This is a genomic window from Burkholderia sp. BCC0322, assembly GCF_902833045.1.
GTDB lineage: Bacteria > Pseudomonadota > Gammaproteobacteria > Burkholderiales > Burkholderiaceae > Burkholderia.
In genome coordinates this window covers 1-55,177 of record NZ_CADFDU010000016.1, presented here as the reverse complement: position 1 = coordinate 55,177, position 55,177 = coordinate 1, and the positions used below count along the sequence as shown (strand labels likewise).

At 64.4% G+C, this 55,177-nt stretch carries 57 protein-coding genes and 1 tRNA gene (1 of these 58 cut by a window edge); 37 read left to right on the top strand and 21 right to left on the bottom strand.

Translation table 11 applies throughout. From position 1 onward, the window contains the following. The 10 genes from HWX39_RS31140 to HWX39_RS31095 form a co-directional block, all read right to left on the bottom strand. A protein-coding gene (locus HWX39_RS31140) for an SDR family oxidoreductase (RefSeq protein ID WP_175971465.1) crosses the window boundary here: on the bottom strand, window positions 1–369 show its 5' portion. It extends 393 nt beyond the left edge of the window; only the first 369 of its 762 coding nucleotides appear in the window; the start codon lies at window positions 367–369; its stop codon lies beyond the left edge, outside the window. A 22-nt stretch (window positions 370–391) separates the two neighbouring features. Continuing rightward, window positions 392–973 (bottom strand): TIGR00730 family Rossman fold protein, encoded by a 582-nt coding sequence (locus HWX39_RS31135; RefSeq protein WP_175971464.1) that lies wholly within the window; start codon window positions 971–973, stop codon window positions 392–394. Continuing rightward, the gene (locus tag HWX39_RS31130; protein ID WP_175971463.1) at window positions 970–1,728 is read right to left on the bottom strand and encodes a TetR/AcrR family transcriptional regulator; all 759 of its coding nucleotides are present in this window, start codon (window positions 1,726–1,728) and stop codon (window positions 970–972) included. The genes HWX39_RS31135 and HWX39_RS31130 overlap by 4 nt, the downstream gene beginning before the upstream one ends. A 205-nt stretch (window positions 1,729–1,933) precedes the next feature. Continuing rightward, window positions 1,934–2,470, bottom strand: a complete 537-nt coding sequence (locus tag HWX39_RS31125; RefSeq protein WP_175971462.1) for a diacylglycerol kinase — start codon at window positions 2,468–2,470, stop codon at window positions 1,934–1,936. Beyond that, window positions 2,467–3,501: a glycosyltransferase family 1 protein gene (locus HWX39_RS31120; RefSeq protein WP_175971461.1), complete on the bottom strand. Its 1,035-nt coding sequence runs from the start codon at window positions 3,499–3,501 to the stop codon at window positions 2,467–2,469. Before HWX39_RS31120 ends, HWX39_RS31125 begins: the two co-directional genes overlap by 4 nt. 28 nt (window positions 3,502–3,529) lie before the next feature. Further along, window positions 3,530–4,468 carry a UDP-2,3-diacylglucosamine diphosphatase gene (locus HWX39_RS31115; RefSeq protein ID WP_175971460.1) on the bottom strand — a complete coding sequence of 313 codons (939 nt, stop codon included), beginning with the start codon at window positions 4,466–4,468 and terminating at the stop codon, window positions 3,530–3,532. Window positions 4,469–4,693: 225 nt separating this feature from the next. Beyond that, on the bottom strand, window positions 4,694–5,200 hold the full coding sequence (locus HWX39_RS31110; RefSeq protein WP_175971459.1) for an RDD family protein: 507 nt from the start codon (window positions 5,198–5,200) through the stop codon (window positions 4,694–4,696). 6 nt (window positions 5,201–5,206) lie between these two features. Next, window positions 5,207–5,965, bottom strand: coding sequence for a DUF3106 domain-containing protein (locus HWX39_RS31105; protein ID WP_175971458.1), 759 nt, complete (start codon window positions 5,963–5,965; stop codon window positions 5,207–5,209). Window positions 5,966–5,991: 26 nt separating this feature from the next. Further along, window positions 5,992–6,417 (bottom strand): DUF3619 family protein, encoded by a 426-nt coding sequence (locus HWX39_RS31100; RefSeq protein ID WP_175971457.1) that lies wholly within the window; start codon window positions 6,415–6,417, stop codon window positions 5,992–5,994. After that, on the bottom strand, window positions 6,414–6,977 hold the full coding sequence (locus tag HWX39_RS31095; RefSeq protein ID WP_175971456.1) for an RNA polymerase sigma factor: 564 nt from the start codon (window positions 6,975–6,977) through the stop codon (window positions 6,414–6,416). Before HWX39_RS31095 ends, HWX39_RS31100 begins: the two co-directional genes overlap by 4 nt. Before the next feature lie 357 nt (window positions 6,978–7,334). On the opposite strand from HWX39_RS31095, the gene HWX39_RS31090 reads away from it, so the two are divergent. The 6 genes from HWX39_RS31090 to HWX39_RS31065 all read left to right on the top strand — a co-directional run bounded on the left by HWX39_RS31090 (window position 7,335) and on the right by HWX39_RS31065 (window position 14,334). Continuing rightward, entirely contained in the window at window positions 7,335–9,098 is a 1,764-nt protein-coding gene (locus tag HWX39_RS31090) for an acetolactate synthase 3 catalytic subunit (protein WP_175971455.1), read from the top strand. A 112-nt stretch (window positions 9,099–9,210) separates the two neighbouring features. After that, window positions 9,211–9,702: an acetolactate synthase small subunit gene (gene ilvN / locus HWX39_RS31085; RefSeq protein ID WP_011352712.1), complete on the top strand. Its 492-nt coding sequence runs from the start codon at window positions 9,211–9,213 to the stop codon at window positions 9,700–9,702. A 95-nt stretch (window positions 9,703–9,797) separates the two neighbouring features. Continuing rightward, a complete protein-coding gene (gene ilvC, locus HWX39_RS31080; protein ID WP_174942625.1) occupies window positions 9,798–10,814 on the top strand; it encodes a ketol-acid reductoisomerase in 1,017 nt (338 codons plus the stop codon). A gap of 127 nt (window positions 10,815–10,941) precedes the next feature. Next, window positions 10,942–11,586, top strand: coding sequence for a phosphatidylserine decarboxylase (locus HWX39_RS31075; RefSeq protein ID WP_174942860.1), 645 nt, complete (start codon window positions 10,942–10,944; stop codon window positions 11,584–11,586). A 15-nt stretch (window positions 11,587–11,601) separates the two neighbouring features. After that, complete coding sequence (gene pssA, locus HWX39_RS31070) at window positions 11,602–12,474, top strand: CDP-diacylglycerol--serine O-phosphatidyltransferase (protein ID WP_060207743.1); 873 nt, start codon at window positions 11,602–11,604, stop codon at window positions 12,472–12,474. 315 nt (window positions 12,475–12,789) lie between these two features. After that, window positions 12,790–14,334, top strand: a complete 1,545-nt coding sequence (locus HWX39_RS31065) for a 2-isopropylmalate synthase (protein WP_175971454.1) — start codon at window positions 12,790–12,792, stop codon at window positions 14,332–14,334. 71 nt (window positions 14,335–14,405) lie between these two features. Here the strand turns inward: HWX39_RS31065 and HWX39_RS31060 are convergent, their stop codons facing one another. From HWX39_RS31060 to HWX39_RS31050, 3 genes are all read right to left on the bottom strand, one after another. Further along, window positions 14,406–15,956, bottom strand: coding sequence for a SulP family inorganic anion transporter (locus tag HWX39_RS31060; RefSeq protein WP_175971453.1), 1,551 nt, complete (start codon window positions 15,954–15,956; stop codon window positions 14,406–14,408). Window positions 15,957–15,993: 37 nt separating this feature from the next. Beyond that, complete coding sequence (locus HWX39_RS31055; protein ID WP_175971452.1) at window positions 15,994–16,635, bottom strand: carbonic anhydrase; 642 nt, start codon at window positions 16,633–16,635, stop codon at window positions 15,994–15,996. 383 nt (window positions 16,636–17,018) lie between these two features. Beyond that, window positions 17,019–17,531, bottom strand: coding sequence for a hypothetical protein (locus HWX39_RS31050; RefSeq protein ID WP_174915878.1), 513 nt, complete (start codon window positions 17,529–17,531; stop codon window positions 17,019–17,021). Between the two features lie 167 nt (window positions 17,532–17,698). Here HWX39_RS31050 and HWX39_RS31045 point away from each other — a divergent pair, with 167 nt between their 5' ends. The 28 genes from HWX39_RS31045 to HWX39_RS30910 all read left to right on the top strand — a co-directional run bounded on the left by HWX39_RS31045 (window position 17,699) and on the right by HWX39_RS30910 (window position 44,387). Further along, a complete protein-coding gene (locus HWX39_RS31045) occupies window positions 17,699–18,958 on the top strand; it encodes a branched-chain amino acid ABC transporter substrate-binding protein (RefSeq protein WP_175971535.1) in 1,260 nt (419 codons plus the stop codon). 107 nt (window positions 18,959–19,065) lie between these two features. After that, window positions 19,066–19,335 carry a 30S ribosomal protein S15 gene (gene rpsO, locus HWX39_RS31040; RefSeq protein ID WP_006398792.1) on the top strand — a complete coding sequence of 90 codons (270 nt, stop codon included), beginning with the start codon at window positions 19,066–19,068 and terminating at the stop codon, window positions 19,333–19,335. Between the two features lie 290 nt (window positions 19,336–19,625). Next, complete coding sequence (gene pnp / locus HWX39_RS31035; RefSeq protein ID WP_175971451.1) at window positions 19,626–21,773, top strand: polyribonucleotide nucleotidyltransferase; 2,148 nt, start codon at window positions 19,626–19,628, stop codon at window positions 21,771–21,773. Between the two features lie 146 nt (window positions 21,774–21,919). Next, a complete protein-coding gene (locus HWX39_RS31030; protein ID WP_175971450.1) occupies window positions 21,920–22,939 on the top strand; it encodes an NAD(P)H-quinone oxidoreductase in 1,020 nt (339 codons plus the stop codon). A 141-nt stretch (window positions 22,940–23,080) separates the two neighbouring features. Then, window positions 23,081–23,836 carry a triose-phosphate isomerase gene (gene tpiA / locus HWX39_RS31025; RefSeq protein WP_175971449.1) on the top strand — a complete coding sequence of 252 codons (756 nt, stop codon included), beginning with the start codon at window positions 23,081–23,083 and terminating at the stop codon, window positions 23,834–23,836. A 67-nt stretch (window positions 23,837–23,903) separates the two neighbouring features. Further along, window positions 23,904–24,281, top strand: coding sequence for a preprotein translocase subunit SecG (secG, locus tag HWX39_RS31020; RefSeq protein WP_011352700.1), 378 nt, complete (start codon window positions 23,904–23,906; stop codon window positions 24,279–24,281). A 112-nt stretch (window positions 24,282–24,393) separates the two neighbouring features. Continuing rightward, window positions 24,394–24,478: transfer RNA gene (locus HWX39_RS31015), tRNA-Leu, on the top strand. Between the two features lie 154 nt (window positions 24,479–24,632). Next, complete coding sequence (locus tag HWX39_RS31010) at window positions 24,633–24,992, top strand: NADH-quinone oxidoreductase subunit A (RefSeq protein ID WP_006398798.1); 360 nt, start codon at window positions 24,633–24,635, stop codon at window positions 24,990–24,992. A gap of 62 nt (window positions 24,993–25,054) precedes the next feature. Then, window positions 25,055–25,534, top strand: coding sequence for an NADH-quinone oxidoreductase subunit B (locus HWX39_RS31005; protein WP_006398799.1), 480 nt, complete (start codon window positions 25,055–25,057; stop codon window positions 25,532–25,534). A 21-nt stretch (window positions 25,535–25,555) separates the two neighbouring features. Further along, window positions 25,556–26,158, top strand: a complete 603-nt coding sequence (locus tag HWX39_RS31000) for an NADH-quinone oxidoreductase subunit C (protein WP_006478264.1) — start codon at window positions 25,556–25,558, stop codon at window positions 26,156–26,158. 9 nt (window positions 26,159–26,167) lie between these two features. Continuing rightward, window positions 26,168–27,421, top strand: coding sequence for an NADH-quinone oxidoreductase subunit D (locus tag HWX39_RS30995; RefSeq protein ID WP_009694120.1), 1,254 nt, complete (start codon window positions 26,168–26,170; stop codon window positions 27,419–27,421). Window positions 27,422–27,593: 172 nt separating this feature from the next. Beyond that, window positions 27,594–28,079, top strand: a complete 486-nt coding sequence (gene nuoE, locus HWX39_RS30990) for an NADH-quinone oxidoreductase subunit NuoE (RefSeq protein ID WP_175951137.1) — start codon at window positions 27,594–27,596, stop codon at window positions 28,077–28,079. Further along, a complete protein-coding gene (gene nuoF / locus HWX39_RS30985; protein ID WP_006478267.1) occupies window positions 28,076–29,386 on the top strand; it encodes an NADH-quinone oxidoreductase subunit NuoF in 1,311 nt (436 codons plus the stop codon). Before nuoE ends, nuoF begins: the two co-directional genes overlap by 4 nt. Before the next feature lie 82 nt (window positions 29,387–29,468). Beyond that, window positions 29,469–31,799: an NADH-quinone oxidoreductase subunit NuoG gene (gene nuoG / locus HWX39_RS30980; RefSeq protein ID WP_175971448.1), complete on the top strand. Its 2,331-nt coding sequence runs from the start codon at window positions 29,469–29,471 to the stop codon at window positions 31,797–31,799. Continuing rightward, complete coding sequence (gene nuoH / locus HWX39_RS30975; RefSeq protein WP_175951140.1) at window positions 31,800–32,867, top strand: NADH-quinone oxidoreductase subunit NuoH; 1,068 nt, start codon at window positions 31,800–31,802, stop codon at window positions 32,865–32,867. A gap of 12 nt (window positions 32,868–32,879) precedes the next feature. Further along, a complete protein-coding gene (nuoI, locus tag HWX39_RS30970) occupies window positions 32,880–33,368 on the top strand; it encodes an NADH-quinone oxidoreductase subunit NuoI (RefSeq protein WP_085042061.1) in 489 nt (162 codons plus the stop codon). A 112-nt stretch (window positions 33,369–33,480) separates the two neighbouring features. After that, a complete protein-coding gene (locus HWX39_RS30965) occupies window positions 33,481–34,131 on the top strand; it encodes an NADH-quinone oxidoreductase subunit J (RefSeq protein ID WP_069747466.1) in 651 nt (216 codons plus the stop codon). An 18-nt stretch (window positions 34,132–34,149) separates the two neighbouring features. After that, complete coding sequence (nuoK, locus tag HWX39_RS30960; RefSeq protein WP_006478272.1) at window positions 34,150–34,455, top strand: NADH-quinone oxidoreductase subunit NuoK; 306 nt, start codon at window positions 34,150–34,152, stop codon at window positions 34,453–34,455. 17 nt (window positions 34,456–34,472) lie between these two features. Beyond that, complete coding sequence (gene nuoL / locus HWX39_RS30955) at window positions 34,473–36,527, top strand: NADH-quinone oxidoreductase subunit L (RefSeq protein WP_175971447.1); 2,055 nt, start codon at window positions 34,473–34,475, stop codon at window positions 36,525–36,527. A gap of 17 nt (window positions 36,528–36,544) precedes the next feature. Continuing rightward, on the top strand, window positions 36,545–38,035 hold the full coding sequence (locus tag HWX39_RS30950) for an NADH-quinone oxidoreductase subunit M (protein ID WP_048020502.1): 1,491 nt from the start codon (window positions 36,545–36,547) through the stop codon (window positions 38,033–38,035). Window positions 38,036–38,074: 39 nt separating this feature from the next. Continuing rightward, on the top strand, window positions 38,075–39,529 hold the full coding sequence (gene nuoN, locus HWX39_RS30945; protein WP_175971534.1) for an NADH-quinone oxidoreductase subunit NuoN: 1,455 nt from the start codon (window positions 38,075–38,077) through the stop codon (window positions 39,527–39,529). Continuing rightward, a complete protein-coding gene (locus tag HWX39_RS30940; protein ID WP_046544751.1) occupies window positions 39,529–39,825 on the top strand; it encodes a DUF2818 family protein in 297 nt (98 codons plus the stop codon). The genes nuoN and HWX39_RS30940 overlap by 1 nt, the downstream gene beginning before the upstream one ends. Before the next feature lie 36 nt (window positions 39,826–39,861). Next, window positions 39,862–40,452, top strand: a complete 591-nt coding sequence (locus HWX39_RS30935; RefSeq protein WP_175971446.1) for an NUDIX hydrolase — start codon at window positions 39,862–39,864, stop codon at window positions 40,450–40,452. A gap of 136 nt (window positions 40,453–40,588) precedes the next feature. Beyond that, the gene (locus tag HWX39_RS30930; RefSeq protein WP_175971445.1) at window positions 40,589–41,011 is read left to right on the top strand and encodes a DUF1178 family protein; all 423 of its coding nucleotides are present in this window, start codon (window positions 40,589–40,591) and stop codon (window positions 41,009–41,011) included. 54 nt (window positions 41,012–41,065) lie between these two features. Next, window positions 41,066–42,262, top strand: coding sequence for an acyl-CoA dehydrogenase family protein (locus HWX39_RS30925; protein ID WP_175971444.1), 1,197 nt, complete (start codon window positions 41,066–41,068; stop codon window positions 42,260–42,262). A 19-nt stretch (window positions 42,263–42,281) separates the two neighbouring features. Beyond that, entirely contained in the window at window positions 42,282–43,415 is a 1,134-nt protein-coding gene (locus tag HWX39_RS30920) for an acyl-CoA dehydrogenase (RefSeq protein ID WP_175971443.1), read from the top strand. A gap of 37 nt (window positions 43,416–43,452) precedes the next feature. Beyond that, a complete protein-coding gene (locus tag HWX39_RS30915; RefSeq protein ID WP_175971442.1) occupies window positions 43,453–43,914 on the top strand; it encodes a MaoC family dehydratase in 462 nt (153 codons plus the stop codon). After that, entirely contained in the window at window positions 43,911–44,387 is a 477-nt protein-coding gene (locus HWX39_RS30910; RefSeq protein WP_175971441.1) for a MaoC family dehydratase, read from the top strand. The genes HWX39_RS30915 and HWX39_RS30910 overlap by 4 nt, the downstream gene beginning before the upstream one ends. Before the next feature lie 47 nt (window positions 44,388–44,434). Here the strand turns inward: HWX39_RS30910 and HWX39_RS30905 are convergent, their stop codons facing one another. Together HWX39_RS30905 and HWX39_RS30900 are read right to left on the bottom strand one after the other, a co-directional pair. Next, window positions 44,435–45,127 carry a glutathione binding-like protein gene (locus HWX39_RS30905; protein ID WP_175971440.1) on the bottom strand — a complete coding sequence of 231 codons (693 nt, stop codon included), beginning with the start codon at window positions 45,125–45,127 and terminating at the stop codon, window positions 44,435–44,437. Between the two features lie 242 nt (window positions 45,128–45,369). Next, a complete protein-coding gene (locus HWX39_RS30900; protein ID WP_175971439.1) occupies window positions 45,370–46,161 on the bottom strand; it encodes an enoyl-CoA hydratase in 792 nt (263 codons plus the stop codon). 201 nt (window positions 46,162–46,362) lie between these two features. Between HWX39_RS30900 and HWX39_RS30895 the strand changes: the two genes are divergently transcribed. Beyond that, window positions 46,363–47,019 carry a glutathione S-transferase gene (locus tag HWX39_RS30895; protein WP_175971438.1) on the top strand — a complete coding sequence of 219 codons (657 nt, stop codon included), beginning with the start codon at window positions 46,363–46,365 and terminating at the stop codon, window positions 47,017–47,019. 42 nt (window positions 47,020–47,061) lie between these two features. On the opposite strand, the gene HWX39_RS30890 is transcribed toward HWX39_RS30895, so the two are convergent. Together HWX39_RS30890 and HWX39_RS30885 are read right to left on the bottom strand one after the other, a co-directional pair. Next, window positions 47,062–48,234, bottom strand: coding sequence for a pyridoxal phosphate-dependent aminotransferase (locus tag HWX39_RS30890; protein ID WP_175971437.1), 1,173 nt, complete (start codon window positions 48,232–48,234; stop codon window positions 47,062–47,064). Window positions 48,235–48,267: 33 nt separating this feature from the next. After that, window positions 48,268–48,747 carry a putative toxin-antitoxin system toxin component, PIN family gene (locus HWX39_RS30885; RefSeq protein ID WP_175971436.1) on the bottom strand — a complete coding sequence of 160 codons (480 nt, stop codon included), beginning with the start codon at window positions 48,745–48,747 and terminating at the stop codon, window positions 48,268–48,270. A 57-nt stretch (window positions 48,748–48,804) separates the two neighbouring features. Here HWX39_RS30885 and yaaA point away from each other — a divergent pair, with 57 nt between their 5' ends. Further along, window positions 48,805–49,587 (top strand): peroxide stress protein YaaA, encoded by a 783-nt coding sequence (gene yaaA / locus HWX39_RS30880; protein WP_175971435.1) that lies wholly within the window; start codon window positions 48,805–48,807, stop codon window positions 49,585–49,587. Between the two features lie 88 nt (window positions 49,588–49,675). Continuing rightward, the gene (locus HWX39_RS30875; protein WP_175971434.1) at window positions 49,676–50,830 is read left to right on the top strand and encodes a carboxypeptidase family protein; all 1,155 of its coding nucleotides are present in this window, start codon (window positions 49,676–49,678) and stop codon (window positions 50,828–50,830) included. 82 nt (window positions 50,831–50,912) lie between these two features. Here the strand turns inward: HWX39_RS30875 and HWX39_RS30870 are convergent, their stop codons facing one another. From HWX39_RS30870 to HWX39_RS30855, 4 genes are all read right to left on the bottom strand, one after another. Then, complete coding sequence (locus tag HWX39_RS30870; RefSeq protein ID WP_175971533.1) at window positions 50,913–51,569, bottom strand: hypothetical protein; 657 nt, start codon at window positions 51,567–51,569, stop codon at window positions 50,913–50,915. A gap of 139 nt (window positions 51,570–51,708) precedes the next feature. After that, window positions 51,709–52,383, bottom strand: coding sequence for an energy-coupling factor ABC transporter permease (locus tag HWX39_RS30865; protein WP_175971433.1), 675 nt, complete (start codon window positions 52,381–52,383; stop codon window positions 51,709–51,711). Between the two features lie 75 nt (window positions 52,384–52,458). Then, window positions 52,459–53,295 (bottom strand): response regulator transcription factor, encoded by an 837-nt coding sequence (locus HWX39_RS30860; protein WP_175971432.1) that lies wholly within the window; start codon window positions 53,293–53,295, stop codon window positions 52,459–52,461. A gap of 213 nt (window positions 53,296–53,508) precedes the next feature. Further along, entirely contained in the window at window positions 53,509–54,726 is a 1,218-nt protein-coding gene (locus tag HWX39_RS30855) for a DUF2863 family protein (protein ID WP_175971431.1), read from the bottom strand. Window positions 54,727–55,177 lie beyond the last annotated feature (451 nt).

The window sequence follows — 55,177 nt, the reverse complement described above, 5'->3', positions numbered from 1 at the left end:
CAGGTACGTGCCGAGCACGTTGGTGTCGAACATCCGCCGCAGCCGGTCGGCCGGCATGTCGGCGAGCGGCATCGACGGCGCGACGATGCCCGCGTTGTTGACGAGCGCGTCGACGCGGCCGAACGCGGCCGTCACGGTGTCGAACATCGCGATGACATCGGCTTCGTTCGCGACGTCGCCCGCGACGACGCACGCACGGCCGCCCGCGTCGCGGACGGCCTGCGCGGTGAGTTCGGCCGCCGCGGCGTCGCGCGCGTAGTTGATGCCGACGTCCCAGCCGCGTTCGGCCGCGAGCACGGCGGTCGCGCGGCCGATGCCACGGCTCGCGCCGGTGATGAGGACGGCCTTGCGGTCGGACGATGCGGTCATCGCGTGCGGGTTCCGGTGACGATTATTTGGCTGCGTCGGGCGCCCACTTGTCGCGGGCGGGCGGCTGGTAGCGGCGCAGTCGCTCGATCAGTTCGACGGGCTCCGATTCGACGCACAGTGCGTCGAAATAGGCCGCACGCATGAAACCCTCGTCGACCGTATGGCGCAGCAGCGCGATCAGCGGATCGTAGAACGAATCGATGTTGTAGAGCGCGACGGGCTTGCGGTGATAGCCGAGCTGCGCCCACGTGTAGACCTCGAAGAGCTCCTCGAGCGTACCCGCGCCGCCGGGCATCGCGACGAACGCGTCGGACAGGTCGGCCATCATTTTCTTGCGGTGGTGCATGTCGGGCACGACGTGCAGTTCCGACAACCCCGTATGACCGACTTCCTTGTCGACGAGCAGTTCGGGGATCACGCCGACCGCACGGCCGCCGGCCGCCATCACTTCGTCGGCGATCACGCCCATCAGGCCGACCCGGCCGCCGCCGTAGACGAGCGTGAGGCCCGCATCCACGAGCGCGCGGCCGAATGCGCGCGCGGCGTCGGCATAGACGGCCCGCACGCCGGACGACGAGCCGCAGTAAACACATACTGCCTTCATTGCTTGGAATCCTTGGCGGGGGCTTGCCCAACGACGACCGGGCTGCCGGCGGGGCGCGGCGAGCCGTCGCGCGGCGGCAGGTAGTCGGTGAACTGGCGCTTCGGCAGCTTGCCGGAGACCAGGTCGTCGAACAACTGGCGCGAACGGCCGCGCAGGTAAGGTGCCATCACGGAGATCACGTGCATGCTGACCTGGTGCAGTTCCTCGCGGATCGCGTCCTGGTCGTTGTATTTGCGCGGATGCATCACGTACTGATACGACAGCCAGTACGTCGAAATGACGGCCATGTTGGTGGCGATGACCTCGATCTCGGCGGGCGTCGCGACCATCTCGGTGTCGGACACGAGCAGTTCGCACATGTCGCGCGCGAAGCGCACCTTGTGGCTGATGATCTGCTTGAAGTGCGTCTCGAGCGTGCGGTTGCGGGCAAGCAGGTCGTTGAGGTCGCGATACAGGAACCGGTAGGTCCACATGAAATCGGCCATGTACTGCAGGTATGACCAGGTTTCGTCGATCGTCGGACGATGATCTTCGGGAAAGCGCAGCCGCCGTTCGATCTGCTGCTCGAACTGCGCGAAGATGCTGTTGATGATGTCGTCCTTGTTGCGGAAATGGTAGTACAGGTTGCCTGGACTGATTTCCATTTCCTCGGCGATCGTCGTGGTCGTGACGTTCGGCTCGCCGATCTCGTTGAAGAGTTTCAACGACAACTCGAGAATCCGTTCGCGGGTGCGGCGGGGAGGTTTCGCTTCCATGTCGTCCGGCCCTGTGTGTGCCGGACTGGCGGGCGCTGCAATCGATGCTGCGTGATTCGTCCGGCGCGGGTTGCTGTTCTATGTCTAGCGGACGATTATAAACCGGGGTTTCGCCACGTCGGGGCATTTCGTGAGCGCAGCCCCGCGCGGCGCATGTTGCAGCGCCGCACGCTGGCGGTACATCACGTACCCGCCGGCCAGTCGTCTAGAAGCCGAGCCAGTGTGCGACGACCGGTCCGAGCACGAAGCCCCACGTCGTCACGCACGCGAACAGCGCGACCGTCACGGCTGCGCTGCCGAGGTCCTTCGCGCGCTTCGAGAGTTCGTGGCGTTCGAGCGAGATGCGGTCGATCGCGGCCTCGACGCTCGAGTTCAGCAGCTCGACGATCAGCACGAGCAGCACCGACGCGATCAGCAGTGCACGCGATGCGGCCGGCACCGGCGCGAACGCGCCGATCGGGAGCATCAGCGCGGCGAGCGTGAGTTCCTGGCGAAACGCGCTCTCCTCGCGAATCGCGACGCGAAAGCCGTTCAGCGAATGCTTGAGGGCGTACCAGGCGCGCGTGATGCCGCGATGGCGCTTGTACGGGTTCGGCGGCAGCGGCGCGAGCCGATCGTCGGGGCCGAGCGGCTCGTGTGCGTGCACGTCCGCGTCGGCGTGCGGCTCTTCCTCGTCGAACGGGCGGTGCCGTTGCAGCGTTGCGTTGGGGGGCGGGGTCTTGTCGTTCAGGTCTCGTTTCAAACGGCGGCACCTTCTGCTGGCGAGTACGCGGTCTTCGGCAGCGGCTTCAGATGCGACGCGAACTGCTCGGATGCCGCGCGCCACGAGAAGCGTTCGGCCCACTCGCGCGCAGTGGTGCGTTCGATCTTCAGCGCTTCGAGGCAGGCTTCCTGCAGGTCTTCGTGCATTGCGCCGGCGTCGCCATCGCCGAGCACGTCGATCGGGCCCGTCACGGGATACGCGGCAACCGGCGTGCCGCAGGCAAGCGCCTCGAGCAGCACGAGGCCGAACGTGTCGGTGCGACTCGGGAATACGAACACGTCGGCCGCAGCATACACCTTTGCGAGCTCGGCCTGTGACAGCACGCCGAGATAGTTTGCTTCCGGATAGCGCGACTTCAGTTCCGCAAGCGCGGGGCCTTCGCCCGCGACCCACTTCGAGCCAGGCAGGTCGAGGCGCAGGAAGGCCTCGACGTTCTTCTCGATCGCGACGCGGCCCACGTACAGGAAGATCGGCCGCGCGGTATTGAGTACCTTCGATTCCATCGGGTGGAAGATGTCGAGATCGACGCCGCGCGTCCACAGCACGACGTTCGTGAAGCCGAATTTCTCGAGATCCTGCTTGACGACGGGCGTCGGCGCCATCACCGCGAGCGACGGGCCGTGGAACCAATGCAGGAAGCGGTAGGTGGCGGCGAGCGGGATGCCGAAGCGCGCCTGCACGTATTCCGGAAAACGCGTGTGGTACGCAGTCGTGTACGGCAGCTTGCGCGAACGCGCGTAGCGTCGTGCGGCGAGGCCGAGCGGGCCTTCGGTCGCGATGTGCAGTGCGTCGGGTGCGAACGCATCGATCCGTGCGCGCAGCTTGCGGTACGGCAGGATCGACAGGCGGATCTCCGGGTAGGTCGGGCAGGGCACCGTGCGGAATTCCAGCGGCGTCAGCAGTTCGACGCGGTGGCCGAGCGCAGTGAGTTCGCGCGACGTGCTCTTCAGCGTGCGCACGACGCCGTTGACCTGCGGTTCCCACGCGTCGGTGACGATCATGATCTTCATCGCGGCTTTGTCCTGTAAGTAGGGGGTGTCAGGCAGTGGCCTTGGCCTTGCGCGACGTGGTCTCTGTCGGTGCGGTGCGCATCACCGTCCAGTAGACGATCTTCAGTTCGCCTTCCATCGTTTCGACGAGCGCGGACAGGCTTTCGACCCAGTCGCCGTCGTTGCAGTACAGCACGCCGTCGATGTCGCGGATCTCCGCCTTGTGGATGTGGCCGCACACGACGCCGTCGCAGCCGCGGCGGCGCGCCTCGTCGGTCATCACGGTCTCGAACTGCGAGATGAAGTTGACGGCGTTCTTGACCTGGTGCTTCAGGTACTGCGACAGCGACCAGTACTGGAAGCCGAGCCGGCTGCGGATCCGGTTGAACCAGCGGTTCAGCACGAGGATCAGCGTGTAGAGCGTGTCGCCGAGGTACGCGAGCCATTTCGCGTGCTGGATCACGCCGTCGAACAGGTCGCCGTGCACGATCCACAAACGTTTGCCCGCGAGCGTCGTGTGGAATGCCTCGCCGCGCACCTGGATGTCGCCGAACGCGAGGTCGCAGAACTGCCGCGCGCCTTCGTCGTGGTTGCCGGGGATGTAGACGACCTGCGTCCCCTTGCGTGCCTTGCGCAGGATCTTCTGCACGACGTCGTTGTGTGCCTGCGGCCAGTACCAGCCCTTCTTCAGCTGCCAGCCGTCGATGATGTCGCCGACGAGGTACAGGTACTCCGAATCGTTGTGGCGCAGGAAGTCGAGCAGGTACGGCGCCTGGCAGCCGCTTGAGCCGAGGTGGATGTCGGACAGCCAGATGGTGCGGTAGCGGTGGGCAGACGAATCGGGATCGTCATGCTGCGTGGCGTGCCCGGCAGGCGGGTCTTGCGACACCCGCCCGTCGGTTGCGGCAGAACCGGACAGGAAAGCCGTGGCGGCGCGGGCGCCGATGGGGTGACGGAACAGGGAGGTCGCGGACGTTTTCTGGCCCATGCATGACTCGTGCCGGTTGACATTACCGGCATTCCGCCATGCGGGCGTGACTGTGCCGTGACAGTCACGAGACGTTCTTATTACGACTGCCGCACGGTGTTTAGCGATGAATGACCGGGCGTTGTGCAATCTGCCGTACGGAACGGCCGACCGTTGTCCGGCAAGGCTGTCGGGCCGGGCGGGCGTCGCCTCGGCGAGGTGTTTTCGTCTGGCGAATGCGGCGTGTCAACGTGGCATCGCAACGACACGTGTGCGGGCGATCCGGTCGTGCGGAAATTGGCGGCCGGCATGCAGCCGCGCGGCGCCGGCCCACACGACGATCCAGGCGGCGGTGAGCGCGAGCGTGACGGGTACCGACAGGCCGAGGAGCGGATGCAGCGCGAGCGGAGGTAGAAACCACAGCCAGCCGAGCGCATAGCGGATGAGCGCGTGACCCGCGCTCAGCGGCTGGCCGCTCGACGATTCGAGCCGCAGCCGCCAGGTCTTCATCGGCAGCGTCTGGCCGCCGTGGGTCCAGAACCAGACGAAGTACGCGCCGACCACGAGCGCGATCCAGGCGGCGAGCAGGTTGTGATGGACGAGGCCGTTGCGTTGTTGCGTGGCGAGGCTGAACGCGAGTCCGGCGAAGAACACCACGCCGAACAGCAGCACACCTTCGTAGAGTAGCGCGGCGAGGCGCCGCCGTACGGACGGCGCGGCGGCCGGGCTTTCAGGTGTGCGGGCCTTCGCCACGGCCGCTCAGGAGCCCTTGAACAGCGAGGGTGCGTCGGCGGGCGACACCGGCGCCACGGCAGCCGGTGCGGATGCGGTGCCGGCCGTCGACGACGCGGGCACCGCCGGCGCGACGGCGGCCGAGGCGGGCGCCGGTGCGGTGGCCGGGCCGCTTGCCGGGTGTTCGTGCGAATTGACGAGGCGGCGCACATCCCGGTCGGCAACGGTCGGCGGCGCGCTGACGACGCTCGGCCGGCGGCGGCGCTCGGCGGCCGCGAGACGTTCCTTCTGCTCTTCGGGGAGTTGCTGGTACGCCTTCCACGCACGTTCGCGCGCCTGCGCGGAAAGCTCCTTCGCACTCTGGTAATTCTCGCGCGCGACGCGGCGCTGCTCGGGCGTCATCCGCGCCCATTCGGTCATCCGGTCCTGCAGGCGTTTTTGGTCATCAGGCGTCAACTTCGAGAAACGCGATGCGATCTTCAGCCATTTTCGCTTGCGGGCGTCGCTGAAGCCGTCCCACTGGTCGGCGAACGGCGCGAGTGCCGCGTGCTGTGCCGGCGTGAGGCGCGCCCACGACAGCGGGCCGGTCGCGGCCGGCAGCGGCAGGGGTAGCGGGGGGAGTTCGGTAGTCAGCCCGGTCGCGGCCGATGCGGGCGCGGCAGGGCTGTTGGCCGCGGCGGTGGTCGTCGCGGGGGCCGGGTGGAATCGTGGGTAAGTGGCGACGTAGGAAACGGCGATCGCGATTACGCATCCGAAAAATACGGCCAGGCCGCGTTTCTGACTCACCCGTGCGATCCCCTCGTTATTGTCTGTTAGTGAGCGCGCGACAGATACGCGTTGAACCCGTGATCGAGATACGCGTTGAGCGGCAGGTCGTCGCTGAGCATCGCCGCGTCGATGTCGGCGAGTTCGGCGGTGCGCTGCATGTCTTCCCAGTAGGCGATGCCGACGAGCCCTGCGAGCAGCAGCGCCAGCGGCCACGCGCGCAGCAGGCGGCGCGCGAACGACGCCTGCGGGCGGCTCGCGGGTGCCGTGCCGTACGCACCGGCCGCGCCGGCGAAGGCCGGCACGAACACCGGCACGGTCGCGGCCTCGGGCTTCTTGCGCGCGAGCGCAGCCCGGCGGGCGACGGCCAGACGGTCGGTGGTCGCGGCAGGCAGGTCGGCCGCGCGCTCGTCCAGCGCGCGGCGCACCTTCAACGCGAATTCGTATTCTCGATTTGCGGGAGCGGAGCTCATAGCGTGATTCCTTTGGCCTTGAGCGCGTGCGCCAGCGTGTGGGTGGCCCGTGAGCAGTGCGTCTTCACGCTGCCCTCGGAGCACCCCATTGCGGCGGCAGTCTCGGCGACATCCATATCTTCCCAATAACGCATCAGGAACGCTTCCCGTTGACGCGCCGGAAGCTTCTGGATTTCTTCGTCGATCAGGGCCAGAACCTGCTCTCGTTCGAGACGGTGCTCGCTGCTCTCGACGCCCACGTTGTCGTCCGCGGATTCGAGTGTTTCGAGCGGGTCGAAGTCGTCATCGTCGGCGTTGCTCAGCGACGAGAAGAGCGTGACCCACGTGTTGCGGACTTTCTGCCGGCGGAACCAGTCGTGGATCGCGTTTTGCAGGATCCGCTGAAAAAGCAGCGGCAACTCGGCCGCCGGCCGGTCGCCGTACTTCTCCGCAAGCTTGATCATTGCGTCCTGCACGATGTCGAGCGACGCATCGTCGTCACGCACGGCGTACGCAGCCTGCTTGAACGCGCGCCTTTCGACGCCCGCCAGAAAGTCGGCGAGTTCCTTGTCTGATGCCATTCCGTGAAGGTATGCGCTGCGGGCCGCTGCGTGGTGTAAAAAAGGACGAAAAATTTCGTAAAACCCGCGGATGCTATCAAATTTTCGCGCCGCTTGGCACCGGGTTGGGCGCCGCACGTTGCGCGCGAGCCGCGGCGGCGGGGTGCCGGGCGGCGCCCATGACGCGCTGCGGGATATTTTGCTTGACGACCCATTCGCGACCCGCTATCGTCAATGATTCGCAACATGAAGTGATAGTCACATTTGAGGCTGGCCCAAGAAGCCTGCCCTTCAAACTGGACGCGCCGCTTGAACCCGAGCCACAAGCCCGGCAGAGAGCACCCGATCAATTTTTTGCCGAAAATTCGAAAGGTCAACATGAACATGCCCAGCGCGGAATTCTCCACGTCGGAACCCCATTGCCCTCCCGATAGCGACTCCATCGGCGGTACCGTGCTCATGAAGGCACTGGCCGATGAAAACGTCGAATTCATCTGGGGCTACCCCGGCGGCTCGGTACTCTACATCTACGACGAGCTTTACAAGCAGGACAAGATTCAGCACGTGCTGGTGCGCCACGAACAGGCGGCCGTGCACGCAGCCGATGCGTATGCGCGTTCCACCGGCAAGGTCGGCGTCTGTCTCGTGACGTCGGGCCCCGGTGTCACCAACGCGGTGACCGGCATCGCCACGGCGTACATGGATTCGATCCCGATGGTCGTGATCAGCGGCCAGGTGCCCACGGCCGCGATCGGCCAGGATGCATTCCAGGAGTGCGACACCGTCGGCATCACGCGTCCGTGCGTGAAGCACAACTTCCTCGTGAAGGATGTGCGCGACCTCGCGGAAACCGTCAAGAAGGCGTTCTATATCGCCCGCACCGGCCGTCCGGGCCCGGTGCTGATCGACATCCCGAAGGACATCTCGAAGACGCCGTGCGAGTACGAGCCCGTCAAGAGCGTGTCGCTGCGTTCGTACAACCCGGTCTCGAAGGGCCATTCGGGCCAGATCCGCAAGGCCGTGTCGCTGCTGCTGACGGCGAAGCGTCCGTACATCTACACGGGTGGCGGCATCATCCTCGCTGACGCGTCGCGCGAACTGAACCAGTTCGCGGACCTGCTCGGCTATCCGGTCACGAACACGCTGATGGGCCTTGGCGGCTATCGTGCGTCGGACAAGAAATTCCTCGGCATGCTCGGCATGCACGGCACTTACGAAGCGAACATGGCGATGCAGCACTGCGACGTGCTGATCGCGATCGGTGCCCGCTTCGACGACCGCGTGATCGGCGATCCGGCGCACTTCGCGTCGCGTCCGCGCAAGATCATCCACATCGATATCGACCCGTCGTCGATCTCGAAGCGTGTGAAGGTCGACATCCCGATCGTCGGCGACGTGAAGGAAGTGCTGAAGGAGCTGATCGAGCAGTTGCAGACGGCCGAGCATGGCCCCGACACCGAGGCGCTCGCGCAATGGTGGAAGGACATCGAGGGCTGGCGCTCGAAGGACTGCCTGAAATACGACCGCGAAAGCGAGATCATCAAGCCGCAGTACGTGGTCGAGAAGGCGTGGGAGCTGACGGACGGCAATGCGTTCGTGTGCTCGGACGTCGGCCAGCACCAGATGTGGGCGGCGCAGTTCTATCGTTTCAACAAGCCGCGTCGCTGGATCAACTCCGGCGGCCTCGGCACGATGGGCTTCGGCCTGCCGGCAGCGATGGGCGTCAAGATGGCGCACCCGGACGACGACGTGCTGTGCATCACGGGCGAAGGCTCGATCCAGATGTGCATCCAGGAACTGTCGACCTGCCTGCAGTACGACACGCCCGTGAAGATCATTTCGCTGAACAACCGCTATCTCGGCATGGTTCGCCAGTGGCAGCAGATCGAATACAGCAAGCGCTATTCGCATTCGTACATGGATGCGCTGCCTGATTTCGTGAAGCTTGCCGAAGCGTACGGCCATGTCGGCATGCGGATCGAAAAGACCTCGGATGTGGAGCCGGCGCTGAAGGAAGCGCTGCGCCTGAAGGACCGCACCGTGTTTCTCGACTTCCAGACCGATCCGACCGAAAACGTCTGGCCGATGGTACAGGCCGGCAAGGGCATCACCGAGATGCTGCTCGGATCGGAAGATCTGTAACGGCGCGACGCGCGCCTGAGCCCGATGCGGCCGCCTTCACGAAGGGCGGTGCGGCACGCGGCAGCGCGCGGCGCGAGTGAATCGACACGGACACATTCTGGAAGAAGCGAACATGAGACACATCATTTCCGTCCTGCTGGAGAACGAACCGGGCGCGCTGTCGCGCGTGGTCGGTCTGTTTTCCGCACGCGGCTACAACATTGAAACCTTGACGGTGGCGCCGACCGAAGACCAATCGCTGTCGCGGCTCACCATCGTTTCCATTGGCTCCGACGACGTGATCGAACAGATCACGAAGCATCTGAACCGCCTGATCGAGGTGGTGAAAGTGGTGGACCTGACCGACGGTGCACACATCGAACGCGAGCTGATGCTGATCAAGGTACGTGCAGTGGGCAAGGAGCGCGAAGAAATGAAGCGGATGGCGGACATTTTCCGCGGCCGCATCATCGACGTGACCGAAAAGACCTACACGATCGAATTGACGGGCGCGAGCGACAAGCTCGACGCATTCATCCAGGGGCTGGACGCGGGCGCGATCCTGGAGACCGTGCGCACCGGCAGCTCCGGCATCGGACGCGGCGAGCGCATCCTGAAGGTGTGATGCCAGACGGGCACGCCGGGTGCGCCGTCAAGTCCCGGCCCGCAGTACTCCATCCGAACAAATTGTTGAATTTTTGAATTAGCGAAGGAACCATCATGAACGTTTTCTACGACAAAGACGCCGACCTCTCCCTCATCAAGGGCAAGCAAGTCACGATCATCGGCTACGGCTCGCAAGGCCATGCGCACGCGCTGAACCTGAAGGACAGCGGCGTCAACGTGACGGTCGGCCTGCGCAAGGGCGGCGCGTCGTGGAGCAAGGCCGAGAACGCCGGCCTGTCGGTCAAGGAAGTCGCGGAAGCGGTGAAGGGCGCCGACGTCGTGATGATGCTGCTGCCTGACGAGCAGATCGCCGACGTGTACGCGAAGGAAGTGCACGCGAACATCAAGCAGGGCGCGGCACTGGCATTTGCGCACGGCTTCAACGTCCACTACGGCGCGGTGATCCCGCGCGCCGACCTCGACGTGATCATGATCGCGCCGAAGGCGCCGGGCCACACGGTTCGCGGCACGTACTCGCAAGGTGGCGGCGTGCCGCACCTGATCGCGGTTGCGCAGAACAAGTCGGGCGCGGCACGCGACATCGCGCTGTCGTACGCGGCAGCGAACGGCGGCGGCCGTGCCGGCATCATCGAAACCAACTTCCGTGAAGAAACCGAGACCGACCTGTTCGGCGAGCAGGCTGTGCTGTGCGGCGGTACCGTCGAACTGATCAAGGCGGGTTTCGAGACGCTGGTCGAAGCAGGTTACGCGCCGGAAATGGCGTACTTCGAGTGCCTGCACGAACTGAAGCTGATCGTCGACCTGATCTACGAAGGCGGCATCGCGAACATGAACTACTCGATCTCGAACAACGCCGAGTACGGCGAGTACGTGACGGGCCCGCGCATCGTCACGGAAGAGACGAAGAAGGCGATGAAGCAGTGCCTGACCGATATCCAGACGGGCGAGTACGCGAAGAGCTTCATTCTCGAGAACAAGGCAGGCGCGCCGACGCTGCAGTCGCGCCGTCGCCTGACGGCCGAGCACCAGATCGAGCAAGTGGGTGCGAAGCTGCGTGCGATGATGCCGTGGATCGCGAAGAACAAGCTCGTCGACCAGTCGAAGAACTAAGCACCGCGTGCTGTTCCGGCCCCTCGAATAGAGGGCCGGTACCAAAAAGCCGCCCGAAGGCAGCAGTGCCCCGGGCGGCTTTTGCTATCCTACGGGCTTTGCAATTCACCGAACACAGAACGAATCCATGAACTATCCTCATCCGATCATCGCGCGCGAAGGCTGGCCGTTCATCGCGATTGCAGCCGTCATCGCGTTGTTGATCCATGCCGTCGGGGGCTTCGGCTTCGCGTGGCCGTTCTGGCTGCTGCTCGTCTTCGTCGTCCAGTTCTTCCGCGATCCGCAGCGTCCGATCCCGGCGCAGCCGAACGCGGTGCTGTGCCCGGCGGACGGCCGCATCGTCGCGGTCGAGACCGCACAAGACCCGTACGCGAACCGCGAAGCGTTGAAGATCAGCGTGTTCATGAATGTCTTCAACGTCCATTCGCAACGTTCGCCGGTCGATGGCGCGATCTCCAAGGTCGAGTACTTCCCGGGCGCGTTCCTGAACGCGGCGATCGACAAGGCGTCGACCGAGAACGAGCGCAACGCGGTCGTGATCCAGACGGCGAGCGGCAAGACCGTCACCGCCGTGCAGATCGCCGGCCTCGTCGCACGCCGGATCCTCTGCTACGTGCGCGCCGGCGAGCCGCTGTCGCGCGGCCAGCGCTACGGCTTCATCCGCTTCGGTTCGCGCGTCGACGTGTACCTGCCGATCGGCAGCCGCGCGAAGGTGTCGATCGGCGAGAAGGTCTACGCGTCGTCGACGATCCTCGCCGAGCTCGAACAGTAAGCGGCGGGGCGCACGATGGCCGCATTCAAACCGCGTCGGCCGCGCAACGGCGCCGGCCAGACGCCACGCCCGTTCCGCCGCAACAAGGGGATGGCCGCCGATCCGGTACCCATCGAGAGCCGCCGCGCCGCGCGCCAGCGGTTCCTGAAGACGCGCGGCATCTACCTGCTGCCGAACGCGTTCACGACCGCCGCGCTGTTCTGCGGCTTCTTCGCGGTCGTGCAGGCGATGAACGTGCGTTTCGAGATCGCCGCGATCGCGATTTTCGTCGCGATGGTGCTCGACGGGATGGACGGGCGCGTCGCGCGCATGACGCATACGCAGAGTGCGTTCGGCGAGCAGTTCGACAGCCTGTCGGACATGGTGTCGTTCGGCGTCGCGCCCGCGCTCGTGATGTACGAGTGGGTGCTGAAGGATCTCGGCCGCTGGGGCTGGCTCGCCGCGTTCGTCTATTGCTCGGGCGCCGCGCTGCGGCTCGCGCGCTTCAATACGAACATCGGCGTCGTCGACAAGCGTTTCTTCCAGGGGCTGCCGAGTCCGGCCGCCGCCGCGCTGATCGCGGGCTTCGTGTGGCTCGCTACCGATAACCGCGTGCCGATGAAGCTCGGCTGGCTGCCGTGGGTCGCGTTCGTGCTGACGATCTACGCGGGCGTGACGATGGTGTCGAACGCGCCGTTCTACAGTGGCAAGGCGCTCGACGTGCGGCACCGCGTGCCGTTCGCGGCGATCCTGCTCGTCGTCGTCGCGTTCGTGCTGGTGTCGTCCGATCCGCCGCTGATGCTGTTCTGCCTGTTCGTGCTGTACGGGCTGTCGGGCTACGTGTTCTGGGCCTACATGGCCATTCGCGGGCGTGCGAATCCGGCGCGCTCGTCGCAGCGCGATCACTGACGCGCGTTTTTTGCCCGGAAACGGCGGCCTGGGGCCGCCGTTTTCTTTTGCCCCTTTTTCGAACCGGGCCGCTGGAAGTCCCGGGGTGCCGTCCGATTGCGCACCTAACGGAATGCCGCTATAGTCGTCGGCATGACTGCATTTTCCCGCCTCTCCCTCCTTCTAGCCGGTGCGCCGCTACGCGCGCTAGCTTTGGCGCGCCTGCCGCGCTGACCGTTCTCGCCCCCCGTCAAGCCTCGTCTGTTGTTGAGCGTCGCCAGCGGTGGCGCGATCTCGTTACGTTTGACTTCCGTATAAAGAGCCCTGGAGCCCCCCATGACAGACAAGCTGATCATTTTCGATACGACGTTGCGTGACGGCGAACAATCGCCCGGTGCGTCGATGACGAAGGAAGAGAAAATCCGCATCGCGAAGCACCTCGAGCGGATGAAGGTCGACGTGATCGAGGCCGGTTTCGCGGCCAGCTCGAACGGCGATTTCGACGCGATCCACACGATCGCCGGTCTCGTGAAGGACAGCACGATCTGCTCGCTGGCGCGTGCCAACGACAAGGACATCCAGCGTGCGGCCGACGCGCTGAAGCCGGCCGAGAGCTTCCGGATCCACACGTTCATCGCGACGTCGCCGCTGCACATGGAGAAGAAGCTGCGGATGACGCCCGACCAGGTGTTCGAGCAGGCGCGCCTCGCGGTGCGTTTCGCGCGCAAGTTCACCGACAACGTCGAGTTTTCGCCGGAAGACGGCAGTCGCTCCGACCTGGACTTCCTGTGCCGCGTGCTGGAAGCCGTGATTGCCGAAGGTGCGACGACGATCAACATCGCCGACACGGTCGGCTACGGCGTACCGGAGCTGTACGGCAACCTCGTGAAGACGCTGCGCGAACGCATTCCGAATTCGGACAAGGCGATCTTCTCGGTGCACTGCCACAACGACCTCGGGATGGCCGTCGCGAACTCGCTCGCCGGCGTGAAGATCGGCGGCGCGCGTCAGATCGAGTGCACGATCAACGGTCTCGGCGAGCGCGCGGGCAATACGTCGCTCGAGGAAATCGTGATGGCCGTGAAGACGCGCAAGGACTACTTCGGCCTCGACGTCGGCATCGACACGACGCAGATCGTGCCGACGTCGAAGCTCGTGTCGCAGATCACCGGTTTCGTCGTGCAGCCGAACAAGGCGGTGGTCGGCGCGAACGCGTTCGCACACGCATCGGGCATCCACCAGGACGGCGTGCTGAAGGCGCGTGACACCTACGAGATCATGCGCGCGGAAGACGTGGGCTGGACCGCGAACAAGATCGTGCTCGGCAAGCTGTCGGGCCGCAACGCGTTCAAGCAGCGCCTGCAGGAGCTCGGCGTGTCGCTCGACAGCGAGAGCGAACTGAATGCCGCGTTCATGCGCTTCAAGGATCTGGCCGACCGCAAGGCCGAGATCTTCGACGAAGACATCATCGCGATCGTGTCCGAGGAATCGGCGCTCGCGCACGAGCAGGAGCACTTCAAATTCGTGTCGCTGTCGCAGCACTCGGAAACGGGCGAGCAGCCGCACGCGAAGGTCGTGTTCGGGGTCGAAGGCAAGGAAGTGACGGGCGAGTCACGCGGTAACGGTCCGGTCGACGCGACGTTCAATGCGATCGAGAGCGAAGTCGGCAGCGGCTCCGAGCTGCTGCTGTACTCGGTGAACGCGATCACGACCGGCACGCAGGCGCAGGGCGAAGTGACGGTTCGTCTGTCGAAGAGCGGGCGGATCGTCAACGGCGTCGGCACCGATCCGGACATCGTCGCCGCATCCGCGAAGGCGTACATCTCCGCACTGAACAAGCTGCATTCGAAGGACGACAAGGTCAATCCGCAGCGCTCATAATCGCAGCGCGCTGCGCATCACCGAAACGCCCCGTGCGGCCCTGCGCCGCCGGGGCGTTTTTCATTCGTCGCTCATTCTGCGGCCGGCGCGCGGAACAGCCAGCGGCGCGAGGCCGTGCGCGGCGCCGGGCTGCGCCGCCGGAACTCGACCGCGATGCCGCGTCGCGGCGCATCGGCGACGAACGCGTCGAGCAGTTCGAGCACGTCGTGGTCGATGTAGTCGGCGCGCGTCGCGTCGATGATCACCGCGGCCCGGTCGGGAATGTGCCGCAGGTGGTGCTTGACCTGGACCTTGCCGAGAAACGACACGTCCTTGCGGAACGACAGCAGGAAGTGGTCGTCGTGCTGCGCGAGCGTGACGGGGCTCTTCAGGTTCGCGACGGCGACTGCCAGCACGCTGCAGGCAAGGCCGAGCGCGATGCCGAACAGCAGGTCGACCGCGAGCACGCCGGCGATCGTCGCGGCGAACGGCACGAACGCGGCCGGCCCCTGTTTCATCACCGAACGGAACAGCGCCGGTTTCGCGAGTTTGAAGCCGGTGTGGATCAGGATCGCGGCCAGGCTCGCGAGCGGGATCAGGTTGATCAGGCCGGTGAGCGCGAACACGCTCGCGAGCAGCAGCATCCCGTGCACGATTGCCGACATCCGGCTTTGCGCGCCCGCATTGACGTTCACCGAGCTGCGCACGATCACCGACGTGATCGGCAGCCCGCCGACCACACCCGCGACGAGATTGCCGACGCCCTGGGCCTTGAGTTCGCGGTCGGGCTGGGTCGGCCGGCGCTTCGGGTCGATCTGCTCGACTGCTTCGAGGCTCAGCAGCGTCTCTAGGCTTGCGACGACCGCAAGCGTGATCGCGACGCGCCACACGTCCGGATTGACGAGCTGCGCGAAGTTCGGGCCGAGCTCCGCATGCTTGAGCGACGCCGCGAATGCCGCGAACGATCCGAGTTCGGGCAGCGTCACGCGATGGGCGGCGCCCGGCGCAACCGACGGTGCGACGACGCTCAGCGCGAGCGTGGCGCCGATACCCAGCACGACCACGGCGAGCGGGGCCGGCACCGAGCGCACCAGTACGAAGCGGCGCAGCGCGGGCGTGTCCCATGCGACCAGCAGTGCGAGCGACGCGAGCGCGATGGCCGTCGCGGCCCACGCGACCGGCAGGCCTGGCCAATTCGCAAACGATTGCGCGGCGGAGCCGCCGATACCGAGTGCGAACGGAATCTGCTTCACGATCAGCAGGAGCCCGATCGCGGCGAGCATGCCTTTGATGACGGGCGACGGCACATAGGCGGCGAAACGACCGGCGCGCAGCATGCCGAACCCGAACTGCAGTACGCCGGACAGCAGGACCGCGAGCAGGAACGCGGAAAAGCTGCCGAGTTGCGCGATTCCTTCGACGACGATCACGACGAGGCCGGCGGCCGGCCCGCTGACGGACAGCGACGAGCCGCTCAGCAGCGCGACGACGATGCCGCCGACGATGCCGGACACGAGCCCGGCGAATGGCTCGACGCCGGAAGCATTGGCGATGCCGAGACATAGCGGCAGCGCGACGAGGAAAACGACGACGCCGGCGACGATGTCGCGCGGCAGGGTGGACAGGCGCTCGTTCAGTTTCATGGTTGGGGCGATTTCATTGGCTTGGGGGCGGGGTAGGTCAACCGAGCGCGCTGGCCGTCGCGGCCTGCACGGATTCGACGTCGACGGCCGGCGTGGTGTAGCCGGAATCGAGTTCCTGCAGGCGGCCATCGGCAAGCGAAAAGATCCAGCCGTGCACGAGCGGCGGCCGTTCGCGGCCGTGCACGATTGGGGACGCGCGCAGCAGCCGCACCTGTTCGAGCACGTTGAGTTCGGCGAGGCGGTCTGCGGCGGCCGTGTCGTCGAGCCCGTCCAGCGCGTCGCGATGGCGCCGCGCGAGCGCGCACAGCGGCGCGATGCGGCGTGCGACGTGCGGCAGGTCGGCTGGCGGCGGCAGCAGCGACGCGCGTACGCCGCCGCATCCGTAGTGCCCGCACACGATCACGTGGTCGACCTGCAACACGCGCACCGCATACTCGAGCACGCTGGCGGAATTGTCGTCGTCGGGATGGAACAGGTTCGCGACGTTGCGATGGACGAACAGCTCGCCGGGCGCGCAGTGCGTGATGGTTTCGGCCGGCACGCGGCTGTCGGCGCAGCCGATCCACAGCACGCGCGGGTTCTGGCCGCGCGCCAGCGCGTCGAAGAAGCCGGGCGTGTATTCACGCGTTTCGCGGGCCCAGGCGATGTTGGCAACCAGCATGCTCTTGGGGCGATTCATGAGGACTCCTTTGTGATAAAGGCAAATGGATATCGGCGGAAATGACGCAATGATATTCTTTCTAAATTGAAAGGTTTGGTTTTGACTGATATTAGGGGTATGCCCTAGTGCTTCGGGTGGGTTGAAACAAATTGTTTCAAATTGATTTGGCGTAGTGCACTGCGTGCACCAATTCGCCGCATGACATGCCCCGCGCTTGCCTGTTTTCGCGTAAAGGCCCGCATGACGGGGATGTCAGCGATGGTGCCATCGGAATGTCATCGATCGGAAAAGATTTCCGCCGAATTTTCCGAATTAATAGAGAAGCGGAAAAAAGGAAGTGGCCATTCACGCAATGATTCGTGAATGGCCATGGTGAAAATTGCGCGTAAATGCGTAATCGGTCAGAACAGGTTGCGGCGGTCGGGGTCGTGCAGCGGGTCGGGCGTTTTCTGCGTGATACGCAGGATGCCCTGCGGATCGAAGTAGAAGCTGTACATCATGTACCAGACGTTGTCCTCGAGATACCGGTAGGTCCATACCTCGCGCTTCATCAGCGGAAAGTAGGATGTCTCGACGGGGCGTCCGAAGTTGACGAGGACGTCGGTCTTCGTCCATTTGCCGATCTCTGCGCGATAGAACTCGTTCGGCTGCAGGACCTGGCGCACGTTGACGATCTTGTGGGCCGCGTCGACGTCGGCCGCGATGGTGATTTCTCCCATCGGCTGGGTCGGCCACATCAGGCGCTTGCCGCCGCCGGGCAGGTCGTAGATCTCGCGCGGCGGGCCCATGCGTGCGACGATCGCCGACTCGTCCTGGCCGGCCTGGTATTGCTGCCACGGTTGCGCGCAACCGGCCAGCAGCGCGGCGGCGCTGGCGAGCAGCACCGGCAGGCGCGCGGAAATGCGAATGCGCATGGGATTCTCCAGAACACGGAAACAAGTCCCGTTTTATCACGGACGGCGCGCGACCGCGCATCGCGCGGAAAAATTCGGTGCGGATCGCCGGGGCGCCGCGCTTGCGGGCGGCGGGGGTGACGGCCTATGATCCGCGCTTCTCGGGCAGATTGAAGGGCAGGTGGCCGATGCAGGGGTGGAAGCGGTGTGCGCTCGCGTTGAGCGCGGGGTGGATGCTGGCGTCGTCCGCGTTTGCCGGCGGCGAGCCGGTGCGGATCGCGCTGATCGAAGGGATGTCGGGCCCGTTCGCGAATGCGGGCGCGGCGGTCGAGCGCAACCTGCGCTTCGGCGTCGAGCAGGTCAACGCGGCGGGCGGCGTGAAGCTGCGCGACGGCGCGCATCCGCTCGAACTTGTCGTGCTCGACAGCAAGGGCAGCCCCGAGGAAGCACTCGTGCAGCTGCGCGCGGCCGCGGACCGCCATATCGGGTTCGTCACGCAGGGCAACAGCTCGGCCGTCGCCGCCGCGCTGGTCGCGGCGCTCGACAAGCTGAACGCGCGCGATCCGGATAGCCGGACGCTGTTCCTCAACTATTCGGCCGACGATCCGTCGCTGACCGGGGCGCGCTGCAGTTTCTGGCATTTCCGCTTCGATGCGCACGCGGGCATGCGGATGGCCGCGCTCGCGGACGTGATGGCGCGCGACCGGGCGCTCCGCAAGGTCTACCTGCTGAATCAGGACTACAGTTTCGGCCACGACGTCAGCGCGCTCGCACGGCAGGCGCTGGCCGCGCGGCGCCCGGACGTGGCGATCGCCGGCAATGAATTCCACCCGATCGGACGAATCAAGGATTTCTCGCCGTACATCGCGAAGATCCGCGCGAGCGGCGCCGACGCCGTCGTGACCGGGAACTGGGGCAACGACCTCACGCTGCTCGTGAAGGCGGCGCGCGAGCAGGGGCTGAATGCGAAGTTCTATACCTTCTACGGCAACAGCCTGGGCGCGCCGGCCGCACTCGGCGATGCCGGTGTCGGGCGGGTCGTGGCCGTGGCGGACTGGCACCCGAACGCGGGCGGCGCGAAATCCGATGCGTTCTACCGCGCGTTCCGGAACCGCTTTCTGGCCGCCCAGGACGACTATCCGGTGCGACGAATGAGCCTGATGATCGAGATGCTGGCCGCCGCGATGAACCGCGCGGGTTCGGCCGACCCCGTCGCGGTCGCGCGTGCACTGGAGGGCCTGTCGTTCGACGACGGCTTCCACGCGTCGCGGATGCGTGCGCAGGATCATCAATTGATCCAGCCCCTTTACGTGATGGAGATGGACAAGGCGGGTACGCCGGGCGTGCGCTTCGACAACGAGGGTTCGGGCTACGGCTTCCGGACGGTGCTCGCGGTGCCGGCGCAGCGCACGGAGATGCCGTCCGCCTGCTCGATGACGCGCCCGTGACAGGGGGCGGTAAGAACGGCGCGGAGTTGTGCTACAATGCGCGCCGGTTGTAAGTCACGGCACGGCCATTCTTCCGTGTCCGCCTGTTCAGTTAGAAAGGAAATCACATGTCTGTTGCAGATATCAAGAAGTCGGAAGTTGTTGCTCAGTTCGCCCGCGGTACCAACGACACGGGGTCGCCCGAAGTCCAGGTCGCACTGCTGACCGCACGTATCGTCGAACTGACGGGTCACTTCAAGACCCACGCGAAGGATCACCACAGCCGCCGCGGCCTGCTGCGCATGGTGAGCCGCCGCCGCAAGCTGCTCGACTACCTCAAGGGCAAGGATGCCGACCGTTACCGCGCACTGATCGAGAAGCTGGGTCTGCGTAAGTAATCGAGGCGATTGCCGCCAGCAAGATGCCTGTGTCAGTCCGCTGATACAGGCATTTTGTTTTTGCGCGGTGCGTAGCGTCACGCGCACCGCAGGCTGTCCGGCACGTAGGTGCGGGGCCGCCGCCACGACCGATACCGGGGCAGGATTTGTGTCATTCCAGCGCGTCGCTGCACGAGCGCCGCGCTGGAATGGCATAAAAAACACACCTTGCTCCGGGTGATTCGGTCGGGACGCCGCCGCGCGGGATGGCCGGCGCGGCGAATGAAATGCATGAATTCAAAGGAGCAACCATGTCCATGTTCAACAAGGTCGTGAAGGAATTCCAGTGGGGCCAGCACAAGGTGCGCCTCGAAACCGGTGAAGTCGCTCGCCAGGCAAGTGGTGCCGTGATCGTCGACGTCGAAGACACCGTCGTGCTGGCAACCGTCGTCGGCGCGAAGTCGGCGAAGCCGGGTCAGGATTTCTTCCCGCTGACCGTCGACTACCTCGAGAAGACCTACTCGGCCGGCAAGATCCCGGGCGGCTTCTTCCGTCGCGAAGGCCGTCCGTCGGAGCACGAGACGCTGACGTCGCGCCTGATCGACCGTCCGCTGCGCCCGCTGTTCCCGGAAGGCTTCTACAACGAAGTCCAGGTCGTGATCCACGTGCTGTCCGTGAATCCGGAAATCCCGGCGGACATCCCCGCGCTGATCGGCGCATCGGCTGCGCTCGCCGTGTCGGGTCTGCCGTTCAACGGCCCGGTCGGCGCCGCACGCGTTGCCTACATCGACAACGCGTACGTGCTGAACCCGACGCGTGACCAGATCAAGGCGTCGAGCCTCGACCTCGTCGTCGCGGGTACGGAACGTGCCGTGCTGATGGTCGAATCGGAAGCCGATCAACTGTCGGAAGACGTGATGCTGGGCGCCGTGGTGTTCGGCCACGAGCAAATGCAGGTCGCGATCGACGCGATCCACGAACTGGTGCGCGAAGGCGGCAAGCCCGAGTGGGACTGGCAGCCGGCACCGAAGAACGAAGCGCTGATCGCGCGCGTGACCGAGCTGGCACAGAACGACCTGCTCGCTGCTTACCAGCTCCGCGACAAGCAGGCACGCTCGGCGAAGCTGAAGGAAGTCTACGCAGCAACCTCGGCGAAGCTCGAGGAAGACGCGCTGGCGGCCGGTACGGTCGCAGCGGACAAGGCAACCGTCGGCAACGTGCTGTTCGACATCGAAGCCAAGATCGTCCGTTCGCAGATCCTGAACGGCGAGCCGCGCATCGACGGCCGCGACACGCGCACCGTGCGCCCGATCGAAATCCGCACCGGCGTGCTGCCGCGTACCCACGGCTCGGCGCTGTTCACGCGCGGCGAGACGCAGGCGCTGGTCGTCGCGACGCTCGGCACGAAGGGTGACGAGCAGATCATCGATGCGCTCGAAGGCGAGTACCGCGAGCGCTTCATGCTCCACTACAACATGCCCCCGTTTGCAACCGGCGAAACGGGCCGCGTCGGCTCGCCGAAGCGCCGCGAAATCGGCCACGGCCGCCTCGCGAAGCGTGCGCTGGTCAAGTGCCTGCCGAGCGCAGATGAATTCGGCTACTCGATCCGCGTCGTGTCGGAAATCACCGAATCGAACGGTTCGTCGTCGATGGCATCGGTGTGCGGCGGCTGTCTCGCGCTGATGGACGCCGGCGTGCCGATGAAGGCGCACGTCGCGGGTATCGCGATGGGCCTGATCCTCGAAGGCAACAAGTTCGCGGTGCTGACCGACATCCTCGGCGACGAAGATCACCTCGGCGACATGGACTTCAAGGTGGCCGGCACGGAGCAAGGCGTGACGGCACTGCAGATGGACATCAAGATCCAGGGCATCACGAAGGAAATCATGCAGGTCGCGCTCGCGCAGGCGAAGGAAGGCCGCATGCACATCCTCGGCAAGATGACGCAGGCCGTTTCCGGTGCGAACACGCAACTGTCGGAATTCGCTCCGCGCATGATCACGATCAAGATCAACCCGGAAAAGATCCGCGACGTGATCGGCAAGGGCGGTTCGGTGATCCGTGCGCTGACGGAAGAAACCGGCACGACCATCGACATCTCCGACGACGGCGTCGTGACGATCGCAAGCACGAACAGCGACGGCATGGCCGAAGCGAAGAAGCGCATTGAGAACATCACGGCCGAAATCGAAGTCGGCCAGGTGTACGAAGGCACGGTTCTGAAGCTGCTCGATTTCGGCGCGATCGTGAACCTGCTGCCGGGCAAGGATGGTCTGCTGCACATCTCGGAAATCGTCAACGAGCGTGTGAAGGACATCAACGACTACCTGAAGGAAGGCCAGCAAGTGAAGGTCAAGGTCATCCAGACGGACGAAAAGGGTCGCGTGCGTCTGTCGGCGAAGGCGCTGCTGAATGAAACAGCGGCGGCGCCGCAGTCGGACACGCCGCCGCAGCAGTAAGCGGGCAGGCGGACCAACGGCCGGCAGTGCGAAAGCGTGCCGGCCGTTTTTTCTGTAGCATCGTTGTGCGGCGCAGCAGCGCCGGCCAGGCGCCCGTGCCGCGTGCGGGCGCGCCATCCGATCCTGATCCTGGAGCGACCACCACCATGAAAGCCATCGAAATCACCGAATTCGGTGCCCCCGACGTGCTGAAGCTTGCGGAGCGTTCGCGCCCCGAACCGAAGCGCGGCGAAGTGCTGATCAAGGTGGCGGCTTCCGGTGTGAACCGGCCCGACGTGTTCCAGCGCAAGGGCGCGTATGCGCCGCCGCCGGGTGCGTCGGATCTGCCGGGCCTCGAGGTCGCGGGCGAGATCGTCGGCGGCGATCTGTCGGACGCCGCGCTGAATCCGTTCGGCCTGAAGCTCGGCGATCGCGTGTGCGCGTTGCTCGCGGGCGGCGGCTATGCCGAGTATGCGGTCGCGCCGCTGCCGCAATGCCTGCCGGTGCCCGGCGGGCTCACCGATATCGAGGCCGCGTCGCTGCCCGAAACGTTTTTCACGGTGTGGAGCAACGTGTTCGACCGTGCGCAGCTCGGCACGGGAGAGGGGGGCGAGCAGGAAACGCTGCTCGTGCAGGGCGGCTCGAGCGGCATCGGCGTGACGGCAATCCAGATCGCGCATGCGCTTGGCTTTCGCGTGTTCGCGACGGCCGGCACCGCCGACAAATGCCGCGCGTGCGAGGCGCTCGGCGCCGAACGCGCGATCAACTACAAGACCGAAGACTTCGTCGAGGTCGTGAAGTCGCTGACGCACGATCGCGGCGTCGACGTGATTCTCGACATGGTGGCGGGCTCGTACGTGTCGCGCGAACTGTCCGCGCTCGCGGATGGCGGCCGTCTCGTGCTGATCGCGCTGCTCGGCGGTGCGAAGGCCGATGTCAACCTGGGCGAGATCCTGCGTCGCCGGCTGACGATCACGGGTTCGACGCTGCGCCCGCGTCCGGTCGAGTTCAAGGCGCAGATCGCCGCGCAACTGAAGGCGCGCGTGTGGCCGCTGCTTGCCGACGGCCGCATCAAGCCGGTGATCTATCGCGTATTGCCGGCTGCGGACGCCGCGCAGGCGCACGCGCTGATGGAAAGCAGCGAGCACACCGGCAAGATCGTGCTCGATTGGGGTACGAACGCCTGACGGCCCATGCGGCCGGGCTTGACATGCGCGGTTTGACCGGTTCAAGCCGCGCGCAGTAAAATCGCCGGTTTGCTTCGCCAGATCAAACCTGACGGCCGGATTCCGGCGCGTTAATGACCAAGCGGTGACGAGACAGACACGATGTCGAAACAGAGAACTAAGCGTGTGATCGGCAACTGGAAGATGCACGGCCGGCTGGCCGGCAACCAGGCGTTGCTGAACGAAGTGGTGCAGGGCGCGGGCGCGGTGGCGGCCGAAACGTCGGTCGGCGTGTGCGTGCCGTTCCCGTATCTCGCGCAGGTTCAGGCGCAACTCGACGGCGGCCGTATCGCATGGGGTGCGCAGGACGTGTCGGCGCACGAGCAAGGCGCGTTCACCGGTGAAGTGGCGGCCGTGATGGTCGCGGAGTTTGGCGCGCGTTATGCGATTGTCGGTCACTCGGAGCGCCGCGCGTATCACGGCGAACGCAACGAGACGGTCGCGGCGAAGGCGCAGCGCGCGCTCGCAGCGGGGCTCACGCCTGTCGTGTGCGTTGGCGAGACGCTCGACGAGCGCGAGTCGGGTGCGACCGAGCAGGTGGTCGGTGCGCAGATCGACGCCGTGCTGGCCGTGCTGACGGCCGACGAGGCTGCACGGATCGTCGTCGCGTACGAGCCGGTCTGGGCGATCGGCACAGGCAAGAGCGCGACGTCGGCGCAGGCACAGGACGTGCACGCATTCCTGCGCGCACGTCTCGCGGCAAAGGGCGCGGCGGACGTGTCCGTGCTGTACGGCGGCAGCGTGAAGCCGGACAACGCGGAAGAGCTGTTTGCGCAGCCGGACATCGACGGTGGCCTGATCGGCGGCGCGTCGCTGAAGGCGGAAGATTTCCTGGCGATCTGCCGGGCCGCGCGTTGAGCGGTCTGCGATCGAATTGAACCATGACGGCGGCCGGTCGGTCGCCTGATCCATTCGGGTGGGTGTGATGCTGTTATTCAAGACGCTGATTATTGTGGTGCAGGTGCTGTCTGCACTCGGTGTGATTGGTCTCGTGCTGTTGCAGCACGGCAAGGGTGCGGACATGGGCGCTGCGTTCGGCAGCGGCGCGTCGGGCAGCCTGTTCGGCGCAACGGGCTCGGCGAACTTCCTGTCGCGTACGACGGGCATTCTTGCGACGATCTTCTTCGTCGCGACGCTCGCGCTGACGTACCTCGGTTCGTACAAGTCGACGCCGTCGGCGGGCGTGCTGGGTGGGGTCGCGACCGCCCCGGCATCCGCGCCTGCGGCATCGGCACCGGCTGTTGCGGCATCCGCTGCGGCAGGTTCGGCTGCAAGCGCGCCGGGCCAGGACGTCCCGAAATAAAAAGTTAAAATTTTTGCGGTTGTGCGTTGAACAATTCTGGAAGTCGGGTTAGAATTTAATTCTTGAAGCGATTCGCGGGAAACAAGTAGTTACAACCCCGGTTGCATGCAGTGCCGACGTGGTGAAATTGGTAGACACGCTATCTTGAGGGGGTAGTGGCGAAAGCTGTGCGAGTTCGAGTCTCGCCGTCGGCACCAAAGTTACTCAATGCCAGCCGCTTCTAGTGGCTGGCATTTTTCATTTCTGGGGTGTGCTTGCGGTTGTCTTGCGATCGCCTGTACTCCGAAATGATTCCTTCCGCCGGATGGTGGTATTCTCCGGACGCTCAGAACCAACCGATAGAGGATTGCCTTGAACCTCGCAGCCTATTACCCCGTCTTGTTGTTCCTCCTCGTGGGCACTGGTTTAGGTATAGCGCTGGTCAGCATCGGCAAGCTCCTGGGTCCCAACAAGCCGGACGTCGAGAAGAATGCACCGTACGAGTGCGGCTTCGAGGCCTTTGAAGACGCCCGGATGAAATTCGACGTCCGGTACTACCTCGTCGCTATCCTGTTCATCATCTTCGATCTCGAAACCGCATTCCTGTTTCCGTGGGGCGTCGCGCTCCGGGATATCGGCTGGCCGGGTTTCATCGCAATGATGATTTTTCTGCTCGAATTCCTGCTGGGCTTTGCCTATATCTGGAAGAAAGGCGGCCTCGACTGGGAGTGATGGGTTAATCGCCGGTTTGCATGGGCGGCCACGCTCGGTCGCTCGTCTGGAGTGGAAAGCAAATGAGTATCGAAGGGGTCTTGAAGGAAGGGTTTGTCACCACGACGGCTGACAAGCTGATCAACTGGACGCGTACCGGCTCGCTGTGGCCGATGACGTTCGGGCTCGCGTGTTGCGCCGTCGAAATGATGCATGCGGGCGCGGCCCGTTACGACCTGGACCGGTTCGGCGTCGTGTTCCGCCCGAGCCCGCGTCAGTCGGACGTGATGATCGTCGCTGGCACGCTCTGCAACAAGATGGCGCCCGCGCTGCGTCGCGTGTACGACCAGATGGCCGAGCCGCGCTGGGTGATCTCGATGGGATCGTGCGCGAACGGCGGCGGCTACTACCATTACTCGTACTCGGTGGTCCGTGGCTGCGACCGGATCGTGCCGGTCGACGTCTACGTGCCGGGCTGTCCGCCCACGGCCGAGGCGCTGGTCTACGGCGTGATCCAGCTTCAGGCGAAGATCCGTCGCACCAATACCATCGCCCGTCAATAAAGCCCCGAGCGTTCCCTCAATATGGCAAGCAAAATCGAGACTCTCAAGGCAAACCTCGAAGCCGCGCTCGGCGCGCGCGTGGTGAGCCTCACCGAAGCGATCGGTGAACTGACGCTCGTCGTGAAGGCGAGCGATTACCTCGAAGTCGCAAAGACACTGCGCGACGATCCGAAGCTCCGTTTCGAGCAGTTGATCGACCTGTGCGGCGTCGACTACCAGACCTTCGGCGACGGCGCCTACGACGGCCCGCGTTTCGCGGCCGTGTCGCACCTGCTGTCGGTCACGAACAACTGGCGCCTGCGCCTGCGCGCATTCGCGCCGGACGACGACCTGCCGATCGTGGCATCGCTGGTCGACATCTGGACCTCCGCGAACTGGTACGAGCGCGAAGCGTTCGACCTGTACGGCATCGTGTTCGAAGGCCACCCCGACCTGCGCCGCATCCTCACCGACTACGGCTTCATCGGCCACCCGTTCCGCAAGGACTTCCCGGTGTCGGGCTATGTCGAAATGCGTTACGACCCGGAAGAGAAGCGGGTCGTGTACCAGCCGGTGACGATCGAGCCGCGCGAAATCACGCCGCGCGTGATCCGCGAGGATCGCTATGGCGGTCTGAAACATTAAGGGGGCGTCATGGCAGAAATCAAGAACTACACGCTCAACTTCGGCCCGCAGCACCCGGCAGCGCACGGCGTGCTGCGCCTCGTGCTCGAGCTCGACGGCGAAGTCATCCAGCGTGCCGATCCGCACATCGGCCTGCTGCACCGCGCGACCGAAAAGCTCGCGGAATCCAAGACGTTCATCCAGTCCGTGCCGTACATGGACCGTCTCGACTACGTGTCGATGATGGTCAACGAGCACGGCTACGTGCTCGCGATCGAAAAGCTGCTCGGCATCGACGTGCCGGAGCGTGCGCAGTACATCCGCGTGCTGTTCGACGAAATCACGCGTGTGCTGAACCACCTGATGTGGATCGGTGCGCACGCGCTCGACGTCGGCGCGATGGCCGTGTTCCTGTACGCATTCCGTGAACGCGAAGACCTGATGGACGTGTACGAAGCGGTGTCCGGCGCCCGGATGCACGCGGCGTACTACCGTCCGGGTGGCGTCTACCGCGACCTGCCTGACGCAATGCCGCAATACAAGGCGTCGAAGATTCGCAACGAGAAGGCGCTCGCGAAGATGAACGAAGCGCGCAGCGGTTCGGTGCTCGACTTCATCGACGACTTCTTCACGCGCTTCCCGAAGTGCGTCGACGAATACGAAACGCTGCTCACCGACAACCGGATCTGGAAACAGCGTCTGGTCGGGATCGGCGTGGTCAGCCCGGAACGCGCGCTGCAGATGGGCCTGACGGGCCCGATGCTGCGCGGCTCGGGCATCGCCTGGGACCTGCGCAAGAAGCAGCCGTACGAAGTGTACGATCGCTTGGATTTCGACGTGCCGGTCGGCGTGAACGGCGATTGCTACGACCGCTATCTAGTGCGCGTCGAAGAAATGCGCCAGTCGATCCGCATCGCGAAACAGTGTATTGAGTGGCTCCGCAAGAATCCGGGCCCGGTGATGACGGACAATCACAAGGTTGCACCGCCGTCGCGCGTCGGCATGAAGACCAACATGGAAGACTTGATTCACCACTTCAAGCTCTTCACCGAAGGTTTCCATGTGCCGGAAGGCGAAGCGTACGCGGCGGTCGAGCATCCGAAGGGTGAGTTCGGCATCTACCTCGTGTCGGATGGTGCGAACAAGCCGTATCGCCTCAAGATTCGCGCACCGGGTTTCGCTCACCTGGCGTCGCTCGACGAAATGGCGCGCGGTCACATGATCGCCGACGCCGTCACGATCATCGGTACGCAGGACATCGTGTTCGGCGAAATCGATCGCTAATGGTTGCGCTGCCCGCGCGAGCGGGCGGCGAGCAGTAAGTCACACGCGATGCGCGCTGAACCGGCGCGGCTTCGCAAGCTGTCAACAGAGTGAGCGCCAGGTCTGCCGTCCATGCACCCCAGTGTGCGGCAGGTTGTTCGTTCGGTAGGAATTGAAAGAGTCGTGTCTGAAAATGATCTCAGCTGAAGGCCTGAAGGAAATCGATCGAGCGTTGACGAAGTATCCCGCCGATCAGAAACAGTCCGCCGTGATGTCGGCGTTGGCCGTTGCTCAGGAAGAGCACGGCTGGCTGTCGCCCGAACTGATGCAGTTCGTTGCGGACTATCTCGGCATGCCGGCCGTTGCCGTGCAGGAAGTCGCGACGTTCTACACGATGTACGAGCTCAACCCGGTCGGCAAGCACAAGATCACGCTCTGCACGAACCTGCCGTGCCAGCTGGGTCCGGACGGTGGCGCTGAAGCGACTGCCGACTACCTGAAACAGAAGCTGGGCATCGGCTTCGGCGAGACCACGCCCGACGGCAAGTTCACGCTGAAGGAAGGCGAATGCATGGGCTCGTGCGGCGATGCACCGGTGCTGCTGGTGAACAATCACAGAATGTGCAGCTTCATGAGCCGCGACAAGATCGACCAGCTGCTTGAGGAGCTCTCGAAATGACGTCCCTCCACGACCGTCACATCAAACCGCTGATCCTCGCTGGTCTGAACGGCGAGAACTGGCATCTCGAAGATTACGTCGCGCGCGGCGGCTACAAGCAGCTGCGCCGCATTCTCGAAGAAAAGATTCCGCCCGAGCAGGTGATCGCCGACGTCAAGGCGTCGGGCCTGCGTGGCCGTGGCGGCGCAGGCTTCCCGACCGGCCTGAAGTGGAGCTTCATGCCGCGCCAGTTCCCGGGGCAGAAGTATCTCGTCTGCAACTCGGACGAAGGCGAGCCGGGCACGTTCAAGGATCGCGACATCCTGCGCTGGAACCCGCACGCGCTGATCGAAGGCATGGCCATCGGCGCGTACGCGATGGGCATCACCGTCGGCTACAACTACATCCACGGCGAAATCTTCGAAGTGTATCGACGCTTCGAAGCCGCGCTCGACGAGGCGCGCGCTGCCGGGTTCCTCGGCGACAACATCATGGGCTCGGAATTCTCGTTCCAGCTGCACGCGCACCACGGTTACGGCGCGTACATCTGCGGCGAGGAAACGGCACTGCTCGAGTCGCTCGAAGGCAAGAAGGGCCAGCCGCGCTTCAAGCCGCCGTTCCCGGCGAGCTTCGGCGTGTACGGCAAGCCCACCACGATCAACAACACCGAGACGTTCGCGGCGGTGCCGTTCCTGCTGTCCATCGGGCCGCAGAATTACCTCGAGATCGGCAAGCCGAACAACGGCGGCACGAAGATTTTCTCGGTGTCGGGCGACGTCGAGCGTCCGGGCAACTATGAAGTGCCGCTCGGCACGCCGTTCGCGACGCTGATGGAGCTTGCCGGCGGGATGCGCGGCGGCAAGAAGATCAAGGCCGTGATTCCGGGCGGTTCGTCGGCGCCGGTGATCCCGGGCGACATCATGATGCAGACGGATCTCGACTACGATTCGATCGCGAAGGCGGGCTCGATGCTCGGTTCCGGCGCGGTGATCGTGATGGACGAGACGCGCTGCATGGTGCGCTCGCTGCTGCGCCTGTCGTACTTCTACTACGAGGAATCGTGCGGCCAGTGCACGCCGTGCCGTGAAGGCACCGGCTGGCTGTATCGCGTCGTGAACCGTATCGAGCACGGCGAAGGCCGCCAGGAAGATCTGGACCTGCTGAACTCGGTTGCCGAGAACATCATGGGCCGCACGATCTGTGCACTCGGCGATGCGGCGGCGATGCCGGTACGCGGGATGCTCAAGCACTACTGGGACGAATTCGCGTACCACGTCGAGCACAAGCACTGCATGGTCGGCGGCCACGCGCACGCGGCGGCAGCCTGAAGCGAACCCGGTTGCGGAATTTGAGCGCACGGTCGGGCGAAGGCGCGAACGGGCGGAAATAGGTTAAGGACCATTCACCATCATGGTTGAACTTGAAATAGACGGCAAGAAGGTCGAGGTGCCCGAAGGCAGCATGGTGATCCAGGCTGCGCACAAGGCGGATACGTACATTCCTCACTTCTGCTATCACAAGAAACTGTCGGTTGCGGCCAACTGCCGGATGTGTCTCGTCGAAGTCGAGAAGATGCCGAAGGCCGTGCCTGCCTGCGCGACCCCCGTGTCGGCCGGCATGATCGTCCATACGCAATCCGACAAGGCCGTGAAGGCGCAGCAGTCGGTGATGGAATTCCTCCTCATCAACCATCCGCTCGACTGCCCGATCTGCGATCAGGGCGGCGAATGCCAGCTGCAGGATCTGGCGGTCGGTTACGGCAAGTCGTCGTCGCGCTACTCGGAAGAGAAGCGCGTGGTGTTCCACAAGAACGTGGGCCCGCTGATCTCGATGGAAGAAATGTCGCGCTGCATCCACTGCACGCGCTGCGTCCGCTTCGGTCAGGAAGTCGCCGGCGTGATGGAGTTCGGCATGCTGGGCCGTGGCGAGCACTCGGAAATCACGACGTTCGTCGGCAAGACGGTCGATTCCGAAATGTCGGGCAACATGATCGACCTGTGCCCGGTCGGCGCGCTGACCAGCAAGCCTTTCCGCTACAGCGCGCGTACCTGGGAACTGTCGCGCCGCAAGTCGGTGAGCCCGCACGATTCCGTCGGCGCGAACCTCGTCGTTCAAGTGAAGAACAACCGCGTGATGCGCGTGCTGCCGTTCGAGAACGAAGCCATCAATGAATGCTGGATCTCGGACAAGGATCGCTTCTCGTATGAAGGCCTCAACAGCGAAGAGCGCCTGACGAAGCCGATGCTGAAGCAGGGCGGCCAGTGGATCGAAACCGATTGGCAGACCGCACTCGAATACGTCGCGAAGGGCCTGAAGGGCATCGCCGCGGATCACGGCGCGAACGCGCTGGCGATGCTCGCGAGCGCGCACAGCACCGCTGAAGAGCTGTTCCTCGTGAAGCAGCTCGCCAACGAACTGAAGACGCCGAACGTCGATTTCCGTCTGCGTCAGCAGGATTTCTCGGCGCCGGTCCAGGGCGCACCGTGGCTCGGCATGCCGATCGCCGACCTGTCGAACGTGGACGCCGCGTTCGTCGTCGGTTCGTTCCTGCGCCGCGACCACCCGCTGTTCGCCGCCCGCCTGCGCCAGGCCGCGAAGAACGGCGCGAAGCTGCACTTCCTGCACGCGACCGGTGACGACGCACTGATCCCGACCGCGCAGCGCATCGTTGCCGCACCGTCGGCATGGCTCGACCAGCTGGCCGGTATCGCAGCGGCCGTCGCGCAACTGCGCGGCGTCGCACTGCCCGACACGCTCGCGGGCGTCACGGCATCGCCGGCCGCGCAGGCCGTCGCCCAGTCGCTCGCGAACGGCGAACGCCGCGCGGTGCTGCTCGGCAACGTCGCGGTCCGCCATCCGGAATTCGCAAAGCTGCACGCCGTCGCCAAGTGGATCGCCGATAACACCGGCGCCACGTTCGGCTTCCTGACGGAAGCGGCGAACACGGTCGGCGCGCACGTCGTCGGCGCGCTGCCGGGCGAAGGCGGCCTGAACGCACGCGAAGCATTCGCGCAGCCGCGCAAGGGCTACGTGCTGCTGAACGTCGAGCCGGAATTCGACACCGCGGATCCGGCACAGGCGCTTGCCGCGCTGAACCAGGCGGAAATGGTCGTCGTGATGTCGCCGTTCAAGCACGGCGTCGACTACGCCGACGTGCTGCTGCCGGTTGCGCCGTTCACGGAAACGGCCGGTACGTACGTGAATGCGGAAGGCACCGTGCAGAGCTTCAACGGCGTCGTGCGCCCGCTCGGCGACACGCGTCCGGGCTGGAAGGTGCTGCGCGTGCTCGGCAGCCTGCTCGGCCTGCCGAACTTCGAATACGAGACCGTGGAAGACGTGCGTCTCGCAGCACTCGGCGATGCCGGCGTTGCGGGCCGCCTGTCGAACCAGACGTCGGTCGCGCCGGTGCGCGCTGCGGCGAATGCCGCGAACGGCGGTTTCGAGCGCTTGGCCGATGTGCCGATCTATCACGCCGACGCACTCGTGCGCCGCGCAGGTGCGTTGCACCTGACGGCCGCCGCGAAGGCGGCGAATGCCGCAGCCCTGCCGGCCGCGCTGTTCGACAAGCTGGGCTTGAAGGAAGGCGACGCGGTGCGCGTGCGCCAGGGCGAGCGTGCGGTGCAGTTGCCGGCCGTGCGTGACGCGAATCTTGCGGAGACCGTCGTTCGCGTGTCGGCGGCGACGCCTGCCGGCGCAGCGCTCGGCAGCCTGTCCGGTGAACTGGTGGTGGAGAAGGCGTAAATGAGCTTGTTCGATACGATCAACGCGGGCGGGTCCCAGCTTCTCGGCTTCGCGTGGCCGACGGTGTGGGCAATCGTGCGCATCCTCGTCGTCTCCGTCGTCATCCTGCTGTGCGTCGCGTACCTGATTCTGTGGGAACGCAAGCTGATCGGCTGGATGCACGTGCGTCTCGGCCCGAACCGCGTCGGCCCCGGCGGCCTGCTGCAGCCGATCGCCGACGTCTTGAAGCTGCTGCTGAAGGAAGTCATTCAGCCGAGCGCCGCCAGCCGCTGGCTGTACCTGATCGCGCCGGTGATGACCGTCGTGCCGGCGTTTGCCGTGTGGGCCGTGATTCCGTTCCAGGCCGAAGCGGTCCTCGCGAACGTGAACGCGGGCCTGCTGTACGCGATGGCGATCTCGTCGATCGGCGTGTACGCGGTGATTCTCGCGGGCTGGGCGTCGAACTCGAAGTACGCGTTCCTCGGCGCGATGCGTGCCGCGGCGCAGATGGTGTCGTACGAAATCTCGATGGGCTTCGCGCTGGTGCTGGTGCTGATGACGGCCGGCAGCCTGAACCTGTCGGAAATCGTCGGTTCGCAGCAGCACGGCTTCTTCGCGGGCCACGGCGTGAACTTCCTGTCGTGGAACTGGCTGCCGCTCCTGCCCGCGTTCGTCGTGTACTTCATCTCGGGCATCGCCGAAACGAACCGCCACCCGTTCGACGTGGTGGAAGGGGAGTCGGAAATCGTTGCCGGTCACATGATCGATTACTCGGGTATGGCGTTCGCGCTGTTCTTCCTCGCCGAGTACATCAACATGATCGTGATCTCGGCGCTGGCCTCCACGCTGTTCCTCGGCGGCTGGGATGCACCGTTCGAATTCCTGTCGTTCATTCCGGGCATCTTCTGGCTGGTGCTGAAGATATTCGCGCTGCTGTCGGTGTTCATCTGGGTTCGCGCGACGTTCCCGCGTTTCCGTTACGACCAGATCATGCGCTTGGGCTGGAAGGTGTTCCTGCCCGTCACGGTGGTCTGGGTGGTCGTGGTCGGCTTCTGGATGATGTCGCCGCTCAACATCTGGGTGAAGTAATCGGACGAAATCATGACGGCAATCCAACACTTCTTTAAGACCTTCTTCCTGACCGAGCTCCTGCAGGGGCTCGCGCTGACCGGCCGTTACACGTTCAAGCGCAAGGTCACCGTGCAGTTCCCGGAAGAAAAGACTCCGATTTCGCCGCGTTTCCGCGGGCTGCATGCGCTGCGCCGCTACGAAAACGGCGAAGAGCGCTGCATCGCGTGCAAGCTGTGCGAGGCCGTGTGCCCCGCGATGGCGATCACGATCGAGTCGGAAACGCGCGCGGACAACACGCGCCGCACGACGCGCTACGACATCGACCTGACGAAGTGCATCTTCTGCGGTTTCTGCGAAGAAAGCTGCCCGGTCGATTCGATCGTCGAGACGCAGATTCTCGAGTACCACGGCGAAAAGCGCGGCGACCTGTATTTCACGAAGGAAATGCTGCTCGCGGTGGGCGATCGCTACGAGAAGGACATCGCCGCGGCGAAGGCTGCCGACGCGCCGTATCGTTGATTGTGTTTGCAGTGCCGGCCCGAAGCCAGGGCCGAGCCGCCGCGACGGGTGCGGCACGCGAGAGCGTTCCGCAAGCCGCGCCTGACTATGGCCTAACGATGAACCGGTAATCATGGAATTCACGACCGTACTGTTCTACATCTTCGCGCTGCTCCTGGTGGTATCAGGGCTGAAGGTGATCACTTCGCGCAACCCGGTGGCGTCTGCGCTTTTCCTTGTGCTGGCGTTCTTCAACGCCGCCGCGATCTGGATGCTGCTGGAAGCGGAGTTCCTCGCGATCCTGCTGGTGCTGGTCTACGTGGGCGCCGTGATGGTGCTGTTCCTGTTCGTCGTGATGATGCTGGACATCAACATCGACTACCTGCGCCGCGACTTCAAGCGCTTCGTCCCGATGGCGACCGTGGTCGGCGCGATCATCGTGATCGAAACCGCGCTGATCCTGTGGCGCGGCTACGGCGACACGCAGACGGTGCACGCGATGGCGACGGGCGAGATGGCCAACTGGTCGAACACGCGCCTGATCGGCAAGGTGATCTATACCGACTACATCTTCGCGTTTGAAATCGCCGGCCTCGTGCTGCTGGTCGCGATCATTGCCGCGATCGGGCTGACCGAGCGCAAGGGCAAGGACAGCAAGCGCCAGCGCGTGTCGGATCAGGTCAAGGTGCGCCGCAACGATCGCGTGCGCCTCGTGAAGATGGACGCGGAAAAGCCGCAGCCGGAAACGGCGCAGAGCGAAGCCGGTTCGAGCACCAACGGCTAAGCGGAGGAAAGGAAAACCATGCTGACTCTTGCTCACTACCTCGTGCTCGGCGCGATCCTCTTTGCGATCGCGATCGTCGGGATCTTTCTGAACCGCCGCAACGTCATCATCATCCTGATGTCGATCGAGCTGATGCTGCTGGCGGTGAATACCAACTTCGTCGCGTTTTCGCACTACCTCGGCGATGTGCACGGCCAGATCTTCGTGTTCTTCGTGCTGACTGTCGCCGCAGCGGAAGCCGCGATCGGTCTTGCGATTCTGGTGACCCTGTTCCGTAAGCTCGACACGATCAATGTCGAGGATCTCGATCAGCTCAAAGGTTAATTTCAGGCAACGCTGTTATGTCAACGACACTCAATGAAAACCTGCTGCTGGCGATTCCGCTCGCTCCGCTGGCCGGCTCGCTGATTGCGGGGCTGTTCGGGAACGCAGTCGGGCGCAAGGGCGCACATCGGATCACGATCCTCGGCGTCATGATCGCGTTCCTCCTGTCGGCGAAAGTCTTCTTCGACGTGATGGGCGGCGCAAGCTTCAACGCGACCGCCTACGAATGGATGAACGTCGGCTCGCTGAAGCTCGAAATCGGCTTCCTCGTCGATTCGCTGACCGCGATGATGATGGTCGTCGTGACCTTCGTCTCGCTGATGGTGCACGTGTACACGATCGGCTACATGGCGGAAGAAGACGGCTATCAGCGCTTCTTCTCGTACATCTCGCTGTTCACGTTCTCGATGCTGATGCTCGTGATGAGCAACAACTTCCTGCAGCTGTTCTTCGGCTGGGAAGCGGTGGGTCTGGTGTCGTACCTGCTGATCGGCTTCTACTTCACGCGTGAGAGCGCGATCTACGCGAACATGAAGGCGTTCCTCGTGAACCGCGTGGGCGACTTCGGCTTCCTGCTCGGCATCGGCCTGCTGCTCGCATTCGCCGGCTCGATGAACTACGGCGAAGTGTTCGCGAAGCGCGCCGAGTTCGCGAGCCTGCACTTCCCGGGCACCGACTGGGGCCTGCTGACCGTCGCCTGTATCTGCCTGTTCATCGGCGCGATGGGTAAGTCGGCACAGTTCCCGCTGCACGTGTGGCTGCCGGACTCGATGGAAGGCCCGACCCCGATCTCCGCGCTGATTCACGCGGCGACGATGGTGACCGCCGGCATCTTCATGGTGTCGCGCATGTCGCCGCTGTTCGAGCTGTCGGATACCGCGCTGTCGTTCATCACGGTGATCGGCGCGATCACGGCGCTCTTCATGGGCTTCCTCGGTATCGTCCAGAACGACATCAAGCGCGTGGTCGCGTACTCGACGCTGTCGCAGCTCGGCTACATGACCGTCGCGCTCGGCGTGTCCGCTTACCCGGTCGCCGTGTTCCACCTGATGACGCACGCGTTCTTCAAGGCGCTGCTGTTCCTCGGCGCAGGCTCGGTCATCATGGGCATGCACCACGATCAGGACATGCGCAACATGGGCGGCCTGCGCAAGTACATGCCGATCACGTGGATCACGTCGCTCGTCGGTTCGCTCGCGCTGATCGGCACGCCGTTCTTCTCGGGCTTCTACTCGAAGGACTCGATCATCGACGCGGTGAAGCTGTCGCACCTGCCGGGTTCGGGCTTCGCATACTTCGCGGTCGTCGCGAGCGTATTCGTCACCGCGCTGTACTCGTTCCGCATGTACTTCCTGGTGTTCCACGGCGAAGAGCGCTTCCGCAAGCCGAAGCATCCGGAATCGCCGATGGGCATGGCAGCCGCGCACGGTCATGACGACCACGGCCATGGCCACGGTCATGACGTTCACGCGCACGAACCGCACGAGACCCCGTGGGTCGTGTGGGTGCCGCTGGTTCTGCTGGCGATCCCGTCGGTCATCATCGGCGCGCTCGCGATCAGCCCGATGCTGTTCGGTGACTTCTTCCAGCACGGCGTTGCGTTCGACAAGGTGATCTTCATCGGCGAAAACCATCCGGCGCTGGCCGAGATGGCCGAAGAGTTCCACGGCTGGGTAGGCATGGGCCTGCACTCGGTGTCGGGTCTGCCGGTCTGGCTCGCGCTCGCCGGTGTCGTTGTCGCCTGGTTCCTGTACCTGAAGCGTCCGGAACTGCCGGCGTCGATCCGCCGCGCGTTCGGCCCGATCTACACGCTGCTGGACAACAAGTACTACATGGACAAGATCAACGAAGTGGTGTTCGCCCGAGGTTCGGTGGCGATCGGCCGCGGCCTGTGGAAGGAAGGTGACGTCGTGGTGATCGACGGCCTCGTCAACGGCAGCGCCCGGTTCATCGGCTGGTTCGCCGGCGTGATCCGCTTCCTCCAATCCGGTTACATCTATCACTACGCGTTCGCCATGATCATCGGCATGCTGGGGCTCCTGACCCTGTTTGTAACGCTCGGCGGCAAATAAGGCGGGGGGACAACTTAATGCACGCTTTTCCGATTCTCAGTACCGCGATCTGGCTGCCGATCGTTTTCGGCCTCCTCGTGCTTGCGGTGGGTAACGACAAAAATCCGGGGACGGCCCGCTGGATCGCGCTGATCGGTTCGCTGCTCGGCCTGGCGGTCACGATTCCGCTGATCACGGGCTTCGATTCGAGCACGGCTGCGCTGCAGTTCGTCGAGAAGTCGACCTGGATCGAGCGCTTCGACATCGCGTATCACCTCGGCGTCGACGGCATTTCGATGTGGTTCGTCGTGCTGACTGCGCTGATCACGGTGATCGTCGTGATCGCCGCATGGGAAGTGATCACCGAGAACGTCGCGCAGTACCTCGCGGCGTTCCTGATCCTGTCCGGGATCATGATCGGCGTATTCTCGGCGGCCGACGGCCTGCTGTTCTACGTGTTCTTCGAAGCGACCCTGATTCCGATGTACATCATCATCGGCGTATGGGGCGGCCCGAACCGCGTGTATGCGGCATTCAAGTTCTTCCTGTACACGCTGGCCGGTTCGCTGCTGATGCTGGTCGCGCTGATCTACCTGTACACGGAAACGCATTCGTTCGACCTCGCGACGTGGCAGAACGCCAAGATCGCGATGACGCCGCAGATCCTGCTGTTCATCGCGTTCTTCCTTGCGTTCGCGGTGAAGGTGCCGATGTGGCCGGTCCACACCTGGCTGCCGGACGCGCACGTGGAAGCGCCGACGGGCGGCTCGGTCGTGCTGGCTGCGATCATGCTGAAGCTCGGCGCTTACGGTTTCCTGCGCTTCTCGCTGCCGATCACGCCTGACGCGAGCCACTTCCTGGCGCCCGTCGTGATCACGCTGTCGCTGATCGCGGTGATCTACATCGGCCTCGTCGCGATGGTGCAGGCCGACATGAAGAAGCTGGTCGCGTATTCGTCGATCGCGCACATGGGCTTCGTCACGCTCGGCTTCTTCATCTTCAACCAGCTCGGCGTCGAAGGCGCGATCGTCCAGATGATCTCGCACGGCTTCGTGTCGGGCGCGATGTTCCTCTGCATCGGCGTGCTGTACGACCGCGTGCACTCGCGTCAGATCGCCGACTACGGTGGCGTCGTCAACGTGATGCCGAAGTTTGCGGCTTTCGCGATGCTGTTCTCGATGGCCAACTGCGGCCTGCCGGGTACGTCGGGTTTCGTCGGCGAGTTCATGGTGATCCTCGCCGCCGTCCAGTACAACTTCTGGATCGCATTCGGCGCGGCATTCACGCTGATCCTCGGCGCCGCCTACACGCTGTGGATGTACAAGCGCGTGTACTTCGGCGCGGTCGCGAACGATCACGTCGCCAAGCTGAAGGACATCGGCCGTCGCGAATTCCTGATGCTGGCCGTGCTTGCCGCGTTCACGCTGCTGATGGGCCTTTATCCGAAGCCTTTCACCGACGTGATGCACGTTTCCGTGGAAAACCTCCTCTCCCATGTCGCGCAGTCCAAGCTGCCGCTGGCGCAGTAATCGCGAGCGGAGGAACTCAAGATCATGCAAAACGCTCCTATGAATGTCCTGTTGCCTGACGCGCTGGTGATGGCCGCCATCGTCGTCGCATGGCTGAACGACACCTTTACCGGTGCCTCCGGCCGCCGCCTGACTTATCTGATCGCGGTCGTATCGTCGGTCGTCGCCGGCGTGTGGTTCGCGGTGCAGGCGCTCGACCCGCAGCAGTACTACTTCTTCTCGAAGATGGTCGTCGTCGACTCGTTCGCGAGCATGATGAAGGCTGTCGTGTCGTTCGGTTTCGCGGTCTCGCTCGTCTATTCGCGCAAGTACCTCGAAGATCGCGACATGTTCCGCGGGGACGTGTTCCTGCTCGGCATGTTCTCGCTGCTCGGTCAGCTGGTCATGGTGTCGGGCAACAACTTCCTGACGCTGTACCTCGGTCTCGAACTGATGTCGCTGTCGCTGTACGCAGTCATCGCGCTGCGCCGTGACGCCGCGCAGTCGAGCGAAGCCGCGATGAAGTACTACGTGCTGGGCGCGCTCGCATCGGGCTTCGTGCTGTACGGCATCTCGATGCTGTACGGCGCGACCGGCTCGCTCGAGCTGGGCGAGGTGTACAAGGCGGTCGGCGGCAACACCGACGCAGCCGTGCTGATGTTCGGCGTGGTCTTCATCGTCGCCGGTATCGCGTTCAAGCTCGGCGCCGTGCCGTTCCACATGTGGGTGCCGGACGTCTACCAGGGCGCACCGACCGCGATGACGCTGTTCGTCGGCGGCGGCCCGAAGGTTGCCGCGTTCGCATGGGGCCTGCGCTTCCTGGTGATGGGCCTGCTGCCGCTCGCGCAGAACTGGCAGACCGCGCTCGTGATCCTCGCCGCGTTGTCGCTGATCGTGGGCAACATCACGGGTATCGTCCAGCGCAATATCAAGCGGATGCTTGCGTACTCGGCGATCTCGAACATGGGCTTCGTGCTGCTCGGCCTGCTCGCGGGCATCGTGAAGGGCGACGCGACGGCGCCGGCGAACGCATACAGCTCGGCGATGTTCTACGCGATCGTCTACCTGATCACGACGCTCGGCTCGTTCGGCGTGGTGATGCTGCTCGCCCGCCGCGATTTCGAAGCCGAGACGATCGACGACTTCAAGGGCCTCAACAAGCGCAGCCCGGTGTTCGCGTTCGTGATGATGGTCATGATGTTCTCGCTGGCCGGTATTCCGCCGACCGTCGGCTTCTACGCGAAGCTCGCCGTGCTCGAGGCGACCGTCAACGCGGGCCTCACGTGGCTGGCCGTGCTGGCCGTGGTCACGTCGCTGTTCGGCGCGTTCTACTACCTGCGCATCGTGAAGCTGATGTACTTCGATGCACCGCAGGATACGACGCCGATCTCGGGCGATTTCTGCAAGCGCACGATCCTCGTGCTGAACGGCCTGGCGGTCGTCGCGCTCGGCCTGATCCCGAGCCCGCTGCTGACGGCCTGCCTGCAGGCAATTCGTCACACGCTGCCGCTGTAATGTCGGCAGCCGGCTGGTTTATCGTGCTGTTGGCGCTCGTCTGCGCCAACCTGCCGTTCCTGAACCAACGTCTCTTCGCCGTCGTGCCGTTCGGCACGGCGAAGAAGAGCGGGTGGGTGCGGATCGGCGAGCTGATCGTGCTGTACTTCATCGTTGGCGCACTCGGCTTCTGGCTCGAGTCGCGCGCCGGCAACCGCTTCGAACAAGGCTGGCAGTTCTACGCGATCACGTTCAGTCTTTTCGTCGTGTTCGCGTTTCCCGGCTTCACGTTCCAGTATCTCGTCAAACGACGCTGACGGCTTCGGCCGTCGCGCTCATTCCCGGAGCCGCCGATGGCCGAACTACCCAATCACGACGCCGTACTGACCGAAACCTGCCTCGAAAGCGAGGCAATCTTCGAAGGCGCGTTCCTCAAGCTCAAGCGTGATACCGTCCGTCTTCCGGACGGCAAGAAGGCCACGCGCGAATACGTCCAGCATCCGGGCGCAGTGATGGTGATCCCGCTGTTCGACGACGGCAGCGTGCTGATGGAAAGCCAGTATCGCTACCCGATCGGCAAGGTGATGGCCGAATTCCCGGCCGGCAAGCTCGATCCCGACGAAGGCGCGCTCGCATGCGCGGTGCGCGAACTGCGCGAAGAAACCGGCTACACGGCACGCGAGTACGTGTTCCTGGCCCGGATTCACCCGATCATTTCCTATTCGACCGAATTCATCGACCTGTACCTGGCGCGCGGGCTGACGGCCGGCGAGCGCAAGCTCGACGAAGGCGAATTTCTCGAGACCTTCATCGCGACGCAGGCCGATTTGCAGGAATGGGTGCGTACGGGCCAGATCTCCGATGTGAAGACGATCATCGGCGCGATGTGGCTCGACAAGGTGCTGTCCGGCACGTGGCCGCTCGGGCCGGTCCTGACGCCCTGAGCGCGGCGTCAGCGGCGGGTGGGGCGCCGCGTTACAATCCAGTGACGCGGCCCTTCCGCGTTGCGCGATCGGGATTTAGCACGATCGTTCACAAAACCTGTTTTTGCGCTACACTCGCCACACGCCCTGATTCAGCATGAAGGTCCTCGATTTACAGTGCCCGCACGGTCATCGGTTCGAAGGTTGGTTCGCTTCCGCCGATGAATTCGAAGCGCAGTTGTCCCGCAAGCTGGTCGAATGTCCGGTGTGCGGGACGACCGAGGTCAACCGTCTGCCGTCGGCGCCGCGCCTGAACCTGTCGGGCGCGACGCAGGCACAGTCGGCCGATCCGCGTGCGCTGCAGGCGCAGGTGATGCGCGCGCTGCGCGAGGTGCTGGAGAAGACCGAGAACGTGGGCGAGCGCTTCGCCGAGGAAGCGCGGCGCATCCATTACAACGAGGCGCCGGCACGCAGCATTCGTGGCGTCACGACGCCGGAAGATGCGCAATCCTTGGTCGAAGAAGGCATCGACGTGATGCCGCTGCCGATTCCCGCCGCGCTGAAAGAACCGCTGCAATGACGTACGCAGTGGATCCTCGCCGGGCCGGACGGCCGTGGCGAGGAGACACTGCGCATGGATCTGGATTATTCCCCCGCCGACGACGCGTTCCGCGTCGACGTTCGCGCCTGGCTCGAGGCCAACCTGCCTCACGCACTGCGCGCCAAGGTACTCGATCACAAACGACTCGACCGCGAGGATTTCGCGAGCTGGCACCGGATTCTCGGCCAGCGCGGCTGGTCCACGCCCGCGTGGCCGGTCGAATACGGCGGCCCGGGCTGGAACGCGACGCAACGACACATCTGGGACGAGGAGTGCGCGCGGATCGGCGCGCCGACCGTGCTGCCGTTCGGCGTATCGATGGTCGCGCCCGTGTTGATGAAATACGGCAGCGAAGTGCAGAAACGTCACTATCTGCCGCGCATTCTCGACGGCTCCGACTGGTGGTGCCAGGGCTACTCGGAGCCGGGCTCGGGATCCGACCTCGCATCGTTGCGCACGCGTGCCGAGCGCCAGGGCGACCACTACGTCGTCAACGGCCAGAAGACCTGGACGACGCTCGGCCAGTACGCCGACATGATGTTCTGCCTCGTGCGTACCGATCCGGCCGCGAAGAAACAGGAGGGCATCTCGTTCCTGCTGATCGACATGAAGACGCCCGGTATCACGGTGCGCCCGATCGTCATGCTCGACGAGGATCACGAGGTCAACGAGGTGTTCTTCGAGGACGTGAAGGTGCCGGTCGACAATCTCGTCGGCGACGAGAACCGCGGCTGGACCTACGCGAAATACCTGCTTGGCCATGAGCGCACCGGCATCGCGCGAGTCGGTGCGTCGAAGCGCGAGCTCGCGTTCCTGAAGCGCGTGGCGTCGAACCAGCGCAAGAACGGCAAGCCGTTGCTCGCCGATCCCGTGTTCGCCGCGAAGGTCGCGGCGCTCGAGGTCGAACTGATGGCGCTCGAGGTGACGGTGCTGCGCGTCGTCAGCCGCGAGACGAGCGGGAAGGGGCCGGGCCCCGAGGCGTCGATGCTGAAGATCAAGGGCACGGAAGTGCAGCAGGCGCTCACCGAGTTGATGGTCGACGCGATCGGCCCGCTCGCCGCACCGTTCGACGTACCGTTTCTCGACGGTGAGCGCGAGCACAGCGCCGCGGGCGACGACGATGCGGCGCCGCTTGCCGCGTACTACTTCAATTACCGGAAGACGTCGATCTACGGCGGTTCGAACGAGATCCAGAAGAACATCATCGCGCAGATGATTCTGGGGCTGTGATCAGGGAACGGAGACAACCATGGATTTCAGCTTTACCGATGAGCAGCAGCAGTTCGCCGACGCGCTACGTCGTTATCTCGGCGAGCAATACGGCTTCGAAGCGCGCCAGGCCATCGTGCGCAGTGACGCGGGCGTGTCGGACACGCAATGGCGCGCGTTCACCGAACTGGGGTTGACCGCGCTGCCCGTGCCGGACGCGCAGGGCGGCTTCGGCGGCGGCCCGGTCGATATGCTGGTCGTGATGCAGGAGCTCGGCCGCGCGCTCGTGATCGAGCCGTACTGGGCAACGACGGTGGGTGTCGAGGCCTTGCGCATCGCTGGCGGCGGCGCCGGTGAGGATGCGGCCCTGCTGGAGGCGATCGCGCAGGGGCAGAAGCGCGTGGCGTTTGCGTTCCACGAACCGCATGCGCGCTACGACCTGTTCGAAATCGGCACCCATGCGCGCGAGCAGGGCGGCACGTCCCGGCTGACCGGCACGAAGTCGGTCGTTCAGCATGGCGCACAGGCGGATGTGTGGATCGTGCCCGCACGCGTCGACGGCGGCGGCATCGGCCTCTTCGTCGTCGAACGGAATGCCGCGAACGCGAAGGTAGTCGACTACCGGACGATCGACGGCCAGCGTGCTGCGACGATCGAGTTCGATGAAACGCCGGCGCGACTGCTGACGGGCGGTGCGCGCGACGCTGCGGCCCTCGAGCAGGTTGCCGATTACGCGACGTTCCTGCTGTGCGCGGAAGCAGTCGGCGTGCTCGACGAACTGAATCGCGTCACGGTCGAATACACGAAGACGCGCGAGCAGTTCGGCGTGCCGATCGCGCGTTTCCAGGCGCTACAGCACCGGATGGTCGACATGCTGATCCACGCCGAGCAGGCGCGTTCGCTGACCTACCTTGCGGCCGTACGCTACGCGAGCGGCGATGCCGATGCGCGGAGGAAGGCCGTGTCGGCCGCGAAAGCACGTGTCGGCGCCGCCGCTCGCTTCGTCGGCCAGCAGGCCGTTCAACTGCACGGCGGAATGGGCGTGACCAACGAGGTCGCCGCCGCGCACCTGTTCAAGCGGTTGACGATCATCGAGACGACGCTCGGCGACACCGATCATCATCTTGCCCGCATCGCGGCGCTGCCCGATTTCGCGCAGACCGACGCGGCATGACGGCGACGCGAGAGCGCGCCAGACAAGGGGACACCTAGTGGGCATCAGTTACGAAGACCTGGTGGTCGGCAGCACCACCGAAGTGGGCCGTTACACGTTCGAACCCGACGACATCAAGGCGTTCGCACAACGCTATGATCCACAGCCGTTCCATCTCGACGAAGAGGCCGGGAAAGCATCGCATTTCGGCGGGCTCGTCGCGAGCGGCTGGCATACGTGTTCGGTGTTCATGAGCCTGCTCGTCAAGAAGCTCGGGTCGGACTCGACGAGCATGGGCTCGCCCGGCATCGACTCGATCCGCTGGCTCAAGCCGGTGCGCGCCGGCGACACGATCACGATGTATCAGAAGGTCCACGACAAGCGCGTGTCGGAGAGCAAGCCCGACCGCGGCATCGTGTCGACGGAGTGGGTCGGCGTGAACGGCGCCGGCGAGACGGTGATCACCGTGCATACCAAGGTGATCTTCGGGCTGCGCCATCCGGGAGGCAAGCAAGCATGACCGACGCGACCATGCCGCTGATTGCATCGGCACAAGCGCTGCAGGCACGTGTGGGCGCAGAGCCGCTCGCGAGCGGCTGGATCGCGATCGACCAGCGCCGTGTGGATGGCTTTGCTGATGCGACCGGCGATCATCAATGGATTCACGTCGATCCCGAACGCGCGCGGCGCGAATCTCCGTTCGGTGGCCCGATCGCGCACGGGTTCCTGACGCTGTCGCTGATTCCGGCGTTGATGGCCGATGCGATGCGTTTCGAGCAGAAGATGGGCGTGAACTACGGACTGAACCGCGTGCGGTTCCTGAAGCCGGTGCCGGTCGGCGCGCGCGTGCGTGCGCTGTTTGCGGTAAAGGAAACCGCCGAGGCCGCGCGGGACGGTGTGCAGGTGATGTGGTCGGTGACGATGCAGGTCGAGCGCCCCGACGCGCCACTGCCTGTTTGCGCAGCGGAATTCATCACGCAGCATTACTTCTGATGCGCGGGGCGGCATGCACGGATGCCGCTCCGTTTTTCACATGCGCGTCAGTGCTTCGCGTATTGCGTCGCGCCGAACAGCACCTCGCGCGCCTTGTCGTCCTGCAGCGCCTTGCGCAGCGACGCGAGTACTTCGACGCCGCGCTGCACGGCCGGTCGTGCGGCGATCGCGTCGTACCAGCGCTTCACGTTCGGCAATTCGTCGAGCATGATGCCCTGGTTCTGCCACGAGCGCGTCCACGGGAACGTCGCAATGTCCGCGATCGTGTACGCGTCGCCCGCGAGATATTCGGATTCGCCGAGACGCTTGTCCATCACGTTGTACAGGCGCTTCGCTTCGTTGGTGTAGCGGTTGACCGCATATTCGATCTTCTCGGGCGCATACAGGCGGAAGTGGTGCGCCTGCCCGAGCATCGGGCCGACCCCGCCCATCTGGAACATCAGCCATTCGAGCGTCGCATAGCGTGCGGCCGGATCGGTCGGCAGGAACTTGCCGGTCTTCTCCGCGAGGTAGATCAGGATGGCGCCCGATTCGAACAGCGAGATCGGCTTGCCGCCGGGGCCGTCCGGATCGACGATCGCGGGGATCTTGTTGTTCGGGCTGATCTTCAGGAACTCCGGCTTGAACTGGTCGCCGGCGCCGATATCGACCGGGTGGGCACGATAAGCGAGGCCCGTTTCCTCGAGCATGATGTGCACCTTGTGGCCGTTCGGGGTCGCCCAGCTATAGACGTCGATCATCGTGAACTCCTTTGTTGCATGCGCGAAAGCGGCGCAGGCAGCGCCGCGACAGGCGGTCATTAGAGCATGGATCGATGCGGGCTGCTGGCGACGGAAATGGGCGCGCCGATGCGCGTGCGCGCGTGTCGAGCTACATCGCGTCGGGGGCGCATGTCGTCCCGAGTCGTCGAGATGGAGGCGCGGCCGTGCCGCATCGGGTCGATGCGGTGACGATGTGTCAATTCGAAAGCGGGCGCGACGGTTCAGCGCTTGTAGCGGGGCGGGCGTTTCTCGAGAAATGCGGTGATGCCTTCGAGGCCGTCCGCATGATGCTGCGATGCGACGAAATGATCGCGCTCCGTCGCGAGATGCGCGTCGAGTGGTTGCGACGTCGCGTCGTCGAGCAGTGACTTGATGCGCGTGAGGGCATTCGGCGAGATGCCGGCGAGCGCATCGGCCCATGCCAGCGCATCGGCCAGTGCCGCGCCGGGCACGGCGAGCCGGTTGACGACGCCAAGCGTGTGCAGACGCTCGGCTGCGACGGGCTTGCCCTCGAACAGGATCTCGGCCGCGATCGCACGCGGCAGCGCGCGCGCGATAAACCACGAACCGCCCCCGTCGGGCGTTAGGCCGACGCGCGCGTACGACATCACGAACTTCGCGTCGTGCGCGGCAACGATCAGGTCGCACGCGAGCGCGAGCGAGAAGCCCGCGCCGGCCGCGGCGCCTTCGACCGCTGCGATCACCGGCTTCGTCGAAGCGTGGATCGCCGTCACCCATGCGGCGAGCTGATCGATGCTGTCGGCCTGATAGGACGGATCCTTCGAGCGGTTGTCGAGCAGCCGGTTCAGATTGCCGCCCGCGCAGAAGAAGCGATCGGCGCCGGTGAGCACGACCGCGCGAATCCCGGGATCGCGTTCGGCGGTGGCGAGCGCTTCGATGCCGGCTGCGTACATGTCGGGATGCAGCGCATTGCGTGCGCCGGGATTGGATAGCGTGAGGACGAGCGTCGATTCGCTCTCGGGCGGACGCGAGGCCAGCAGTTCAGCACTCATGCGAGCGTGTCTCCATCGGATGGCTGGGCTGCGGCAGCGGGCGCATAGCGCACGCTGATGCGGCGATGTAGTAGCAGAAATAGTGTTGCCATGACGAACGCAAAACTTGCTTTAGACTAGCACGAACGTGCTTTTCAGCGCGATGAATCCCGAAGCGGCCGGCATCGATGTGGCCGCGCTTCAGCAAGGAAGGAGGCCCTGATGCTACAGCTGTGCGGTATTCCGTTGTCCAACTATTACAACAAGGTGAAGTTCGTCCTGCTCGAGCACGACATTCCGTTCGAGGAGTCGGTATGCGGATTGCCGATCAGCGATCCGGCACAACTCGCCGATTCGCCGCTCGGCAAGATTCCATTTCTGAAGACCGAAGAAGGCGCGCTGTTCGAGTCGCAGGTGATCATCGAGTACCTGGCCGCGCGCTATCCCGAGAAACGCATCTTTCCGGCAAGCCCGTTTGCAGGCGCGAAGGTGCGCGAACTGATCGAGACGCTCGAGCTGTATCTCGAATGGGTGGCGCGCGAGGTCTACACCGAAGCGTTTTTCGGCGGCAAGGTCAGCGACGGGACGAAGGCGCACGTCGAGAAGCGCCTGCTGCGCGCGATCGATTCGTTCAGGCAGATGACGCGGTTTTCGCCGTATGCGCTCGGCGAGTCGTTCGGACTCGCCGACATCGCCGCCTGGGTCCATCTGCCGGTCATCGGCATGTCGACGAAAGCCATATTCGGACGCGATTTCCTGCTCGATGCAGGCATCGACTGGAAAGCGCATGCGAAGAAGGTGGGCGAGCGGCCTGCCGCGCAGCGCGTGGCGGCCGACCGCAAGGCCTATATCGAGGCGACGAGCGTCGCGCGTTCGTAAGCGCGGTTCCCGCAGGGCGGCGTGCGACCGCCCGTGCGGGTCTTACAGGCGGGCGAGCCGTTCGAGCGCGGACGCGAGCGTGCTTTCCTGCTTCGCGAAGCAGAATCGGACGACGCCCGATTCGTGCGGCTCGTGATAGAACGCCGACACCGGAATGGCGGCCACGCCGATCTCCGACGTGAGCCACTTCGAGAATTCCGCTTCCGGCAGGTCGCTGATCGCCGAATAATCGACGCACTGAAAGTACGTGCCCGTGCAGGGCAGCAGCTTGAAGCGCGTGCGTTCGAGGCCGGCTCGGAAAAAGTCGCGCTTCTTCTGGTAGAAGTCGGCAAGCGTCAGGTACGGCGCCGGGTCGCGCAGGTAGTCGGCGAGCCCGATCTGCATCGGCGTATTCACCGTGAATACGTTGAACTGGTGGACCTTGCGGAATTCCGCGGTCAGTGCGGCAGGCGCCGCGACATAGCCGACTTTCCAGCCCGTTACGTGATAGGTCTTCCCGAAGCTCGACACGATGAAGCTGCGCGCGGCGAGTTCCGGATAGCGTGCGACGCTCTCGTGGCGCGCGCCGTCATAGACCATGTGCTCGTAGACCTCGTCGGACAGGATCAGCACGTTGGTGCCACGCACGATCTCTTCGAGCTTGCGCATGTCCGCCTCGCGCCACACGGTACCCGTCGGGTTATGCGGCGTGTTGATCAGGATCATGCGTGTTTTCGGCGTGATCGCGGCCGCCAGACGGTCGAACGGGATTGCGTAGTCGGGCGCCTCCAGCGTGACGAACACGGGCGTGCCGCCCGCGAGTTCGATCGACGGCAGGTAGCTGTCGTAGGTCGGTTCGACGACGATCACTTCATCACCGGGATGCACCGTGCACAGGATCGCCGTCAGCAGTGCCTGCGTCGCGCCGGCCGTGACGGTGATCTCGGTCGCCGGATCGTAACGCCGGCCATAGACCTGCGCGATCTTGTCTACGATCGCGTCGCGCAGCGGCGCGACACCGGCCATCGGCGGATACTGGTTGTGCCCGTTGCGCATCGCGCCGGCAACCGCATCGACGATGCGCGGATCGCAGTCGAAATCCGGAAAGCCCTGGCCGAGGTTCACCGCGCCTTTTTCTGCGGCAAGCGCGCTCATGACCGTGAAGATCGTCGTGCCGACGTTCGGCAGGCGCGAAGGGAAAACGGGAGTCGTTGGCATGTCTGAAGGAGCGTTCATCGATACGGTCGAAATCGGGTGGTGGTGCGTGCGTCAGGCCGGCGTGGCGTCGAGCGCGCAAGCCTCGGCAAAGGGCGCAGGCTGAGCGATCCTGAAGCCGAAGTCGCGTGCAGTGCGCTTCGCGAGCTTCAGCAGCGCGCGGTCTTTGGACACGAGCCAATCGGCCTGGGCGGCGCGGGCGAGTTCAAGAAACTTCTGGTCGTCGCGGTCCTTGCACTTCGGCAGCGGCGGCGCGTCGGCATCGATGGCCGGCGGCTCCACGAGGCTCGCCAGGCGGGCGACGGTCGCGAGCGCAGCCGCCTTGTCGACAGCGCGCGCCTGGAACTGCGGATAATCGAGCACATACTCGAGTTCGGTCAGGCAGCGGCCGTCGATCACGGCGGCAAGCGTGCCGCGTTCGAGCGCGGCACGGATCGGGCGCGTCGCAGGGTCGTCGAATACGAGGATGTCGATCCAGACGTTCGAGTCGAGCACGACGCGATGCGCGGCATGCGGGGCGAGAGAGCGGGTCATTCGTTACAATCGGTGGTTTTCGTCTGACCGCAAGGCACGGCGTGCCAGCGAGCCTCTATGATAATCGTTCTCTCTCCAGCCAAATCCCTCGACTACGATACGCCCGCGCACGTCCAGTCTTACACGAAGCCTGCATTCGTCGACGACGCGTCGGAACTGATCGACGGCCTGCGCAAGCTGTCGCCGCAGGACATCGCGACGCTGATGGATATCTCCGATCCGCTCGCACGCCTGAATTTCCAGCGTTACGCCGACTGGTCGCCGATCTTCACGCCGGCCAACGCGAAACAGGCCGTGCTCGCGTTCAATGGCGACGTATATGAAGGATTCGACGCCAAATCGCTGTCACCCGCCGATCTCGACTATGCGCAGCAGCACGTGCGCGTGCTGTCGGGCCTGTACGGGCTGTTGCGTCCGCTCGACCTGCTGCAGCCGTACCGGCTCGAGATGGGTACGCGCTTCGCGAACGCGCGCGGCAAGGATCTGTACGCGTTCTGGGGCAACCGCATCACGCAGGCGCTGAACGAACAGCTCGAAACGCGCAGCGGCGCGGCGCGCGTGCTGGTCAACTGCGCATCGACCGAATACTTCAAGTCGGTCAAGCCGAAACTCCTGGCCGCGCCCGTCATCACGCCGGTTTTCGAGGACTGGAAGGGCGGCCGCTACAAGATCATCAGTTTCCATGCAAAGCGTGCACGCGGGCTGATGGCGCGTTTTATCGTCGAGAACCGTATTGCCGACCCGAAGGCGCTGAAGGATTTCGCGACGGAAGGTTATGCGTTCGATGCGGCTGCGTCGAATGATTCGACTTACGTATATCGCCGGCGAGTCGGCGAGTGACCCTGCCGGCCGTTCACGAGACGGCCGGCGCATGCATGAGGCCGGGCAAACGCTACACCGCCTGTTCCGGTCGACCAAGGAGAGACAGATGGCCCTTTCGATCACCAGCAATTTCGACGCAGGCGCAATCGACGTCGTGTCGTGCGACAGTCCCGATGCGATTCGGCTGCGCGTGCGCGGCGACACCCACTCGGAATTCGCGCAATGGTTTTACTACCGCTTGACCGGCGCGCGCGGCGAACGCTGCGTGATGACGTTCGAGAATGCTGCCGAATGCGCGTATCCGTCGGGCTGGCGCAATTACAGCGCGGTGGCGAGCTATGACCGGGTCGACTGGTTCCGCGTGCCGACGACGTTCGACGGCAAGACAATGACCATCGACCATACGCCGGAATTCGACAGCATCTATTACGCGTATTTCGAACCGTACTCGGAAGAGCGTCACGCGGCATTTCTCGGCGCGGTCCAGCAATTGCCGCAGGCGAGCGTCGTCGAACTCGGCCGCACCGTCGAGGGCCGTCCGATGTCGCTGCTGACGCTCGGTACGCCGGAAACCGACGGCACGCCGAAGAAGAAGGTGTGGATCATCGCGCGCCAGCATCCCGGTGAGTCGATGGCCGAATGGTTCGTCGAAGGCCTCGTCAAGCGGCTGGCCGGATGGGGCGACTGGGCCGGCGATCCGGTCGCGCGCAAGCTGTACGATCGTGCGACGTTCCATATCGTCCCGAACATGAACCCGGACGGCAGCGTGCATGGCAACCTGCGCACTAATGCGGCAGGCGCGAACCTGAACCGTGAGTGGATGGCGCCCGATGCCGAGCGCAGCCCCGAGGTGCTGGCCGTGCGCGATGCAATCCACGCGATCGGCTGCGACATGTTCTTCGACATTCACGGCGACGAGGATCTGCCGTACGTGTTCGTTGCAGGGTCGGAGATGCTGCCGAGCTTTACCGAGCAGCAGGGCAAGGAGCAGGCCGCGTTCATCGAAGCGTTCAAGGTCGCGAGCCCCGATTTCCAGACTGAGCACGGCTATGCCGCGAGCAAGTACAAGGAGGACGCGCTCAAGCTCGCGTCGAAGTACATCGGCCATCAGTTCGGCTGCCTGTCGCTGACGCTCGAGATGCCGTTCAAGGACAACGCCAACCTGCCCGATGAACGAGTCGGCTGGAACGGCGAGCGCAGCGCGGCGCTTGGCGCGGCGATGCTGGCGGCGATCCTGGTGCACGTCGACACGTTCGCGTAAGCGTAGCGTCGCTGCATGAAAAAAGCCGGGGCATCTCAGGATGCCCCGGCTTTTTGCTTTCTGTCGATGTCGCTTCGTCGTATCAGGACTTCTTCGCGGTTTTCTTCTTCACGACCTTCTTCTGGCCGCTCGACTTTTTCGTTGCAACGGCCTTCTTGCTGCCGGTGCGGCTCGATGCCTTTGCCTTGCCCTTGCCTCGGTGCGTCTTGCCCTTGAATTTCTTCGTCGAGGACGAGGAGCGCTCGACGCGCGGCTTAAGCGGCGGAACCGGGTCGTTCCAGCTGAACGCGAGCATTTGCTGACCGACATAGCCGCATCGGAATTTCAGCGGCGTCGGGTCGCTGCCGTCGCTGTGGATGCCGAGGCCGTCGACCGTGACGATATTGTCGACCTTCACGCGCTGCTTGCCCTGGTCGAACGAGTCGTTCCATGGCGTGATCGTCGCGTTGCCGCTGTCGAATGCGTTCGGCGCGAAGTCGACGCGGTCGAAGGCAGACGACGTGCTGGCAATGAAGCTGCCGTGCGCTGCACAATCGGCGGCGAGCGGATCGGCATGCATTTCGTTGACGAATTTGTTGATCAGTTCGGAGCGCTGGTCGAGCAGATCGGCGAATGCCGGTGTCGGAAGCGCAAGCGACAGGCCCGCAATACAGGCTGCCAGCTTGCCGAGCGCCCGGAAAATCCGGAGCGACGCAGGAGAGCTGTCCATCTGGTTATTGGTGAGGAGCGAATGAGGCATCGGGCACGTATAGATGCCCGATGAAGAACCGGAGTTCAATCTTAGCGTAAAAAAGTTGTGCGGCAGTAGATGTAGCATTCTGCCGTGCTGCGCGAGGGGCTGCCGGCACGCGATGACGGTGCGGCCGCCAGAGGGCAATTCAGGCGCGCGGGCCGCCGAGACGATAGCGCCGGACGTCGAACGTCGTGACCCATGCGGGGCGATAGACGGCGATGAGTGCCGTCGCCATGCCGGTGAACCACGCTTCGCCGAGTGCGAGCAGCGCGGTGTTCAGCAGATAGCCGGCGGGAATCACGACGGGCACGCCGTCCGCGAGCGCGAGCTGGACCCCGGCCGCCGCAGCGGCGACCGCGACGATCGCGATGGCCGGCGACAGGAATCCCTGGCCGGTAATGAACGACGCGAGATTGTGCGGCAACCATGCGAGTGCGGCGCGCTGCAGCAATGCCGACACGGCGACCGGCAGCGCGCCGTAGATCAGATAGGTCAGGCCAATGCCCTGCCAGGGCGCGTCGAAGATGATCGCGGCGACCGCCGTGATGGCGCCCATCGCGATCAGTGCGAGTGTCCAGTCGAACAGTGTGACGAGCAGCGTCGCGCCGAGCAGATGCATGACGATGCCGTCTTCGAGCCACGCATTCGAGGCCCAGAGGACAGCGATGGCGGTGACGAGCGCGAGCCACACGTGCTGGAGCGTGGCGTCCTGCAGGCGCACGAAGGGGCGCTTCCAGATCGCGAGCGCGAGCAGGACCACGGCGGCGATCCAGCCACCGATGCCAACCCAGAGCGGAAGCGGTGTGAAGAGAAAACCCATGCGTCCATATTACTCGTTGAGCATCAAAGGTGGGAATCCGGACACGCCGACCGTCGCAATATCGAGACTGTTTGCCTAGCGTTCGCGCCGGAACCGCGCTGGCGGCTCGGCGGCGATCGGTAGCTCCTGCGCGCTGTCGATCGAGGGCGGCAACGGATACAGGCGGTCATTCCGTTGTGTACGCAGCGGAACCGGGCCGTGTTCGCCGATGGGCGGCTTGCGCGCGCGACTGCGGTTCGCCAGAAGCACCTCGAGGTGGGGCGACAGCCAGCCGTTGTAGATCGCGACCGCGGCGGCGCGATTGGCGGCGCCGAGCTGCTGGAAGATGCTGGCGAGGTGGATCTTGACGGTGCCTTCGCTGATGCCGAGTGTGCGCGCGATCATCTTGTTGGTGCTGCCCATGTGGACGAAGCGCATGATCTGCGCTTGCCGCGGTGACAAGAGGCCGCTCGGCGGCCGGCGGGGAAGCGATCCGGCGAGTGTCTGGAAATGGGCGTCGTAGCGCGCCGCCGCAGCAGACGGCAGCAGACGGAGCGCGATCGGCGGAATGTAGTGTCCGCCCAGCAGCACGATCTCGAGCGCACGCACGATCAGGTGCGGCCGCGTGGAATGCGGGATCACGCCGGCGACTCCATAGTTGAAGAAGCGCTGGATGGCTTCGGGCGATGTTTCGTCGACCAGGACGGCGACGGGTGTCGGCGAGCACGCGCTGCAAAGCGCCTGGAGGTCGCTGAGCCGGCCGACGTCGAGCCAGTCGATCGCGACGAGGTCGAAACGCTGGTTGCGCAGCAGCCTGCGCGCGTGGAAACTGTCGGGCGCATCGTTGATGCCGGCGTGACGGTCGATCTGTCGCAACAGGGCCTTCAGTCCGTCACGCCGCTCGGCGTCTGAATTGAGCATCAGGAACCGCATATTCAACCTCCGTGATGTGAGCCATTGATCTGCCGTCTGGCATGCCTTGGGTCTAATGATGACAAAGACCTTACACGATGTCTGCTTGGCTGAAAGGCTTAGGAAAAGTATGAAATTTCGGGCGGCGGGATGGCAGACAAGTAAAAAGCCGCTCCGGCGGGAACCGTGAGCGGCTTCGAGCGGGCAGGCCGTCAGGGCCTGCTGTGCAGCGGGTTAGTGAAAGTGCGGCTGGGCGGGTGAAGCGTCTTCCGGCATTTCCGCGTGGACGATTTCACCGAGCGGATCTGCGTAGAGCGGCACGCCGCAGTCATCGCAATATTCCGGCTCGAAGCGGCCCGCGTGCCGCCGGACGTCGGTTACGCCGCATTCCTTCAGCAGGCTCACGATTTCCTCGACCGGTCCTTCGATCGGTGCTTCACCTTCTAGCGTTGCGCTGTCGATCGACATGTCACCGTTTTCACGGCCGTAGAGCGGCCATACGACGCCGTAGATTACGTCGTTGCTGGCACGCCGCGTGAAGCCGACACGGTACTCGTCGATACGGCGTTCACCGAAGCCTGCGACCACCGCGCGCAGCTCTTGCGGTGCTGCACCAAGTGTGTCGAAAAGATAACGAATGGCCGTTTTCACCGTGTGCGGACGCACACGTTCGTCCGCATCGCGGCAAGCGGAGTAGTACGCGTCCGGAAGTAGGCATTCGAACTCGCAGCCGGGCAGGGCGATCGACAGGTTCGGGCCGCCCTGGGCCGTCCATTGTTCGAGGCACTGGCCACGTTCGATCCGGCTGCCGCCTTCTTCTTCCTGCCAGCGGAACAGCGGTGCGCCGGCGGGGGCAGCGACGACGGCGAGCAGGAAGCGCGGGTCGGCCAGGATCGGCGAGGTTTCGGGCAGGTCGCCGAAGCTGAGCTTGGGCGGATGCTGGCTGATCGCCGCATGCGCGAGCTGCTGGGCGAGCCGGTAGGTCTCGACGTGGTGTCGCGGCAACTGGTCGATGCTGTAGAGGAACGGTGCAAGCCCGACGAGGGTGCCGTTCGCAAGGACGTGCGCCTGCAGGTGGGTTCGCAGCGCGTCGGCAACGTCACCCTTGAGCGGGCCCGACGGAATCATGTAGCGCGTCCACGCGAGAACCGGGACGGCGACCAGCAGCGCATCGAACGGTTGGCCGTCGTGCTCGACCACCATCGACTCGCTGTGTGTCTCGGCCATGTCGGCGAGCGCGCCATAAGCGTCGGGATGATTCTGCTGCAGATGGTCGAGCGCTGCGTCGAGCGTGGTCTGGTTGCCGTTGCGGACAATCTTGGCGAGCAGCGCGTCGAGCTTCGCTTCCCAGAAGCGATCCTCGATGCGGCTGCCCGAGGCGAAGAGCGCAAGCGACAAACCGACCAGTTTGTCGGCATCGGGGGGGAGGCGTTTGGCGATTCGCTGGCGCATATTAAAGACGTATATAGAAAGAGGCGAAGAACCTCACATTCTAGTCCGTTCTTTGCACCGTAAGCGGTCTCGTGCCGCGGCATGGCCGGCCGGCCGAATTGCAGCTTTTGTAAAAAAGTTGCTTCAAACCCCTTGCATGAATGCTGCGAGCTGCCTACAATCACGCCTCTTTCGCGCTAACGGAAACGCAGCGCGGGAGAGGGAAGCAGGGTTGGTGGTGTGCGGCAGTCTGGCGCGTACAACTGGCCTGGAAGTTGAGCCCCGCAGTCGCAACAATGTGTTAAAAAGTTGTTGACGAGTTGCGAAACACGGTTCATAATCTCGCTTCTCTGCTGCTGAAAACGCAGCGCTGCCGGGAAACACGAAGTTCCTCGCAGAATGCTCTTTAAAAATTAACAGCCGATAAGTGTGGGCGCTTGATGGAAGCGAGCTGATCCTCGGATCAGATAGC

What these genes read in the sequence shown, in the direction of transcription:
- HWX39_RS31135 (WP_175971464.1), bottom strand. Translation starts at nt 973, where the DNA reads ATGAAGGCAGTATGTGTTTACTGCGGCTCGTCGTCCGGCGTGCGGGCC.
- HWX39_RS31130 (WP_175971463.1), bottom strand. Translation starts at nt 1,728, where the DNA reads ATGGAAGCGAAACCTCCCCGCCGCACCCGCGAACGGATTCTCGAGTTG.
- HWX39_RS31120 (WP_175971461.1), bottom strand. Translation starts at nt 3,501, where the DNA reads ATGAAGATCATGATCGTCACCGACGCGTGGGAACCGCAGGTCAACGGC.
- HWX39_RS31115 (WP_175971460.1), bottom strand. Translation starts at nt 4,468, where the DNA reads ATGGGCCAGAAAACGTCCGCGACCTCCCTGTTCCGTCACCCCATCGGC.
- HWX39_RS31100 (WP_175971457.1), bottom strand. Translation starts at nt 6,417, where the DNA reads ATGAGCTCCGCTCCCGCAAATCGAGAATACGAATTCGCGTTGAAGGTG.
- HWX39_RS31095 (WP_175971456.1), bottom strand. Translation starts at nt 6,977, where the DNA reads ATGGCATCAGACAAGGAACTCGCCGACTTTCTGGCGGGCGTCGAAAGG.
- HWX39_RS31090 (WP_175971455.1), top strand. Translation starts at nt 7,335, where the DNA reads ATGAACATGCCCAGCGCGGAATTCTCCACGTCGGAACCCCATTGCCCT.
- ilvN (WP_011352712.1), top strand. Translation starts at nt 9,211, where the DNA reads ATGAGACACATCATTTCCGTCCTGCTGGAGAACGAACCGGGCGCGCTG.
- ilvC (WP_174942625.1), top strand. Translation starts at nt 9,798, where the DNA reads ATGAACGTTTTCTACGACAAAGACGCCGACCTCTCCCTCATCAAGGGC.
- HWX39_RS31075 (WP_174942860.1), top strand. Translation starts at nt 10,942, where the DNA reads ATGAACTATCCTCATCCGATCATCGCGCGCGAAGGCTGGCCGTTCATC.
- pssA (WP_060207743.1), top strand. Translation starts at nt 11,602, where the DNA reads ATGGCCGCATTCAAACCGCGTCGGCCGCGCAACGGCGCCGGCCAGACG.
- HWX39_RS31065 (WP_175971454.1), top strand. Translation starts at nt 12,790, where the DNA reads ATGACAGACAAGCTGATCATTTTCGATACGACGTTGCGTGACGGCGAA.
- HWX39_RS31060 (WP_175971453.1), bottom strand. Translation starts at nt 15,956, where the DNA reads ATGAAACTGAACGAGCGCCTGTCCACCCTGCCGCGCGACATCGTCGCC.
- HWX39_RS31055 (WP_175971452.1), bottom strand. Translation starts at nt 16,635, where the DNA reads ATGAATCGCCCCAAGAGCATGCTGGTTGCCAACATCGCCTGGGCCCGC.
- HWX39_RS31050 (WP_174915878.1), bottom strand. Translation starts at nt 17,531, where the DNA reads ATGCGCATTCGCATTTCCGCGCGCCTGCCGGTGCTGCTCGCCAGCGCC.
- HWX39_RS31045 (WP_175971535.1), top strand. Translation starts at nt 17,699, where the DNA reads ATGCAGGGGTGGAAGCGGTGTGCGCTCGCGTTGAGCGCGGGGTGGATG.
- rpsO (WP_006398792.1), top strand. Translation starts at nt 19,066, where the DNA reads ATGTCTGTTGCAGATATCAAGAAGTCGGAAGTTGTTGCTCAGTTCGCC.
- pnp (WP_175971451.1), top strand. Translation starts at nt 19,626, where the DNA reads ATGTCCATGTTCAACAAGGTCGTGAAGGAATTCCAGTGGGGCCAGCAC.
- HWX39_RS31030 (WP_175971450.1), top strand. Translation starts at nt 21,920, where the DNA reads ATGAAAGCCATCGAAATCACCGAATTCGGTGCCCCCGACGTGCTGAAG.
- tpiA (WP_175971449.1), top strand. Translation starts at nt 23,081, where the DNA reads ATGTCGAAACAGAGAACTAAGCGTGTGATCGGCAACTGGAAGATGCAC.
- secG (WP_011352700.1), top strand. Translation starts at nt 23,904, where the DNA reads ATGCTGTTATTCAAGACGCTGATTATTGTGGTGCAGGTGCTGTCTGCA.
- HWX39_RS31005 (WP_006398799.1), top strand. Translation starts at nt 25,055, where the DNA reads ATGAGTATCGAAGGGGTCTTGAAGGAAGGGTTTGTCACCACGACGGCT.
- HWX39_RS31000 (WP_006478264.1), top strand. Translation starts at nt 25,556, where the DNA reads ATGGCAAGCAAAATCGAGACTCTCAAGGCAAACCTCGAAGCCGCGCTC.
- HWX39_RS30995 (WP_009694120.1), top strand. Translation starts at nt 26,168, where the DNA reads ATGGCAGAAATCAAGAACTACACGCTCAACTTCGGCCCGCAGCACCCG.
- nuoE (WP_175951137.1), top strand. Translation starts at nt 27,594, where the DNA reads ATGATCTCAGCTGAAGGCCTGAAGGAAATCGATCGAGCGTTGACGAAG.
- nuoF (WP_006478267.1), top strand. Translation starts at nt 28,076, where the DNA reads ATGACGTCCCTCCACGACCGTCACATCAAACCGCTGATCCTCGCTGGT.
- nuoG (WP_175971448.1), top strand. Translation starts at nt 29,469, where the DNA reads ATGGTTGAACTTGAAATAGACGGCAAGAAGGTCGAGGTGCCCGAAGGC.
- nuoH (WP_175951140.1), top strand. Translation starts at nt 31,800, where the DNA reads ATGAGCTTGTTCGATACGATCAACGCGGGCGGGTCCCAGCTTCTCGGC.
- nuoI (WP_085042061.1), top strand. Translation starts at nt 32,880, where the DNA reads ATGACGGCAATCCAACACTTCTTTAAGACCTTCTTCCTGACCGAGCTC.
- HWX39_RS30965 (WP_069747466.1), top strand. Translation starts at nt 33,481, where the DNA reads ATGGAATTCACGACCGTACTGTTCTACATCTTCGCGCTGCTCCTGGTG.
- nuoK (WP_006478272.1), top strand. Translation starts at nt 34,150, where the DNA reads ATGCTGACTCTTGCTCACTACCTCGTGCTCGGCGCGATCCTCTTTGCG.
- nuoL (WP_175971447.1), top strand. Translation starts at nt 34,473, where the DNA reads ATGTCAACGACACTCAATGAAAACCTGCTGCTGGCGATTCCGCTCGCT.
- HWX39_RS30950 (WP_048020502.1), top strand. Translation starts at nt 36,545, where the DNA reads ATGCACGCTTTTCCGATTCTCAGTACCGCGATCTGGCTGCCGATCGTT.
- nuoN (WP_175971534.1), top strand. Translation starts at nt 38,075, where the DNA reads ATGAATGTCCTGTTGCCTGACGCGCTGGTGATGGCCGCCATCGTCGTC.
- HWX39_RS30940 (WP_046544751.1), top strand. Translation starts at nt 39,529, where the DNA reads ATGTCGGCAGCCGGCTGGTTTATCGTGCTGTTGGCGCTCGTCTGCGCC.
- HWX39_RS30935 (WP_175971446.1), top strand. Translation starts at nt 39,862, where the DNA reads ATGGCCGAACTACCCAATCACGACGCCGTACTGACCGAAACCTGCCTC.
- HWX39_RS30930 (WP_175971445.1), top strand. Translation starts at nt 40,589, where the DNA reads ATGAAGGTCCTCGATTTACAGTGCCCGCACGGTCATCGGTTCGAAGGT.
- HWX39_RS30925 (WP_175971444.1), top strand. Translation starts at nt 41,066, where the DNA reads ATGGATCTGGATTATTCCCCCGCCGACGACGCGTTCCGCGTCGACGTT.
- HWX39_RS30920 (WP_175971443.1), top strand. Translation starts at nt 42,282, where the DNA reads ATGGATTTCAGCTTTACCGATGAGCAGCAGCAGTTCGCCGACGCGCTA.
- HWX39_RS30910 (WP_175971441.1), top strand. Translation starts at nt 43,911, where the DNA reads ATGACCGACGCGACCATGCCGCTGATTGCATCGGCACAAGCGCTGCAG.
- HWX39_RS30905 (WP_175971440.1), bottom strand. Translation starts at nt 45,127, where the DNA reads ATGATCGACGTCTATAGCTGGGCGACCCCGAACGGCCACAAGGTGCAC.
- HWX39_RS30900 (WP_175971439.1), bottom strand. Translation starts at nt 46,161, where the DNA reads ATGAGTGCTGAACTGCTGGCCTCGCGTCCGCCCGAGAGCGAATCGACG.
- HWX39_RS30895 (WP_175971438.1), top strand. Translation starts at nt 46,363, where the DNA reads ATGCTACAGCTGTGCGGTATTCCGTTGTCCAACTATTACAACAAGGTG.
- HWX39_RS30890 (WP_175971437.1), bottom strand. Translation starts at nt 48,234, where the DNA reads ATGAACGCTCCTTCAGACATGCCAACGACTCCCGTTTTCCCTTCGCGC.
- HWX39_RS30885 (WP_175971436.1), bottom strand. Translation starts at nt 48,747, where the DNA reads ATGACCCGCTCTCTCGCCCCGCATGCCGCGCATCGCGTCGTGCTCGAC.
- yaaA (WP_175971435.1), top strand. Translation starts at nt 48,805, where the DNA reads ATGATAATCGTTCTCTCTCCAGCCAAATCCCTCGACTACGATACGCCC.
- HWX39_RS30875 (WP_175971434.1), top strand. Translation starts at nt 49,676, where the DNA reads ATGGCCCTTTCGATCACCAGCAATTTCGACGCAGGCGCAATCGACGTC.
- HWX39_RS30870 (WP_175971533.1), bottom strand. Translation starts at nt 51,569, where the DNA reads ATGCCTCATTCGCTCCTCACCAATAACCAGATGGACAGCTCTCCTGCG.
- HWX39_RS30865 (WP_175971433.1), bottom strand. Translation starts at nt 52,383, where the DNA reads ATGGGTTTTCTCTTCACACCGCTTCCGCTCTGGGTTGGCATCGGTGGC.
- HWX39_RS30860 (WP_175971432.1), bottom strand. Translation starts at nt 53,295, where the DNA reads ATGCGGTTCCTGATGCTCAATTCAGACGCCGAGCGGCGTGACGGACTG.
- HWX39_RS30855 (WP_175971431.1), bottom strand. Translation starts at nt 54,726, where the DNA reads ATGCGCCAGCGAATCGCCAAACGCCTCCCCCCCGATGCCGACAAACTG.